Source organism: Larkinella fluvii (assembly GCF_051857545.1).
Lineage (GTDB): Bacteria > Bacteroidota > Bacteroidia > Cytophagales > Spirosomataceae > Larkinella.
On the sequence record NZ_JBPZHB010000002.1, the window covers coordinates 57,672 to 115,342 of the forward strand.

39 protein-coding genes (1 of these 39 only partly in view) are annotated in these 57,671 nt (G+C 53.6%); 16 read left to right on the forward strand and 23 right to left on the reverse strand.

All coding sequences use genetic code 11. From position 1 onward, the window contains the following. Positions 1-25 precede the first annotated feature (25 nt). The 6 genes from ACS5NO_RS04395 to dinB all read right to left on the reverse strand — a co-directional run bounded on the left by ACS5NO_RS04395 (position 26) and on the right by dinB (position 12,168). Positions 26-2,650: a hypothetical protein gene (locus ACS5NO_RS04395; protein WP_439414020.1), complete on the reverse strand. Its 2,625-nt coding sequence runs from the start codon at positions 2,648-2,650 to the stop codon at positions 26-28. Positions 2,651-2,662: 12 nt separating this feature from the next. Next, positions 2,663-3,799: a hypothetical protein gene (locus ACS5NO_RS04400; protein WP_439414021.1), complete on the reverse strand. Its 1,137-nt coding sequence runs from the start codon at positions 3,797-3,799 to the stop codon at positions 2,663-2,665. After that, a complete protein-coding gene (locus ACS5NO_RS04405; protein ID WP_439414022.1) occupies positions 3,799-4,773 on the reverse strand; it encodes an AAA family ATPase in 975 nt (324 codons plus the stop codon). The genes ACS5NO_RS04400 and ACS5NO_RS04405 overlap by 1 nt, the downstream gene beginning before the upstream one ends. A gap of 4 nt (positions 4,774-4,777) precedes the next feature. Further along, positions 4,778-6,580, reverse strand: a complete 1,803-nt coding sequence (locus ACS5NO_RS04410; protein WP_439414023.1) for a CHAT domain-containing protein — start codon at positions 6,578-6,580, stop codon at positions 4,778-4,780. Between the two features lie 86 nt (positions 6,581-6,666). Continuing rightward, a complete protein-coding gene (locus tag ACS5NO_RS04415; protein WP_439414024.1) occupies positions 6,667-10,875 on the reverse strand; it encodes a caspase family protein in 4,209 nt (1,402 codons plus the stop codon). 213 nt (positions 10,876-11,088) lie between these two features. Beyond that, positions 11,089-12,168: a DNA polymerase IV gene (gene dinB, locus ACS5NO_RS04420; RefSeq protein WP_439414025.1), complete on the reverse strand. Its 1,080-nt coding sequence runs from the start codon at positions 12,166-12,168 to the stop codon at positions 11,089-11,091. Positions 12,169-12,481: 313 nt separating this feature from the next. Here dinB and ACS5NO_RS04425 point away from each other — a divergent pair, with 313 nt between their 5' ends. After that, positions 12,482-14,206: a tetratricopeptide repeat protein gene (locus ACS5NO_RS04425; protein WP_439414026.1), complete on the forward strand. Its 1,725-nt coding sequence runs from the start codon at positions 12,482-12,484 to the stop codon at positions 14,204-14,206. 17 nt (positions 14,207-14,223) lie between these two features. On the opposite strand, the gene ACS5NO_RS04430 is transcribed toward ACS5NO_RS04425, so the two are convergent. The 6 genes from ACS5NO_RS04430 to ACS5NO_RS04455 form a co-directional block, all read right to left on the reverse strand. Continuing rightward, the gene (locus ACS5NO_RS04430) at positions 14,224-15,420 is read right to left on the reverse strand and encodes a serine hydrolase domain-containing protein (protein ID WP_439414027.1); all 1,197 of its coding nucleotides are present in this window, start codon (positions 15,418-15,420) and stop codon (positions 14,224-14,226) included. 158 nt (positions 15,421-15,578) lie between these two features. Then, the gene (locus tag ACS5NO_RS04435) at positions 15,579-16,196 is read right to left on the reverse strand and encodes a hypothetical protein (RefSeq protein ID WP_150876151.1); all 618 of its coding nucleotides are present in this window, start codon (positions 16,194-16,196) and stop codon (positions 15,579-15,581) included. Positions 16,197-16,343: 147 nt separating this feature from the next. Beyond that, positions 16,344-17,108, reverse strand: a complete 765-nt coding sequence (locus ACS5NO_RS04440; protein WP_439414028.1) for a LytTR family transcriptional regulator DNA-binding domain-containing protein — start codon at positions 17,106-17,108, stop codon at positions 16,344-16,346. A gap of 168 nt (positions 17,109-17,276) precedes the next feature. Continuing rightward, positions 17,277-18,779, reverse strand: coding sequence for a SusD/RagB family nutrient-binding outer membrane lipoprotein (locus tag ACS5NO_RS04445; protein WP_439414029.1), 1,503 nt, complete (start codon positions 18,777-18,779; stop codon positions 17,277-17,279). Between the two features lie 25 nt (positions 18,780-18,804). Beyond that, positions 18,805-22,389, reverse strand: coding sequence for a SusC/RagA family TonB-linked outer membrane protein (locus ACS5NO_RS04450; RefSeq protein WP_439414030.1), 3,585 nt, complete (start codon positions 22,387-22,389; stop codon positions 18,805-18,807). 41 nt (positions 22,390-22,430) lie between these two features. After that, positions 22,431-23,528: a FecR family protein gene (locus tag ACS5NO_RS04455; RefSeq protein ID WP_439414031.1), complete on the reverse strand. Its 1,098-nt coding sequence runs from the start codon at positions 23,526-23,528 to the stop codon at positions 22,431-22,433. Between the two features lie 260 nt (positions 23,529-23,788). Between ACS5NO_RS04455 and ACS5NO_RS04460 the strand changes: the two genes are divergently transcribed. Beyond that, positions 23,789-24,349, forward strand: a complete 561-nt coding sequence (locus tag ACS5NO_RS04460) for an RNA polymerase sigma factor (RefSeq protein WP_439414032.1) — start codon at positions 23,789-23,791, stop codon at positions 24,347-24,349. A gap of 35 nt (positions 24,350-24,384) precedes the next feature. Here ACS5NO_RS04460 and ACS5NO_RS04465 read toward each other — a convergent pair whose 3' ends face one another. Both ACS5NO_RS04465 and ACS5NO_RS04470 read right to left on the reverse strand, forming a co-directional pair. After that, positions 24,385-24,765, reverse strand: a complete 381-nt coding sequence (locus ACS5NO_RS04465; RefSeq protein ID WP_133299737.1) for a hypothetical protein — start codon at positions 24,763-24,765, stop codon at positions 24,385-24,387. Then, complete coding sequence (locus ACS5NO_RS04470) at positions 24,744-25,157, reverse strand: HEPN domain-containing protein (RefSeq protein WP_439414033.1); 414 nt, start codon at positions 25,155-25,157, stop codon at positions 24,744-24,746. Before ACS5NO_RS04470 ends, ACS5NO_RS04465 begins: the two co-directional genes overlap by 22 nt. A 222-nt stretch (positions 25,158-25,379) precedes the next feature. On the opposite strand from ACS5NO_RS04470, the gene ffh reads away from it, so the two are divergent. Further along, a complete protein-coding gene (gene ffh, locus ACS5NO_RS04475; protein WP_114404068.1) occupies positions 25,380-26,699 on the forward strand; it encodes a signal recognition particle protein in 1,320 nt (439 codons plus the stop codon). 62 nt (positions 26,700-26,761) lie between these two features. On the opposite strand, the gene ACS5NO_RS04480 is transcribed toward ffh, so the two are convergent. Together ACS5NO_RS04480 and ACS5NO_RS04485 are read right to left on the reverse strand one after the other, a co-directional pair. Beyond that, complete coding sequence (locus ACS5NO_RS04480) at positions 26,762-28,444, reverse strand: S41 family peptidase (RefSeq protein ID WP_439414034.1); 1,683 nt, start codon at positions 28,442-28,444, stop codon at positions 26,762-26,764. A 181-nt stretch (positions 28,445-28,625) separates the two neighbouring features. Then, a complete protein-coding gene (locus ACS5NO_RS04485; RefSeq protein ID WP_439414035.1) occupies positions 28,626-30,683 on the reverse strand; it encodes an acetoacetate--CoA ligase in 2,058 nt (685 codons plus the stop codon). Between the two features lie 188 nt (positions 30,684-30,871). On the opposite strand from ACS5NO_RS04485, the gene ACS5NO_RS04490 reads away from it, so the two are divergent. Beyond that, the gene (locus ACS5NO_RS04490; protein ID WP_439414036.1) at positions 30,872-32,758 is read left to right on the forward strand and encodes a pseudouridine synthase; all 1,887 of its coding nucleotides are present in this window, start codon (positions 30,872-30,874) and stop codon (positions 32,756-32,758) included. Positions 32,759-32,948: 190 nt separating this feature from the next. On the opposite strand, the gene ACS5NO_RS04495 is transcribed toward ACS5NO_RS04490, so the two are convergent. After that, positions 32,949-33,659, reverse strand: a complete 711-nt coding sequence (locus tag ACS5NO_RS04495) for a response regulator (protein ID WP_439414037.1) — start codon at positions 33,657-33,659, stop codon at positions 32,949-32,951. Between the two features lie 374 nt (positions 33,660-34,033). Here ACS5NO_RS04495 and ACS5NO_RS04500 point away from each other — a divergent pair, with 374 nt between their 5' ends. The 7 genes from ACS5NO_RS04500 to ACS5NO_RS04530 all read left to right on the forward strand — a co-directional run bounded on the left by ACS5NO_RS04500 (position 34,034) and on the right by ACS5NO_RS04530 (position 43,323). Continuing rightward, positions 34,034-37,513 carry a response regulator gene (locus tag ACS5NO_RS04500; RefSeq protein ID WP_439414038.1) on the forward strand — a complete coding sequence of 1,160 codons (3,480 nt, stop codon included), beginning with the start codon at positions 34,034-34,036 and terminating at the stop codon, positions 37,511-37,513. Further along, positions 37,510-38,337: a CheR family methyltransferase gene (locus ACS5NO_RS04505; protein WP_439414039.1), complete on the forward strand. Its 828-nt coding sequence runs from the start codon at positions 37,510-37,512 to the stop codon at positions 38,335-38,337. The genes ACS5NO_RS04500 and ACS5NO_RS04505 overlap by 4 nt, the downstream gene beginning before the upstream one ends. A 144-nt stretch (positions 38,338-38,481) precedes the next feature. Further along, positions 38,482-39,051, forward strand: a complete 570-nt coding sequence (locus ACS5NO_RS04510) for a chemotaxis protein CheB (RefSeq protein WP_439414040.1) — start codon at positions 38,482-38,484, stop codon at positions 39,049-39,051. Positions 39,052-39,062: 11 nt separating this feature from the next. Beyond that, positions 39,063-40,175: a sensor histidine kinase gene (locus ACS5NO_RS04515; protein ID WP_439414041.1), complete on the forward strand. Its 1,113-nt coding sequence runs from the start codon at positions 39,063-39,065 to the stop codon at positions 40,173-40,175. Between the two features lie 134 nt (positions 40,176-40,309). Further along, positions 40,310-40,741: a response regulator gene (locus ACS5NO_RS04520; protein WP_114404055.1), complete on the forward strand. Its 432-nt coding sequence runs from the start codon at positions 40,310-40,312 to the stop codon at positions 40,739-40,741. A 120-nt stretch (positions 40,742-40,861) separates the two neighbouring features. Beyond that, complete coding sequence (locus ACS5NO_RS04525; protein ID WP_138989703.1) at positions 40,862-41,065, forward strand: heavy-metal-associated domain-containing protein; 204 nt, start codon at positions 40,862-40,864, stop codon at positions 41,063-41,065. Then, positions 41,062-43,323 carry a heavy metal translocating P-type ATPase gene (locus ACS5NO_RS04530; RefSeq protein ID WP_439414042.1) on the forward strand — a complete coding sequence of 754 codons (2,262 nt, stop codon included), beginning with the start codon at positions 41,062-41,064 and terminating at the stop codon, positions 43,321-43,323. The genes ACS5NO_RS04525 and ACS5NO_RS04530 overlap by 4 nt, the downstream gene beginning before the upstream one ends. A 220-nt stretch (positions 43,324-43,543) precedes the next feature. On the opposite strand, the gene ACS5NO_RS04535 is transcribed toward ACS5NO_RS04530, so the two are convergent. From ACS5NO_RS04535 to ACS5NO_RS04545, 3 genes are all read right to left on the reverse strand, one after another. Beyond that, the gene (locus ACS5NO_RS04535) at positions 43,544-44,359 is read right to left on the reverse strand and encodes a nuclear transport factor 2 family protein (RefSeq protein WP_439414043.1); all 816 of its coding nucleotides are present in this window, start codon (positions 44,357-44,359) and stop codon (positions 43,544-43,546) included. A 464-nt stretch (positions 44,360-44,823) separates the two neighbouring features. Continuing rightward, positions 44,824-45,936 carry a Gfo/Idh/MocA family protein gene (locus ACS5NO_RS04540; RefSeq protein ID WP_439414044.1) on the reverse strand — a complete coding sequence of 371 codons (1,113 nt, stop codon included), beginning with the start codon at positions 45,934-45,936 and terminating at the stop codon, positions 44,824-44,826. Between the two features lie 138 nt (positions 45,937-46,074). Beyond that, positions 46,075-47,559, reverse strand: coding sequence for a S41 family peptidase (locus ACS5NO_RS04545; RefSeq protein WP_439414045.1), 1,485 nt, complete (start codon positions 47,557-47,559; stop codon positions 46,075-46,077). A gap of 252 nt (positions 47,560-47,811) precedes the next feature. Between ACS5NO_RS04545 and ACS5NO_RS04550 the strand changes: the two genes are divergently transcribed. Further along, the gene (locus tag ACS5NO_RS04550) at positions 47,812-50,268 is read left to right on the forward strand and encodes a TonB-dependent receptor (RefSeq protein ID WP_439414046.1); all 2,457 of its coding nucleotides are present in this window, start codon (positions 47,812-47,814) and stop codon (positions 50,266-50,268) included. A gap of 16 nt (positions 50,269-50,284) precedes the next feature. Then, a complete protein-coding gene (locus tag ACS5NO_RS04555; RefSeq protein WP_439414047.1) occupies positions 50,285-51,205 on the forward strand; it encodes a DUF4249 domain-containing protein in 921 nt (306 codons plus the stop codon). Positions 51,206-51,208: 3 nt separating this feature from the next. On the opposite strand, the gene ACS5NO_RS04560 is transcribed toward ACS5NO_RS04555, so the two are convergent. Continuing rightward, positions 51,209-53,281, reverse strand: a complete 2,073-nt coding sequence (locus ACS5NO_RS04560; protein ID WP_439414048.1) for a ComEA family DNA-binding protein — start codon at positions 53,279-53,281, stop codon at positions 51,209-51,211. A 137-nt stretch (positions 53,282-53,418) separates the two neighbouring features. Then, positions 53,419-54,315: a polyphosphate kinase 2 family protein gene (locus ACS5NO_RS04565; RefSeq protein WP_439414049.1), complete on the reverse strand. Its 897-nt coding sequence runs from the start codon at positions 54,313-54,315 to the stop codon at positions 53,419-53,421. A gap of 298 nt (positions 54,316-54,613) precedes the next feature. Here ACS5NO_RS04565 and msrA point away from each other — a divergent pair, with 298 nt between their 5' ends. After that, positions 54,614-55,207, forward strand: coding sequence for a peptide-methionine (S)-S-oxide reductase MsrA (gene msrA / locus ACS5NO_RS04570; protein ID WP_439414569.1), 594 nt, complete (start codon positions 54,614-54,616; stop codon positions 55,205-55,207). 39 nt (positions 55,208-55,246) lie between these two features. Here msrA and ACS5NO_RS04575 read toward each other — a convergent pair whose 3' ends face one another. Further along, positions 55,247-55,672 carry a response regulator gene (locus ACS5NO_RS04575; RefSeq protein WP_439414050.1) on the reverse strand — a complete coding sequence of 142 codons (426 nt, stop codon included), beginning with the start codon at positions 55,670-55,672 and terminating at the stop codon, positions 55,247-55,249. A 237-nt stretch (positions 55,673-55,909) separates the two neighbouring features. On the opposite strand from ACS5NO_RS04575, the gene ACS5NO_RS04580 reads away from it, so the two are divergent. Both ACS5NO_RS04580 and ACS5NO_RS04585 read left to right on the forward strand, forming a co-directional pair. Further along, positions 55,910-56,605, forward strand: a complete 696-nt coding sequence (locus ACS5NO_RS04580; protein ID WP_439414051.1) for a response regulator transcription factor — start codon at positions 55,910-55,912, stop codon at positions 56,603-56,605. Further along, positions 56,602-57,671, forward strand: partial view of a HAMP domain-containing sensor histidine kinase gene (locus tag ACS5NO_RS04585; RefSeq protein ID WP_439414052.1) — the 5' portion only. It continues 292 nt past the right edge of the window; only the first 1,070 of its 1,362 coding nucleotides appear in the window; it begins with the start codon at positions 56,602-56,604; its stop codon lies off the right edge, out of view. Before ACS5NO_RS04580 ends, ACS5NO_RS04585 begins: the two co-directional genes overlap by 4 nt.

The following is a 57,671-nucleotide window of genomic DNA, read 5'->3' on the forward strand; positions in this document are numbered from 1 at the left end:
TGATTGAATACCACACGCTGTTTCGCTAGCGTAGTATATCCGGATTTTTAGGTTCGGATAGCGCCGGTAGAGTCAGCGATTTTAGTTCAAATGGCTCATTACTGACCAGCAAATTAAAGTATTCCGGACGCGACGGCCAGTTGTACGTTTTTTCAGTTTTGGATAGCTTGAACGAGATGGAATTGCTGTCTTTCAGGCTCAGGTACAACGAATTACCCGGTTTTACTAAATAGACTTGCGGATTCAAAAATTCGGTGCTGGATTCGAAGGCTGATGACAGAAACAGAACTGCACAGTAGAGGGCGGTTTTATTCGTTTTCGGATTTGTAATTTTTACCTGAATTGAGCTTTCCCAGTTGCCGTTGAGCTGCTTTTCATAGCCAATTGGAAACGTATTTCCCGCGGGCATAATCTCCGCGGACTGGCCATTTGCCCCAATCTGGAAGCATTCAACCGCCAACTGGTTGTTCATCGTTTCCAAGGTGTTTCCTTCGGTTCTGCCCAGGTTTTTCAGGAATTCCCAATGCGAAATATGTCGTAAATCGTTCGCCAAATGATCGAGGGCATTTGCCGAAAGGATACTGATTGGCTCCGCGAGCGGGCGGAAGGGATCGTTGGGGTAGGTCAGGTAATAGCGCCCGCTCCGAATCTGGACGACGTACTGTGCGTGTGATTCCTGTTCGACGGCAACCAGGTAATTTTGCGGTTCTCCAAACAAATAGGCGAATACGTTCTGAAAATCCTCCGGAATTCCGTCCGCATTCAAAATGTAAATGGGAAGCAGTTGCCGGGTCAGCCCTTTGACATAAGCAGTCTGTTTCTTCCGGTAATTCCAGTCCTGCGTAATTTCATCATTTAAATAGACCTGCGTATAATCCGCGCCAATGCGATCAATCGGCACCGGGTATTTTTTGCCCCTGTTTCCAATTACAAAAATAAGACTGTAGTCCTGGCTTATTCCGTGGATGGCACCCAGATTCAATCGCCAGCCATTTGCATACGTCAGCTTGCCAAAAGCCGATTTGGTGGCGGTTTTCGGTTTATGCAGGAACGGTTTGGCAAGCAACGCTGGATCGGTACTAAAAAGCTCGGGCAGCACCTTGTGCGGCTCGGTGAGTTTTTGAAGCTCTTCCTGCATTCTGACATAACTGATGTCGCCGGCAAAGTTCTCCAGAACGTCCAGCAAAGCATTACAAAGCACGTTCTCGTTCAAAATATCTCTGGTACGCTCGCTGGAATTAGAACTACTCAGATGCACGTGCGGACCAATCGGTAAAAGGCTGGTTTCACCTCGTACCACCAGTTCATCGGGGTTGATGCGACTGCTGAAAATGAAATCATCCCATTGACGGGCCGCAAAGATCGTTGAGGTTGAAATCACTTCGGAAAGCGGGTCGGTTGACTGGGCCGAATCCGGCGGAAACGGATTGGCATAAATCGTTATAATATGCGGTTTTCTTCTCGAAAGCTCATGGATCAGGTAGCGGATTTCTTTGTCAGATAAGAGGAAATCGTCGCGTTTCGAATCCGTAAAATACGTCGCCAGACCCGCCAAAATGCCATGAGGAGTCTCTTTCCACACCTTTCGGTCCGCGTGTTCGTAAACTGTATAACCGGAAAAATAGAATAAAACTGTATCATTTTCACCGGCATCACCCAGATGTCCCCAGAATTGGCGGACAATCTCGGCTTTGGTGGCGTCTTCGTTGGTCAGGGTTTTGATATGAAGGTCGAACGCGTCGTCCCAGTTCAAATACGTCTCCAGTTTGCGCAGATCGCCCACCCGGTCGCGGGAGACCGAGAAGTCGTTGTCGTACTCAAAACCCAGACCAGGGCGGTATTCATCAATCGCCACCAGCAACGCAAGCAACTTCGGTTTGACAACTTCTTTTGGCGGTTCTGGCACGGGGATAAATTTTTCCACGGTTTTTGGCAGCAGGAGCCGGATGGACGACTCCCCGGGTTCGGCCTCGATGCTCAGCCCGGTTTCGATGGCCTGCCGGAACTGCTCGCCGATGGTGTGGTCGTCCAGCCGCAGAATCTGCGCTTTCAGCCCTTTTGAAACGTGCAATAGGCTGTTGAAATTGGGGTCGTGGCTCACCAGCAACTCGATCAGATTCCGCATCCGGAGCTGTTCCGGCTGGTTTTTGTCTTTTACAAACGCGTCCAGTTTTTCGGAAACCGCCCGGACCGTTTCTTCCGGATTCAGGGTCGCGTCAGCCACCCAGCTCTGGGCTTCCCAGAACGTCGCCGAATACCGGTTGTCGTCCTGTTGGGTGGCATAAGCAATGTATTTTTTCAGGAAATGCGCCAGTTCGGTGAGCCGCTGCGGTCCAAACCGGGTGTCCCGGCGGAGTTGGTCGAGCAGATACGCCCGCACATCGGGGTCCAGCTCGAAGGTTTCCGGCGACGTTTCGCGCCAGGCCGGCCACAAAAGTACATCCGAAACCGCAATCCGGTCGATTTGCCGCCCGGCTCCGTCACGGCCCGGATAGGTCCTGAAGTTTTCCCAAAGGTGGTAGAGCAGATCGGGCATCATCGCCACGGCAAAAGCCGCGTGGCACGCCAGCACCCACTGGTCTTCGCCGTAGCCCAGCGACTGAAAACGCTGGGAAAATCGGTCGGCTGATTGGATCGCGTCCTGTGTCATGGTCAGAATCGGTTACTGCTTCAGCCGTTTGAATGCGTTCGTAAACTCCTGTTCGTCCACCGCAAACATCGGCACCCGGCGGGCAATCTGGGCCGCCGACGTGCCCCACCAGCGGCTCCGGGGCATGGGATTCAGCCAGACCACGTCGAGCCGTTCCAGCCGGTTCAAAAGTTCGGCGGTGTATTCAACGCGTTCGGGTGAGAAAAAACCACGGGCCGCACCGGCGTCACTGATGATCAGCAATTGCGTGTTTGGGGTTTCGTCCACCCACGCGTCCAGATCGATTGGGTCGGCCATGAGTTTGTCGGGATACAAAAAATATAGGGGATAATTTCGGAAATAATAGACCGGCAACTTGGGAAACTGCAGCCGGAGGGATTCGGTCAATTCGTCGCAAAGCCGGTGAAAAGCCACCATAGAACCCTGTTGATCGATCCAGACCGTGAGCGGAATGCGGTTTTTGAAGCGGTGTTGTTGTTCGAATCGATCGAAAAAGCCCCGTTTGCCCACCCTTTTGGCGGTGGCGGCTAGGTCGATCGAAAACTCGCGGCTGGCAATAATATCTTCCCGCAACGTCCGGATTTGCTGCTGCACTTTCCGGCTATCGACCGGCGAATACCGCCCCGGTAAAAACGACGGCTCCGGCAGGGGGCCAGCCGCTGAAACCGTGTCAGATTCGCTCAGGCTGGCATTGAACCGGAGATTTACTTCGGTAAATTCCGTCGAGAAAGTCGTTCTGGAAGTTCCGCCGGTTTTCAAAACATCCGAAGACGACGCCCGGTTTTCGTTTTCGCCCGAACCCGACCCGGCGGTTTTTTCGGGTTGCGCGCTCGATTCGCCATTCTCCGGCGAAAAAAACGCATTGGCGGCACCGGATGAATTACTTTCCGGGGCTGAAACCGGCGCCGTCGTCGGTCCGAAATACTGCTTGAATACCTGGTCAAACTGGTCCGCATCCTGATTGGGTTTGAACAGAACGCCTTTGCAAAGCGCGTACAATTCGTCGGAACTGCCCAGCCCGATTCCCCGGCCGAGGGCATCGAGCAGCGTAAAGTAGGCGTCTACGGTAATGCGGTCGTGGTGCTCCGCCCGGTCGACGGATTGCCACTCCCAGAAAAAATCCTGCAAAGGCGTTTCAACCCTTTCCATCAGGTAGCCTCTTGAAATTTCGTCAATGAATTCAGGTGTTTCAGCAAAACCTGCGGAAACGGAACATCCCGCAACGCGCCACCCAGTTCGTTTCGCTCCGCAATCAATTCGTCAAGAACCGGATCGCCGGTGGGTTGCATGCCATCGTAGAAGTCGAGCACCCGGTACCAGTCCAGAAACTCGGCGGTCGAAACGTTTTTGCCGGTGCTGAATTTATTGGCAGCCATGTACGTGCGGATGGCTAGATACACCGCAACGGCTTTGTCGATCAGTGGCACCTCGACGGGGGCGTTGCTATAAAACCGGTATTTTACAATCTGGGCGAGCCGTTCCCGGTCGAAAGCAGCAATGTGATGAAACAGACACCGGCGCAGGAAAGCGTCGGACAAATCGCGCTCGCCGTTGCTGGTGATGATCACGATGGGGCGGACGGACGCGCGAATCTGCTGGCCCGTCTCCGTAACGGTAAACTCTCCCTTGTCGAGCTCGTTCAGCAGGTCGTTGGAAAAGTCAATGTCGGCTTTGTCGATTTCGTCGATCAGCAGCACAAAAGGGCGGTCGGCCTGTTGGGAATTGGCAAAAGCCTGCCCCATTGGACCCAGACGAATATAATTGGTTTTCAATAACTGCTCCCGATCCGCATCGGTCCGGGCAATCTGAGCATCGGCCAGCCGCCGGATGTGGTCGTATTCATACAGCCCTTCCTGCGCTTTCGAGGTGGACTTGATGTTCCATTCCCGGTAATAATTTGCAAAGTCGGTGCCATACAATTCGTAGGCTAATGCTTTGGCCAGCAGGGATTTGCCGCAGCCGGGTTCGCCCATGAGCAACAGCGGGCGTTGCAACATCAAAGCCAGGTTGACGGCTTTTCGCAGGCCCGCGTCCGGCAGATAGGGATGGAGCGTATCGGTCTTTCCGTCGCTGCGGGTAATTTCGACGGATCTATCGAGGGCGGTTCCCCTGTAGGTGATCATGCGGCTAGAGTTTTAAGGTGTATTGGCCAAAAAAATCCTTGAATAAATCGTCATTGTGGTATTCCGAATCGGCAGACCGGGAAATCTGGCCGCAGATTTCCCGCAACGTCGGCAGAACATAATCTTCCTGGAACGTGGTGAAATCGAGCGGATAGCCGACCGGATTGTAGGTACTCCAGTCAATAATGTCCTGCTGTTTTACTTTGCGAACCCCCGGCAGGATGTGCACATCGGCCCGACCGATGACCGATTGCCGGTAAATCGGATCGTGATCACTTTCCCATTCCGTACCGGTCGGCAATAAGGCACAGCCTTTGTCGAGCAGGAAAAGGAGAATTTTCCGGTCGGGTCTTTGCTTGTGTTCACTGGCCAGCAGTTTTTTAAACTCCGCCGTAAATTCGGGCCAGAAACTGCCGATCACTTTCTGATTGGCCTGTTCGTAAATCGCGTTTTTAAAAACGATCAGAATGTGTTGTGTCCGGTTTTTTTTGTAGATAAACCGGATGATCTGTTCTTTGGGCATTTTCCGCGACAGACGGAGGGAATCGGCCAGTTCTTCCCAGATGTTTCCGATGTCGGAAAGGGATGTAAAACTGCTGCCGGAAGCCTCGATGGGCAAAATTTCGACCGATTCTTTCACCTCAGGCTGAATTTGAAAACTTTCGATCAACCGTTCCTGAAAAATTTCAAGACCGCAATCCGGGCTTCCCTGCAACACAAACGCATCTAAAAACAGTGCATTGAGGGCGTTGATATTCCTGGCGATGTAACTGAACTGGGTCAGGTAATTGATGCGTTTCAGCGTACCCACTAAATTCTTCTTGTTCAGCGGTGTAACCAGTGCCCTGATCTGATTATTGATATCCCGGTAGAGGTTCAAAATAGCCGTGGTTTCATCCAGATCGGTTCCCCCTTTCAGGTCGTTGAGATCATTTTTTAATTTCCCGATATCGTTTTCATAATCGTCGATAATTCTCCGCTTCATGATCTCGCTGAGTCCCACCGTATTTGCCATCTCCAGTTTGAGACTTTCTTTTTCCCGGATACTTTCGGCAGTTTCCTGCAATTTTTTCACCCGTTCCAGAATTTTGGTCAATTCCTTGGGCACCGGTGTTCCCGTTGGATCGTGCCGGATCAGCGACCAGTTCCGGGCTTTCTGAATCGTTTCCTGAGTCGATTCGTCGTAAAACAGTCCCCAGGGGCAATTTTGGGCTTCCTGAACCGGACTGGTGGCGAATGCGCTGCCCCGGTGAACCTGCGAGGTGTCAAAGCCCATGTCCCGCAGCTTTCCAAGGGCCATGTCGAAAGCGGTAAGCAGCTTGCAACCTTTGCTGGTCAGCGCCGAATAGAAGGCCGTTGCAAACAGCGTGGCGGTTTTGTCGCCCACCGGCCTTGCCGTGGCAATCACGGCTTTGACGCCATTTTTGAGTAATTCGTTCACAAAACCGTTGGTTGAACAGCCGTTCAAAAAAACCAGATCGGGCTTTTTGCCGCTGAATAACAACCAGAATCGCTCCTCCGACAGCGCACCGTCGTTGATATCTAGGTAGCTGCCCAAGTGGTCGACATCGGCATGACCGCTGTAATGGAAAATCGTCAGGCCCGAATCACCGCCATCGTGAATGCGACTCAGGGTGTCGAACAATTCATCGGTTCCCGTATCGACCGGCGGACAAATGTATTCCAGATAGCCATCCACCAGATGGGGTAAAAAACTCTTCCAAATGGCCAGCATTTCATTTCTGAGTGCAGGCAAAGGGTTCGTTCTGGAATTGGAATAAGCTACAAAGACAATGGGTCGCGGCATGGAGAATGGCAAAAGAACGTAAGAAAATTCCCGATCAGGGCCGCGCTTGAAGCCGTGGCCCTGATCGGAACGATCGTTTATTCAATTTACACTTTTTCCTTTTTCAGTAAAACCGGTATCGCGGCCTGTCGGTTGTCTTCCAGGCCCATCCCGGCGACGGCCAGATCATAGGCATCCACAATCGACAGCCCCGAACCCAGGGCCTGGTAAAACGTCGCCGAAAAAGCAATGGCGGCTTCGTCGCCAATCGAACGTTGCATCCCGATCACGTACGGAATGTGTTGGCCGATGGCGCGGGCCTGGGTTTCGGAGTAACAGGCGTTCAACAGCACGCACTGCACGGAGTCGTCGAAAACCGCAAAAAGTCGTCCCAAAGCCTCGGCGCTGACGGTTTTCAACTGCCCGCTTTCCGTTTCCAGACACAGTCCTTCGCTGGTGCCGTGGCCGGAAAAATGTACGATGGTCGGTTTTTCCTGCAAAATGGAGCGTGTCAAGGTGCGAGGGGTGACGGCCAGGCTGGTGGAAAACAGAATCCCGTCGCTCCCCCGCAGCTCCTCCTGAATCTCGCGGGCTTCAGCACCCAGCCGCAACGGTTCGTGGGTCATGGGGTTGGCCGAAAGGAACAGAATCCGTTTCCAGTCTTTCGTGTCGGGCGTGGGAACGGCCGAATCGTCACTACTGATTAGTACTTCTTTTTCGAGTACGTCCAGATCGCGGGAGCGGCTCCCCAGATGTACGGTGACCTGAAGCAGCAACGGATGGCGACCGGCTTTGAGCGGTCGGACAAAAAACTTCCACTGGGTGTCGTCGCCGGTCCAGATTTCCTGCCGCTCGGTGCTGATCGTGGTAATTTTGAAATACTCCCCGCCCGAGCTATCGACTAGCCGAACACTCATTTCGTTGCCGATGATAATGTCCTGATGGATACTGCCTTCACTGATCTTCAACAGGGAAGCTTCCACTTCCTTCCCCGCAATCCGCACGGTGCAGGTCGTTTGCGCATTCACCTTCATGGAACCGGGAATGTCGTAGTCGAGCTGACCTTCGCGAAGCGGGGAGACCGTTGGCTTGGCTTCAGCCGGGCTGTTGATCGGCGGAGCGGGCGGAGGCATGAAGGCAGGTGGGGGGATATGCGACGACCTGGAAGGGTCCGTTTCATACTCGACATTTTCCAGGTTGATGGTGATACGGTTTGCCCCCCGGACTTTCTCCGGTGCCGCCGAACCAATTCCGGTCTCATGTCCTGACTGGGGCTTTTGGGGTGCCACTACCTGTCCCCGACCACTGAGAGAGAAAAAAAAGTCCTCGCCCCGGCTCTGGTTCAGGGGCTGCGCAAGGTCCGGGTGTTTAGCGAGAACGGCGTTGATGCGCTCCATGAACTTCATCGCCACCTGTTGATAACCGTCGCTGTTCGGGTGAATTTCGTCGTACCACTGGTCGGGCCGGACGGTTTTGCGGAGGTCGAGGTAGGAAACATTTTCGAAGGCTTCGGCCACCGTTTTGATCCGGCTGTTGAACTCGTCCAGAATAAATTGAATCGTGGCAAATCGGTCCTCCTGCCGATTGATGCCTATTTCGATCATATAGCGTCCCAACCAGCCTTTGTTGGTCACTTGCAGCGGAATCACGTAGTCGTAGCCATGCACCAGAATCTGGAGGTTCGGTTTATAGATTTTCAGGTGACCAAACATTGTTTTGTACAGGTCGCGCAACGCATCCAGCTCGGCGAACACCTTGTCATTCAGAAACCGACGCGGATTCTGGCCCGGCGGCTCGCTCATATCCGGATTTTCTTTCAGAAACGTGCGGAACTGATCGCCGAGAATGTCGTTGCCGCCCCCGCTGATGAGAAAAAACGCCGGATTCTGTTCATCGATGGCGTCGAGGTATTCACCGGTTTTCTGGTAATTTCGGAGCGTATCGCCCGCGGCTGCCACGCAATAGATGGCGAACGCCCGGGAAAGGTGGTCGATGGTGTCGGTCACGAGCGGATGCTGAAACCACGAATCGCCCTCAGAAACCAGCCGGACGCGGTTGGGGAAACGTTTGGTTACCTGCGCATACTGCCGGTTGCGCAACCGGTTGGCCAGCGTGTTGGCCGCAGCCAGACCCAAGTCGCTGATCAGCCCGCGTTCGTCCAGGTGCGCGGAATCCAGAACTTTAATGTCCGGTTTGAGCTGGTAATCGGTTTCCCAGTTCGTCCCCGGATGGGCATCGAAATAGATTCCCAACGCAAAGGGTGTTGTAACCGGATCGTGGAGCATCGCGTTGAGTTCGGTATCCAGAATCACATTGGGCTCCGGATTGACCAGCTTCAGGGTATACGATTGCGTTGTCCAGCCCGTCAGTTGAATCGAACGGTCATCGGTTGCAAAACTGCCCCGGTTGCCGCCCCGGTTTTCATCGCCGGGCAGGGGCGGGTCGGGCAGGGTGGCCAGCGTCAGTGCCTGCGGATCGAACTCATCCGTGCTAACAATCAGTTTGATGTGTTCCAAACGGGTTGGCCAGTTGTAAAACCGCATCGTGTCCTGCAACGTGGCGGGCAGGTAATCCTGTCTGTTCAAACCCAGACAAACCGAATTGCCCGGTTCCAGCAAATACGCCTTGGGGTTCAGAAAACCGGTGAACGATTCAAACGTAGACGAGAGATACAGCGCCGAGCAATAGAGCGAACGCTGGTTGCTGGCTGGATTGGTGATCTTGACCTGAAGGTTGCTTTGCCAACGGCCATTGGCATGTTTTTCATAGTGAATCGGAAGGCGGTCATTTTCTGGTACGACCGCCGTTTTTTGCCCGTCTGCCCCGATCCGGGCAAATTCCACCGTCAGCGGTTTTCCCGGTAGCTGGTTGGTGCCCGAATTGGTCAGGCTGTTCATAAATTCCCAGCGGGACAGGTGTTTTAACTGTTCCACCAGTTCCGGGATGGCCGTTTCGGATGCGGTTTCAATCACGTTCGTCAGCGGGCGGTAAGGGTCGTCGGGGTAGGTGATGTAATAGTGACCATCCTGATCGTGAACCACATACTTCGCCAACTCTTCCCGTTCTTCGGTCACAATGAGTCCTCCGCTTTCGTTGGAGAGCTTGTCGAGTAGTGTTTGCTGGTCTTCCAACAAACCGCCCCCGTTTTTGAGGGTGATGGGCAGCGGAAGCATCATCAGGCCGTCGATGGTGGCCTGAAAAACCGCATTCTGGTTCAGATTGACCGCCTGATCAAACCGTAATTGCGTCGAGTCGACCCGAATGAGGCCCGGTTGGGCGGAGTATTTCTGGCCGGGGTCGTCGGGATTGAAAACCGTGATGGTTTTGGTTTCCATCGTAATGCCGTGAATCGCGCCCAGGTTCAACTGCCAGCCGGTTTTTCGGTTGTAGGTCACCTCGCCAATGGCCGATTGCCCCCGTTGGCCCGGTCGGTTGAGAAAGGTGGTATGCAGCAGCGAATCGTCCCCGTTGGCGACGTAAATGCGTGGTTTTTGCTCGTACACATTCCGCAGATATTGCCGGACCCGACTCCGCAGCGTGTAGTAGCTCAGGTCGCCCGCCGACGCTCGCAAAACCGTCAGCAGTGTTTTGGTAAAAACGCCTTCGCCACTGACCTCTACCGCCGATTCGTCGGATTCGCAGGCGGACAACTGGACGTGCGTTCCTTCGGGCAAGGCAACCGCATCGCCCTGCTGCCGGATTGTATCCGCAGCGATCGTCTGTCCAAAAATAAACTGCTCCCAGGGGCGTTTGGCAAACGCAAACGGAATGCGTTTTTCGCGGGGGGCTTCGTCTTTGAATACGGTTTGCACCAGCGCCCCGTTGCGGGTATTATCGCCCGAATGGCAGCAGTCGAAAATGGTAACGACGTGCGGTTTTTTGGCCGATAGTTCCTGGATGAGATACCGCAACTCCTTGTCTGCCAGTAGGAAATCGGAAGCGGTTTGTTCGTCATAATGGCAGGCCAGGCACTCCAGCCGACCATCGGTTTCGTGTTTCCAGACCGTGGTGTCGGCCCATTCCTGCGTGCCGTGGCCGGAGAAATAGAACAGGGCTACATCGCCCTCTTTCGCCTGGCCCAAATGCTCACGAAAAGCACGAACCACGCTGGCCTTGTCGGCTTTCCTGTCCTGCAATAGCAGAACGTGCGGTTCGAAAGCGGGATCGTTTTTGAGGTAGCGCTGCACCTTGAGGGCATCCATGACGCAGCCGCCGAGAGCCGGAAACCGGATTTGCCCCTGCAAAATCAAGTCAGCCCGGTAGTCGTTGATGCCCACGATCAGGGCGTAGAGTTTCGGTTTAGGAGTCGTGTTCATGGTTGAGGTAGGGAGAAGGGCCGGGAAGACCGGTCGGATTTTCGGAAAAATCGGAGATGAGGTACGTTTTTACAACCGGTTCAAAACCGACTATAATTTAGGCGAAACAATCTGTACAGAAAGCGATCTATTTATCGAACGGCGAAAATAAACGGACGAATTCCAGTATTCGGAAGAATGGCGCTTTTTACCCGGTTTCAGACCCGTCAACGGCTAAAAGGGAAGCACCAATTGCTGGCTGGATGGTTGGTCGGAAGCGTCGAGGTTGGAGAGTGAAATGCCCAGGAGCCGGACGCCTTTGGAAAGGGGGAAAAGTGCTGTGAGTAATTCGACGCCGATGCGATCCAGAAAAGTTTTCTGGGAAACCGGCCCCAGCGTGGTGCGGCTGCGGGTAATCTGCTCAAAATCGGCAAATTTTACTTTCAGCGTAACCGTGCGCCCCACCACCTGAATGCGTTCGCACAACCGCCAGACCGAATCGAGCAGGGGTTGTAAACCCGCCAGGAGGTCGGCTTCGGTGGTTAAATCCCGGTCGAAGGTCGTTTCCGACCCAATCGATTTCCGAAGCCGGTCGGGCGTCACGGGCCGGTTATCGATGGCGCGGGCGATGGTGTAATAGTAACTGCCCGCTTTTCCAAAATGCTGTTTCAGGAAGGCTTCGGACTGTTGCCGCAAATCCCAGCCGGTAAAAATACCAAGCTGGTTGAGCTTAGCGGCCGTTACGCGGCCAATGCCGTGGAATTGCCCGACGGTCAGGGTTTCGACAAACGCCAGACCCTGCGACGGTTTGATCACATACTGACCGTTGGGTTTGCGATAATCGGAGGCCAGTTTGGCCAGAAACTTGTTGTACGAAATCCCGGCAGAAGCCGTCAGTTGCGTTTTTTGCAGGATTTTAGCCCGGATTTCCTCCGCGATCTGCGTGGCTGAAGGCATGTTTTTTAAGTTATCCGTCACATCCAGATAGGCTTCGTCCAGCGATAAGGGTTCGATCAGGGGTGTATATTCCGCAAAAATGGCGCGGATTTCGCTGGAAACGGCCTTGTAGACATCGAAACGGGGTTTGACAAAAATCAGGTCGGGGCACTTGCGGAGGGCAACCGACGACGCCATCGCGGAACGAACGCCAAATTGCCGGGCTTCATAACTGGCCGCTGCCACGACGCCCCGCTGGCGCGATCCGCCGACGGCCACGGGTTTCTGGCGCAACGCAGGATTGTCGCGCTGCTCCACCGATGCGTAAAACGCATCCATGTCGATGTGGATGATTTTTCGGTTTGCGGGCTGCTCCACGGAACAAACTAACGGTTTTTTCTAACCATACCCTAAACCGTAATGTTCCCACAGTCTGTTGAATTGATGAAGTGGTCTGCGTCACCCTCCTCCGGAAGCACTGAGGCAGCGATCACCCGTTCGGTTTTCCGGGGCTGTCCACAGCCCGCATTTCTTCGTACATTAGCGTTGGTAATGCCAGGACACGATGCTACATACGGCATCGCCAAAAAAATCAAAGGGCCGTTGTTCCCTTCGTCGAATAGCATAACGGCGGTCGAAACCATTTCGAAGTGATGAGTACGCTTTCATTCTCACACACACACTTGCCAACATGAAACCTTACATTTTGCTCCTGATCAGTCTGGTGAGCAGCCTGATCGAAGCCTGCCAGCCGCAACAAAAGGCTGCGACTGGTGAAGCCAGTTCCACCACCATTTCGCACCTGATCTGCCGCACCGAGCCCACCGATAAAAACTGGTATGTCTCCGGGCTGAAAGCGCCGAAACTTGATAGCCTGGGAGATCTGCATTTTCCGATCACAACCCGGAATGCGGAAGCGCAACGGTATTTTGATCAGGGCTTTATGCTGTCATACGGGTTTAATCACGCGGAAGCCGCCCGGTCTTTTTACGAAGCGATGCGCCTGGATTCGACCTGCGCGATGGCGCACTGGGGGTTTGCGTATGTGTTGGGCCCCAACTACAACGCCGGGATGGAAAAGGACAATTATGAGCGGGCGTACAACGCCATTCAGCAAGCCCTTCGCCTGTCGGGACCCTGTACGGCCCGGGAAAAAATGCTTATTATGGCGCTGGCCAAACGCTACCCGGCCCAGCCGGTCGATGATCGAAAACCGTACGACATCGCCTATGCCAACGCCATGAAGCAAGTTCACAACCAGTTTGCGGATGATATCGATCTGGCCGCACTCTACGCCGAATCGCTGATGGATCTGCACCCCTGGGATCTGTGGGAAAAATCGGGGAAACCCAAACCGTGGACACCGGAAATTACGAATCTGCTGGAGGATTTGATCCGACGAAACCCCCGACACATTGGAGCCAATCATTTTTACATTCACGCCGTGGAGGCTTCCAAAACGCCGGAGCGCGGACTGAAAAGTGCGGATATTCTGGCCAGTCTGGCGCCTAATGCCGGGCATCTGGTGCATATGCCGTCGCACATTTACATCCGCACGGGCCACTACCACAAGGGCTCCCTGACGAATCAGCGGGCCGTGGAGGTAGACAGCGCGTACCTGACGGCCTGCCATGCGCAGGGCTCGTATCCGCTGATGCTCCTGCCGCACAATTACCATTTCTGGGCTGCCACCGCTACGCTGGAAGGCAACAGCCAGTGGGCCATGACAGCCGCCCGGAAAGTGACCGAATTGACCAAAAAGAAGCTGATGAGTGAGCCGGGCTGGACCACGCTTCAACATTATTACACCATTGTGTACAACGTCGCCATCAAGTTTTCCCGATGGGACGAAATCCTGCAAACGAGTGAAAAAGATACGGTTACGCTCAAATATCCGACGGCCATCCGCCACTATGCCCGGGGTATGGCTTTCGCCGGAAAACAACAATTCGAGCAGGCCAGAACCGAATTGGTACAACTCGAAAAACTGGCCGCCAACCCGGAAGTTCGGGCCATGACCATCTGGGACATCAACTCGATGGGGGCCATTCTCGACATTGCCCGCCGGGTGCTGAAGGCCGAACTGCTGACCCGGGAAGGGAAATTGCCCGCCAGCCTGGCCCTGTTGCGCGAAGCGGTAGCCATCGAAGACCAGTTGAATTACAACGAACCGCCGGACTGGTTTTTCTCGGTGCGCCACACCCTCGGTGCGGTTTTGCTGAAAGCCGGGCAGTTTGCTCAGGCCGAGCAGGTGTTTCAGGAGGATTTGCAGGAATTTCCGAACAATGGCTGGGCGCTGTCGGGGTTGTATAAAGCGCAACAGGGGCAGGGCGCTAGGGCCAAAGCCGCACAAACCAAAGCCCGGCTGGACGAAGCCTGGAAACACGCCGACAAAAGCCTGACCGCCGGGATTTGATTCCGACCTGAACGGGGTCACCGAAACACCGTTTCCAGCAGGCCATTGATGGCTTCCGGCGACGAAACCAGTGGGTCGATTTGTCCATAGTTGCCGTTGACGCCGTAGACCACCGTCGTTTTTTGTTGCGGAAAATAGAGCATGTTGGCGTAATAACCAATGGCATCTCCGCTGTGCGTATACGCGATTCCGTAGGGCGTTTCAATCCTGAAAAATCCCAAACCGGCGGCTGTTTTGTAGGTTTCCGGTTCCTGTTTGAGCGGTTCTTTCCACTGCATGGCTTCGGCCAGGGTGGCCGGTTTGAGCAGCTTTCCGTCGAATAACGCGTGCAGAAAAACCGCCATGTCGTGCGGATTGGAAATCAGTCCGCCATCGGCCGTGTAATAATCCCAGCCACTGTAATACGTGCTTTCGACTACATTCAGGTCATTGTACAGATCGACATAACCCCGGATAATCGTTTTCGGAACCGGGTTTCGGGCGGCAAACTGTGTGCTGGTCAGGTGCAACGGCTGGAAGATTTTTTCTTCAAAAACCTGATAAAAAGGCTTCTGTGTGATCTGCTCGATGAGCATTCCCAGCAAAATGTAATTGGTGTTGGAATACCGCATGTCGGTTCCCGGTGCGAAATAGGCTTTCTTCCCGTTCGCATAGGCCAGCAATTCGTCGGACGACCATTCTTTCTTCAAGTCATTCAACGAAGCCGTCTGGAATTGCAGATTCTGGATGTAATTATATAGTCCGCTCGAGTGATTCAGGAGCTGGCGAACGGTCACTTTCGTGCCATTGTCGAGCTTGTTGAGCACCGAATTCGGCAGGTATTGGCTGACGACATCATCCAGTGACAGAAGTCCTTCGTCGTAAAGCATCAAAACCGTCACGGCGGTGAACGTTTTCACGGTGCTGCCCATGCGGGTAATGTTGCATTTCTGCAAGGGAATCTGGTTGTAGAGGTCGGCCATCCCGGCGGCTCCCAGCCATTCGCCGTTGACCGGGTCCTGAACGGACAACAGAATGCCCGGTACGCCCTGACGGACTTTCTGGTCGAGCAGGGCCTGAAAACGGTTTCGTTTGGGGTGCGTGTCGCTCTGGTCGTTGAAATCGACGGAACAAGCGAAGGTCGCCGGGGCAATGACTTCCGAGTGGGTGCAACTCAACAGGAAGGCCAGCAGGAAAAGCGGGAAGGATCTGAGTAAAGGGGTGGTTGTGTTCATGGGGGTGTGATGGTTATGTATTTCGTTATTCGCCATTCGGAATTCATGATTCGCTATGCATTGCGTCGATGGAAATAGCGAATACTAAATAGCGAATACTAAATAGCGAATACTAAATAGCGAATCATGAATATCGAATCATGAATAACGAAGTGGGGTTAACGAAAAGGGAAGAATTGATACCCAACCGCCAGATTGGTGTGCGTCATGAGGGGGATGAAATCCGGAGAAAACGGGTACTCGATCCAGGGTTGATACTGCCCAAAAATCCGGGGAGACCGGGGGCTGTCAGGACGAAGCCGGAACCCGATTTCCAGCGGAACGGAAAGCAGGACGTGGGGCGTCCCCCGGTCTTTTTTCAGGACATAACGCCCCTCTTCCAGCCGGAATTCGTCCTGCGTTCGGAACGTATGCAGATAGCCGATGCCGAGCCCGATGGAAGCATACAGTGAAAGCGGCAATTGCCGTTCATAGCGAAAATCCGTACCCAGAAAAAGGCCCTGCGCTACTTCTTTGTGATGGTAATACCCGGCGGTTAGACCCTGAACCAGGCGGGATGTTGACCGTCGTTTCAACGCCCATTCGGTCCCGATCGACACGCCGGGATGGAGCGGTTGGGTAACCAGGCCGTCGGCAAACGGAATGGACGTGCTTTCGGAAAAAAGGGTCAGGCGAAGGGGGAGCGAATCGCTCGTTTTCTGGGCTAAAACCGGGCTGGCGGCTCCCAGAAAGCCAGCCCATAGAAGCGCCTTCAGGAAGGTCGGAAACTGTTTCATGTGCGAATGAGGGTGTTGTTTACAGTCGGGCCGTTCAGAACGGGATGTCTGAATTGCGCTGCAAAAATACCGGTCTGATGGCGCACAGCGGGGGTTTCGGTGGGAGAATGCAACCCAAACCGGCAAAATAGCCGCTGAAACGGACGGCTATTTCCCCAGCCAGGTCAGAAAAACCGTGGCCCGGTCTTTGGAGACATACACCGCTTCCGGAATGGGCGGGCAGAGCGTCACGAGCAGTTTCCGGGTGGGCGTCTGTTCGACGGACTCGATGCTGCGGATCTGGGCGATAACCTGGCGATTCAGCTTGAAAAACCGGGTGGCATCGACCTTCTCCATGACCTCGTCCAGCGTTTCCCACACCACAAATTTTTCCTGTCGGATGCTGACCAGATAAACCACTTTGTCGAGGATGATAAAGTAGGCAATGTCATCCATCAACACCGGTTTTTGGGTGTGTCCTGTGCTGACCAGAAACGACGGTGCCATCTGCGGTTTTTCCAAAACCGGAAGCGGGATCGGCTGGGCGGGAGCGGGCAGCGAGACCAGTGAATGCAGCATGTTCAGCAGCAACAAAAACGTGGCGGAGAGGGGTAATTCGGCCAGAAAAAGGGAGCTAAAATTCGGGCGCAGTTGCAGGAAAAACCGGACGTAAACGACCTCCAGAACCACCAGAACGAGCAGGGGGATTGCAATGCCCCAAAGCACCTGCCACCGGACCCGGTTCGGTCGGTTGGTGGTCCAGGGGTATTTTTGATTCAGTTTTTCCGTCACCCGGTTCAGGTACCAGCCCATGGCAAAGGTGTAGGTCAGAGCGAACAGCACATCGGTGTAGAAACTCGGGAGTCGGATTCGCTCGCGGAACGGCGTATCGTTCGTCACCAGCACCACGGTCAACGCGATGAGGAGATACACCAGCCAGACCCATCGTTTCCTGTGAAAAACCGCGTTCAAATTCCGGAGTTGTTAACCTGAACGCAAAGATAAAAAGGGTTTTTGAGAGTAAAGAGGAGAGACAAGAGAGTAAAGACTGCGCGAAACGTCTCTACTCTCTTGTCTCTCCTCTTTACTCTCAAAGAAAAATTACCGCTTATCCCACCAGACTTTGCTCAGGTAGGTGTCGCCGTTGGCCATTCTCGACGAAGCCTCGTTGTAGTTGGTGGCATTCCGGAGTCGCTCGGTGCTCGAGTACACGCCCCGGCGCGGAATCTGGCCGTTGGTCGTGCCGGGATTCGGACCGGGTTTCAGTTTGGGGTAGCCCGTGCGTCGCCATTCGGCATAGGCTTCGTAATGCCGCATGAACAGGCTGATCCACTTCTGGTTCATGATCTGCTCCAACTGCTGCTCCTCAGTGCCCGTCAGTTTGCCTTCCCGGCTCAGGTATTCCGTAATGGCGGTTTCGGCGATGGAATACGGCTGAATCTGCATTGTGGCCCGGATGCCGGCCTGATAAAAACCTTCAGCCTGTGCTGGCGTCAGTCCGCCCCAGCCCAGCAAAGCCGCTTCCGCCTTGAAAAACAGGTTGTCGGAATACGCCAGAAAAACATACGGGAAAGTGGCTTTCCGGTCGTTGTAAATCGCAATGGTGCCGTACGAATAATCGTCGCGGTTGATGATGACACTCCCGCCCAGGGCAACACCCAGGCCCCGGTAAATGGGTTTTCCGGCTTTCTTGGAGTTCTCCGTCGGTTCGGCGATGCGGGGCAGACGCGGATCATTTTTGGCGAGCAGAACGTCGATGAACGGAGCGGCCAGTTGGTTCAGTTCTTTACTGCTGTTGTAACCGCCGATGGTCGGGTGGTAGCCAAACGGATTGCCGTCCTGCGTCACCGTTGGCATGGCCCCATTGTCGGCGTTGCTTTCGATCAAGGGGGCTTTCAGGGCTTCTTCGACGGTTTTACGCGCCAGAGCGGCATCGGCAAAACGAAGCCGCATGCCCATCCGGAGTTTCAGCGAGTTGGCAAACTTCCGCCATTTGGTGACATCGCCCTTGTACACAAAATCCGCGTTGCCATACGACACATCCGTGGCCGTCAGTTGGGCGACGGCCGCATCCAGCTCCGTGATGAGGGATTTGTAGATGTCTTCCTGCTTGTCATATTTCGGCAGCAGAATCAGGTTGTCGTCGGGCAAACCGGCCTGGGTATACGGAATATCGCCCCAGAAATCGGTCATGCGTTGCCAGAAATAGATCTCCGTAATTTTGGCAATGGCCAGTTTCGTCCGTCCGGTGGGCGTAGCTTCCTGGCCTTTCAAGAGTTGATTCCGAATCTGCGACAGGTTCTTGATCAGTTCGTAATGGGCGGTCCAGTTGTTGGTTTCGTAAATGTCGCGGTCTTCGAGATACTGCGAAGGGGCTGATAACGAGCCGCTGGCCCATTGCTGCACCCACGAACCGACCTGCCACCAGTTGGTGCCATCGGCCAGAAAACCGCTGAGTTGCGCCTGCGAATACAGGTACTCGGCCGGAACGCTGCGGGGCTGGGTGGGAGAGATGTTGATTTCCTCGAAGTTGTTGGTACAGGCCGATGCCGTCAGGAGCAAACCCAGTACCGAAAAGCGTATTTTTTTAGAGAATCGTTTCATGATTGTGATGCCGTTTGGGTTCCGATCAGAAGTTCAGGTTGAGGTCTACACCAATGGTTCGCAGCAGCGGGAGCGAATGTTGTTCCATGCCCATCGTGCCGGAGTTGACGTTGATCGATGAATTTTCCGGTGAAAAACCGTCGGTATGCCGCTCGATGTAGCCCAGGTTCCGGCCATACAAAGCCAGTGACGCGCCCCGAACCACCTTGTTGTTCTTGAGAATGGCCGACGGAAGCTGGTAGGAAAGCCGTAATTCGCGGATCGCAATGTAGCTGGCGTCGTACAGAAATTCTTCGGCCACCGCGAAACCCTTGTCCGAAGCCACCCGGTTCCAGTAGGCCTGTGCCGTCACCGGAATGTCGTTGGCCTGACCCGTGCTGATCCACTGGTTGCCTTCCCGGCGCGCTTTCACCCCGGCGGCAATCAAACCGCCTTCGCGTCCTTCCAGCGTCCGTTTAGACGTACCGTAAGCAGCTTCCTGCACGCGTCCCTGCGAGAAAATCTGGCCACCCTGCCGGATGTCGATCAAGCCGCTCAGCGATAAGCCTTTGTAGGAGAAGGTGTTGGTAAAACCACCGATCCATTTGGGCGTAGCGTTGCCGATGGCGACGGTTCCGATGCTTTGCACGATGGGCAGGCCCTTGTCGTCGATCAGCCGGTTGCCGTTGGCGTCTTTGAGCCAGGCATAATCGGCGGCTTTCAACTGGCCGTAGGGTTGTCCCGGTGCAGCCACAACCCGGATGTTGCGGTCGGAACCGACCACGATTTCGTTCACGCCGTCGATCAGTTCAAGCACTTTGTTGCGGTTGGCGGAGAAGTTGAAACCCGCATCCCACGTAAACCCGTTCGCCAGTTTGATGGGCGTCCCTGCAATCAGGAATTCGATTCCCTTGTTCTCGATCCGTCCGGCATTGGTCAGTTTGCTGCTGTAACCCGTTGATTGCGAGATGACGATGGGCAAAATCTGGTTGCTCGTTACGGAATGATAATACGTAAAATCCAGGTTCAGGCGGTTTTTGAAAAACCGTAGTTCGGCTCCGGCTTCGTACGACGTTTTCAGTTCGTTTTTCAGGTTCGGGTCCACAATCGTGCTGGTGTAGGTTGCCAGCGGCTGGTTCAGGAACGTGTTGGCGTTCAAACCGTAGTAGCCCGTGGTCGAATACGGATCGCCCGAACGGCCGGCCTGCGCGTAGGAAGCCCGGAGTTTGAAGTAATCCAGCGCCGGAATATTCAGCGGAATGGCGTCGGTAACCGCCCAGCTTAATCCCACGGATGGGTAGAAAAATGAGCTGTTGGTGATGGGAAGCGTCGACGACCAGTCGTTTCGGGCCGAGACGTCGAGGAACAGGTAATTGCGGAAACCGACGCTGGCCTGTCCATACACCGAGTTGATGATGGATTCGGAAACCCCCAGCCGGGGCGTGTTCAACACCGTCCGACCCACGGCATACAAGCCCGGAATGCTCAATTGCGTGCCGGTATTGCCCGTAATCCGGTATTTGTTGCTCAGGTGGTTGGCTCCGAAGTTGGCATTAATCGAAAAGTCGCCAACCTCTTTGTTGATCATCAGCAAGGCATCCACGTTTTCGGTTTTGCTAAACTCCACATTCTCAAATACATCTCCGGTTTGCGAGATCCGCGTTCCGACGGCTTTCCAGCCATACTGGCGTTCGTAATACAAATCCGTTCCGTAGCGAACCTGCAGGTTGACGCCTTTCATCAACTCGTAATTGAGCTTGGCGTAGGCAATGATGCGGTCCCGGGTATCTTCGTTGTGCGTGTTGTTGATGGTCCAGAACGGGTTGGACGTCACGGAGTTGCTTTCGAAGATTTTCTCACCGCCGACAAAATAACCGTTGCCGCCGAGGTCCTGCGAATAGCGAATGTCCTTGGCCGAGTAGGCATACCGCTTCAGACCGTCCATGTTCAGGCTGCGGGGAACGTACAAAAACCGGTAAACCGGGTTCAGACCGTCGTCACCCACATACGGGCGGTTGTTGACAAACTGGTTGACGTAATTGACTTTTGTGTCCAGATTCAGTCCTTTGGCAATGTCCGCCGAAAGTTTCACTGTTACCGAGTTGCGGTTCAGCTTGTTGGTGGGCGTAAAACCGTCGTTGGTCAGGTTGGTCAGCGAAAAATAATAGTTCACTTTCTCCCCCCCGCCATCGACGCTCACGGTATTCATTGCCTGTTTTTCCGGACGGAAAAAAGCCGAGTAGGGGTCGGTAATGGGCGAATAACTCACCGTATCACCCCACATGTCTTCGACGGTTTGCCCCTGCATTTTAGGCCCCCAGCTTCCGCGTGTCGTCGGATTCCGGCCCGCACTGAGCTTGGGTACACCGCCCGTTAATGCTGCATTGAATGGTACAACGACGCCGTTGGCCTGCCGGTAAAACGTAAACTGGCCGTTGTAACCCTGTCCGTATTCGTTCTGGTAATCCGGTTTGACGAGCGCGTTGCCGACGGAATAACTGCCACTGTACTGAATGGATGGCCGCCGGTTGCGCCGACCCGATTTGGTCGTGATAATCACCACGCCGTTGGCACCCAACTGACCGTACAAAGCCGCACCGTTGGGACCTTTCAGGATGGTCATGGATTCGATGTCGTTAGGGTTGATGTTGGAAATGCCATCACCGCCGTCCAGACCGCCCTGCAACTGAAACGAGCTGATGGCCCGGCGGTTGGAGTTGTCGATCGGAACGCCGTCGATCACGTATAGCGGCTGCGAATTGCCCGACAGCGACGAGTTGCCCCGAATCACGATCCGCGACGAACCGGCCATCCCGCCCGCCGACGAAGTGACCTGAACCCCCGACACTTTTCCGGACAAAGCCGTCCCTAAGTTCGTCACATTGGCCTGCGCCAGATCGCTGCCTTTGATTTCACCGGCGGCATAGGTCAGCGCTTTTTTCTCACGTTTGATCCCCAGGGCGGTCACGACCACTTCGTTTAGCGTCTGGTCGCCAGGCATGAGTCGAACCGCAATGACACTCTGGGTGCCTACGGTAATTTCCTGTTTGGCATAGCCCACGAAGCTGAAAACCAGCACCGCATTGCCATCGGCCACGTTGAGCTTGAAAGCCCCCTGCGCGTCGGTGGTCGTTCCCTGCGTGGTGCCTTTGACGGTGATGCTGACGCCGGGTAGGCCCTCACCTTTGTCGTCGGAAACCGTTCCCGAAACTGCCTGATCAACGGCCGCGAGGGCGGTGGCGGGTTCGATGGGTTGCAGGTCGCTGGTCTTGCCTTTGGTCAGAATGATGCGGTTTTCGGTTACTTCATACGTGATGCCGAGGGGGGCAAACAGGCGTTCCAGCACACCGGACAGCAGTTCATTGGTCGCGGTCACGGAAAGGTCGCGGTCGACCCGGATGTTTTGCGGGATGTAAACAAATTTGACCTGGGCCTGCTTTTCAATCGTGGCCAAAACCTGTTTCAGCGATTTGTTTTTCAGTTGTAAACTGACGCGCTGGCTAAGCAATTCTTTCGTGGCCTGATCCGGGTTGAACGAAAAACCGGCGTGGCTGACCGTGATCAGCAGGAGCAGGTACGTCATCCGACGGAGGTAAGACCCAAACGGTCGGGTTGGTAGTCGTTTTTTCATGGTTTATAAACTAAAGGTGTCGCATTGGTACTGATTAAGGTCTATTCGCCACATCCCGTTGCCAGGATGAGGACTTTTCCATCGGTTACTTCGTAGGAACCCTGGAGCGATTTGCTGATCAAACGAAGCTGTTCATACAGCGACAAACCGGTCAGGGACGCCGTCAGGCTACATTTTTGCAGGAGGGATTCGTTGTATACAATGTCGATTTCGTACGTTTCCTCGATGCGCCGGAAGACTTCGGTAAGTGGAACGTCGTCAAATTCGAAGGAAACCGAAGCGGCATTTTTGGTGATAAAAACCGGATTTTCAACCAGTTCCTTGCGAAAAATCTCCTGTTTCGCGTTGAAAACTACCTGCTGATTGGGCGTTAGCACCACGCCGGTAACTTCCGGTTTTTCCACGTTTCGCTGTTGCTCCAGTTCTTTCCGGGAATACACCGTCACGCGTCCGGTTCGCACGGCCACCGTCACCTGCGGCAGATCGTCGTAGGCTTTCACCGTGAAACTGGTTCCGACCACGCGCGTCACCACGTCGCGGGCGTAGACCAGAAACGGCACTTTCGGATTGGGTACCACGTCGAAAAACGCTTCCCCCGTCAGCACGACGGCCCGGACCTGTTGTCCAAAACCGGCGACGTGCTGAATCCGGCTGTTGGGCTGAAGCCGAACCGTGCTGCCATCCGGCAACGTCACCCGAACCGGTTTGCTGGTGCGATTGGCCTGCTCCACGACGCCGTCGTTGGGCCGGGCGTCCGGCAGCAGACTCGTCAGCAGTTGGGACTTTTGGGGAATCCGCCACACCAGCCAGCCTGCACCCAGCAACAGAAGGAGGGTTGCGGCCGCCAGCCACCAGGATCTCCGAAAAACCGGAAGTTTACGGGTTTCCGACTGCTTGCTGACCCGCCGTAAAATCTGCCCGGTTTCGTGCGTGAGGGTGGCCTCGGTCACTTCCGTTTCCGCCCGGTTCAGGGCTTCCAGAATGTCTTTGGCGAGCAGGGCTTCCGCCCGGTTCGGCTGCGGCTGCGCCATCCAGCCGGACCAGAAAGCCGAAGCCGCTGCGTCGCGGTTGTAAACCCAGGCGATGAAGGAATCGTCGGTTAGAAAGTCTTCGGCTTTGTAGGAATGATACGCCTGCATGTAACGGGGTGAGTTCTCCGGTCTTGTTTAGGTAGATAGAACGGTTTTGGGAGTTCATACCCAAGGACGTTAACTTTTTTTGCTGAATTGCCCCCAACCCCCTAAAGGCCGCCCGGCCTTTAGGGGGTTGGGGCTGTGAAAGTCACTCATTTTCGCAGCTCGCTGCAAATTTTTACGGATAAACTACTACTTTTTGAGAAGAACGGCATTTGGGTTATCTTCGTGAACTGATTCAGTTGTATGCTTAATTCTCCGTCCGTATGAAAGAAACGATACCGGACCCGGATCTGTGGAATCAGGTTCGAATGGGGGACGAAGTGGCTTTTGAAGAGCTGATCCGGCGTTTCTACCGCCCGTTGCACCACTACGGTTTTAAGTTCACCCGCGACGCTGATCTGTTGAAAGATTGCATACAGGACTTGTTTGTGGAACTCTGGGCCTACCGCCGAAACATTGCGCAGACGGAGTATGTGCGGGTGTATCTGTTCAAATCGTTGCGCCGGAAACTGTATAAAGATGCCCTCCGAAGGGGCCAGACAGAGCCTTTTGAAGACGGGATGGCCGACGGTTTTCTTCAGTCCGAGAGCTTCGAAGACGAACTGATCCGAACGGAATTATCGGCCTATCAGCGCAGCCGCCTGGATACGCTCCTGAAAACCCTGACCGACCGCCAGCAGGAAGCCGTTCACCTGAAGTTTTTTGCGGCTTTGTCCAACGACAAAATTGCGGAAGTGATGGGGCTCAGCTACCAGTCCGTCGGCAATCTGCTGCACCGCGCAGTGAATAAGTTGCGGGAAGGCTGGCACGGGTTGCTGTTGTGAAAACCGTATGGGTTTGGGCCATAGGGTAGGGTCTATCAATTTACCCGATAAAGCACCGAATCAGGAAACCGCTGACCGTGTATGTAGTTGCCAAAAAAAGGAATGTTACTGATTCCGGGTTCAGTATGGATCATGTGTTTCAATTGACGGCACAATGTATTATGCGTATCAATCACCGATACATCGCCTAATGAAAGGTCGATTTCATTTTCTTTGATGACCTTGTATATTTTAGTGTAGGCCATTCTTGATCCGTCCCGATCAATACCTTTCATGGCAAACAATAAACGCCAATTTTCGGTATCCGGAAGATTAATCCAGAGAGCAACCGGAATGGAAGCACCCGAAGCATCCAGCTTTTCGAGAAGTTTCTTTCCTTCTTCCAGTTGTTTATTTACCAATAGTGCTGTATCCATATTAATATTCCACTAACCGGGTCGGTTACTGAATCAAGTAAGTTTTTAGCCTCGGCTTTTGTAATCATTCGATACCGGCTACTTTCGTTCCAGTCTTTCACGATGGTCCAATTGGTAGCGAAGGTGCTGTTGTGCTTTTCCAAATTTAGTCGTTGTACCTCTAAATCTGCTAGTTTTACCAATTCTTTTAAATCATGGGTATAGCATTTTTGGGCAAAGTTCTTATCCGGAAAATCATGTCTTTTTGTCTTTTGAGCGATACAGGCTTTCAGCGCACATTCTATGGCATATCCAGCCAAATAATAGGCACCACAATAGTTTTTTGTTGATAACAAGACAGCCGCTTCTTTGATTCGTACTTCAGAAATTTGCTTGAGTAGCCTTCCATTCATCATTGCCGCATTTTAATATCTCTTTAGACGATAGATTTGCGATTAAGTCAACGGAAATGAACCAAATAGCGATTTTCAACCTGCCTTAAAATTCATTAACTTTGCAATTCTCCGCTTAACTCTGTTTTTCTCCGCTCATCTCCGCGAAACAACTTTAAAAGCTATTTCGCGGAGATGAGCGGAGAAAAACAGAGTTAAGCGGAGGTAAATAAGCATCGAATCATGTTTGAAAATCTTCAGGATAAGCTTAATCAGGCTTTCAAGACCTTAAAAGGACAGGGTCGGATTACCGAAATCAACGTTGCCGCGACCGTTAAGGAAGTGCGCCGGGCCTTGACCGACGCCGACGTAAACTACAAAGTTGCCAAAGAGGTTACCGACCGCGTCAAGGAGAAAGCCCTCGACCGCAAGGTGCTGATCGCCGTTGAGCCGGGGCAACTGTTCGTCAAGATCGTTCAGGAAGAACTGACCGAACTGATGGGGGGCGAAGCCGAAGGCATCAACCTCAAAGGCGATCCGGCCATCATCCTGATTGCGGGTTTGCAGGGTTCCGGTAAAACAACGTTCTCGGGCAAACTGGCAGCTTTCCTGAAAAAACAGGGCCGCAACGTGCTGCTAACGGCCTGCGACATTTACCGCCCGGCCGCCATCGACCAGTTGAAAGTGCTGGGCGAGCAGGTGGGTGTGGAGGTCTATGCCGAACCGGAAAACAAAAATGCCGTCGAGATTGCCCAGAATGCCCTGGCGCACGCCCGTAAAACCGGCAAGAAAGTCGTCATTGTCGATACCGCCGGTCGTCTGGCCGTGGATGAGGTGATGATGAAAGAGGTGGAAAACCTCAAAAAAGCCCTGAATCCGTCGGAAACGCTATTCGTGGTGGATTCGATGACGGGGCAGGATGCGGTCAATACGGCCAAGACCTTCAACGACCGGCTGAACTTCGACGGCGTGGTGCTGACCAAACTCGACGGTGACGCCCGCGGTGGGGCCGCGCTCTCGATTCGGGGCGTGGTTCAGAAACCGATTAAGTTCATGAGTACGGGCGAGAAAATGGAAGCCCTGGACATCTTCTACCCCGACCGGATGGCCAGCCGGATTCTGGGCATGGGTGACGTGATTTCACTCGTTGAGCGGGCGCAACAGGCTTTTGATGAAGACGAAGCCAAGCGCATTAGCTCAAAAATGCGTCAGAACAAGTTCGATTTCAACGACTTCCGGGGGCAGTTGCAGCAAATCAAAAAGATGGGGAACATCAAAGACCTCATCGGCATGATTCCCGGCATGGGCAAAATGATGAAGGATGTCGATATCGATAACGATTCGTTCAAGCCCATCGAAGCCATCATTGGCTCCATGACGCCCATCGAACGCGAACGCCCCGATATTATCGACGGAAACCGCAAAAAACGGATTGCGAACGGCAGCGGTACGTCGATTCAGGAAGTGAACAACCTGCTGAAACAGTTTGACGAAATGCGGAAGATGATGAAGAAAATGAATCAGATGCAGTCGTCGGGCAAGCTCAGTAAAATGATGAAGTAAGCCAAAAGGAGTTGGCCTGTTGGACATAAAAAACCGGGCGGGAATTACCCCGCCCGGTTTTATTATTTGTGGGAAGCATACCCGCCTTTTTCCAATAACCGCGCCTGATCGAAGAGCGTCAGGGCTTTCTTGTACGTCTCGTCGCCTTCCGACAGCATTTCGAAGAATTCGTTGTTGAGACCATCGCGGTGGCCCTGCCGCCACGCATACTGCGCGATGTAGGCTTTCAATTGCGTCTGGATATATTTCTTCGACCGCTTGTATTCGGCTTCGTTAAACTTGATGCCCTGCGCCGTGGCGTCGTCCGTCAGGCGTTTCAGCATGGCGTCCGTGATCACGAAATTCTTCTTGTAGCTGTTAAAACCGTCTTTTTCCAGTTGTTTGCGGTGATCATTGGCGTATTCCATCGCCTGTTCCCGCACAATGTTTTTGTTGAACAACTGAATCAGGTACTTGGTCATGAACAGCGTATCGCGGGGTACGAACACATCGGGCGTGATGCCACCGGCTCCGAAAACCGTCCGGCCACCCGACGTTTTAAATTTGTATTTTGCGTTGTTCTTGATGCTGTCGGCAATGTAATATTCCCCGCTCTTCGAACGGGCTTCCAGTTCTTTTTCGTAATCTTCACCGTGACCGGCCACATACGGTTTCTGGATACTCCGGCCGCTTGGCGTGTAATACCGGGAGATCGTCAACCGCAATTCGGAGCCATCGGACAGCATCACCGGCATTTGCACCAGCCCTTTGCCAAACGACCGCCGTCCGACAATCAGCGCCCGGTCCTGATCCTGCAACGCACCGGCCACAATCTCCGACGCCGACGCACTGCCTTCGTCCATTAGCACGATCACCGGGCCTTCTTCAAACTGGCCGGCAATACGGGCTTTGGTCTGTCGGTCGTACCGATCATCCTTGCCATCGGTATACACCAGCAGTTTATCACCGGAGATGAATTCGTCGGCCAGGCTCGTCGCCCGGTCCATATAGCCGCCGGGGTTGTTGCGCAGGTCGAGCACCATCTGGCTCATGCCTTTTTGCTTCAGGGTTCCCAGGGCTTTCTTGAACTCGTCGTAGGTCGTTTCCGAGAACCGGTTTACCTTGATATATCCGGTTTTGTTATCGATCATGTAAGCCGCATCGACGGAATAGGTCGGAATCCGGTCGCGTTGCACCGTGAACGTCAGCGGTTTTTTCTCGCCTTTGCGCAGAACGAATAATTTGACGGATGAACCCTTTTTACCACGCAGTTTTTTGAAAACGAGGGCATTGTCCAGTTTGCTGCCGGTCATATCGGTCTCGTCGACCTTGATGATTTTATCACCACTCAAAATCCCGGCGGTTTCGGACGGGCCACCGGCCATCGGCGTTACGACATAAACCGTGTCTTTATAAATATTGAATTCCACGCCGATCCCGTCAAAACCACCTTCCAGTTGGGTGCGGGCGGCCACGGCATCGGTCGGGTTCATGTAGGTGGTGTGTGGATCCAGTTTCTCCAGCATTTTGGAGATGGAATAATCCACCAGATCGTCCGTGTTGACCGAGTCAACGTAGTTATTCTCAATCAGTTGAAGAACTTCCTTGAACTTTGAATACCCGCGTCCGATGTTGTTGAGGCTTTTTCCGCCACTAAAAAACGTAGCGCCGATCAATACGCCGGCTGCCAGCGTGATGCCCAGGAGCATCGGCAACCGGACGGTCGCCTTGTCGTTCTGAATTTTTTCGCGTTCAGGTTCTCTCATAGTCGTACCCACGGACAGTCGTCCGCAAAACATTCTATAGGTTGTTGATACTAGTTTACTCGAATAATACGCACAAAACCGGACCGCCCGGAAGTCCGTGAGCACTTACTGCATAACGATAAAATACGGGCAAAATGTTTGCCGAAATTGAATGAAAGATATAGAATTTATTCCGACTCTCCTATTTCACCAATAAATCAGATTTCATGCTGTCTGCCAGCAGAATAAAAGTATCCAGTGCCGACGGATTCCGGAGCGTATCGCGACTCGTCACCCGTTCGGGCGAGATGCCCATCAGAATCTTTTTAACGGGCGCTTCCACTTTCTTTCCGCTGATCGTATACGGTATTTCCGGTACCTGAAAAATGGCGTCGGGAACGTGCCGGGGGCTGTATTGCGTCCGGAGTGCCAGCCGGATTCGCTGCGCCATTTCCGCGTTGAGTTCGGTCACCGGATCGGTGGTCTGGCCTTTGAGCACCACAAAGAGCGGCATAAAATACCGTCCGCCGGGGAGTTCGAGGCAAACCACGAGGCTGTCGGCTACGTCGGGAACGCTCTCGACGGCGCTATACACCTCGCTCGTGCCGATCCGAACACCGTCGCGGTTGAGCGTGGCGTCGGAGCGACCGTAGATGATGACGGTTTTTCGGTCGGTAATTTTGATCCAGTCGCCGTGCCGCCAGATGCCGTCGTACTGGTCAAAGTAACTGGATTTGTAGCGCTGGTTACCCGCAGAATCGTTGTGGTTGTCATTCCAGAAATAGATCGGCATCGACGGCATGGGTTCCAGAATCACCATTTCGCCCAGTTCGTTGCGGATCGGTTTCGCGTTTTCGTCGAACGATTCGAGTTTACACCCCAGCATCCGGCACTGAATTTCGCCTTCGTAAACCGGTAGCAGCGGACAACCGCCGACAAAACCGCTGCAAATGTCCGTACCGCCACTGAGCGACACCAGCCAGACGTCTTTTTTGACCGATTCATACACCCAGCGGAAGCCTTCGGGTGGCAACGGCGAGCCCGTGGAGCCAATGGTTTTCAGGTGAACTAACTTTGAACTTCCGACGTAGGACAGCCCCGCCCGCATACAGGCCAGCAGATAAGCTGCCCCCGCGCCGAAATGATTGACCCGCGCGCGCTCGGCCAGATTCCAGAGTACGTCCATGTTAGGATACCCCGCCGAACCGTCGTAGATCACCAGCGTGGCCCCGACCAGCAGCGATGCCACCGAATAATTCCACATCATCCAGCCCGTTGTGGAATACCAGAAATACCGGTCGCCGGGCTGAACGTCCTGGTGCAGGGCCAGTGCTTTCAGGTGTTCGAGCAAACAGCCCCCGACGCTGTGGGTGATGGCCTTCGGTTTGCCGGTTGTTCCCGACGAAAACAGAATCCAGATTGGGTGTTCGAACGGCACCGGTTCAAAAACCAGGGGGATCGCCGTGTTGGTTTGTAAGACGGAATTCCACAGAATCGACTTGCTGCGGGGGCCGGTCGTCGGTTCGAAATCAGGATCGAGATTAGCTACCCAAATCACTTTTTTCAACGTGGGCAATGCCGTTTGCAAGTCGCTCAGCGCGTCGGTTTTGTCGATAGGTTTTCCGTTATAGTGATATCCGTCGATGGCAAAGAGCACTTTCGGCTCGATTTGCCGGAAGCGGTCGATGATGCTGGGCGTACCAAAATCCGGTGAACAACTCGACCAGATGGCGCCTACGCTGTTGGTCGCCAGAAAGGCCACGACGGCTTCCGGGATGTTGGGCAACACCGATACGACGCGGTCGCCGGGCCGGACGTTGTTTTCGCGTAAGTAGTGGGCAATGGCCGTCACCTGTTGTTCCAGTTCCGACCAACTCAGCGACGTCAGTGACTGTTGTTCCGACTGGAAAAGGATGGCCGGGCGTTCGGTGGTTTTGTTGCGGAAAATATGTTCGGCGTAGTTCAGGGTCGCTCCGGTAAACCAGCGGGTTCCAATCATGCCCGAAGCCGGTTTTTCGATCACGTCCTGGTAATCGCGGTGGCTTTGGACATTGAAAAACTGCCAGATGCTGCGCCAGAAATCTTCGAGGTCGGTGGTCGACCAGTCCCACAAGTCGTGGTAATCGCGGAAATACAAACCTTTCTTGACAAACAGCCAGTCCAGGTATCGTTTCATCTGCGATTGGTCGATCAGCCGCCGGTCGGGTTTCCAGATGGGTTCTTTGGAGTCGGGTGGTATAGAAGTCGTTGCAGAAGCCATTGGTAAGGGGAATCAGAATTGTTGTGAGGTTAGGAATTGTTTCCGGACGAAATGGTGTTCCGTTTCAGAACAAAGACAGAAGTTACATTAAAATACGCTAACTTTGCAGCCCATTTCAGGATGCGTTTTCGAACTAGCTGATAATCAAGAGTGTCTATAATAACTACAGTAGTGATACTGCAACTTTCATGAGCAAAAAAAGAGAAGAACCCCAGGGCCGCCGGGAAGGCAGATCGGGAGGCTACGGTCAGACGGAGACGACGAATAAATTCTACAGCAACGTCGTCAAACGCAAGGACTCCGGAGACCGTAAGGATGAGCGCAAAGAGCGCAGTTTTGACAAACCGGGTTTCGACAAACCGCGGGGAGAACGTCCTGCGTCCGGTGAACGCCGGTTTGATGATAAACGATCGGAACGGCCCCGGACGGGTGGCTCAAATTACGCGGGTTCGCGCCCGGATCGTCCGCGTTTTGAACGCAGTGATGATCGCCGGTCGTCCGGCCCGTCATCGGATCGCCCGGATCGGAACCGGGATGAACGTCCGCGCAGCGATAGCCCGCGTGGTGGCCGGTTTGAAGGCGGTGGACCCCGCCGTGATTTTGACCGTCCGCGCGGACCACGGGATGAAAATAAAGATTTCCGCCGGGATGACCGCCCGGATAACCGCAGCAGCCGGTTTGGCGGTTCGGGTTCACGGGATGACAAACCCCGCTATGGCCGCAACGGTGGTCAGTCGGAAACCCGCAACAGCCGCTTCGGTAGTGAAAAATCGCACGGCGACCGGTCGCGGAATGATGAAGCTAGACCCCAGTCTGACCGGCCCGAGCGCCGGGAAAGCCGGTTTGGGTCGGAACGCAGCTACGGTGAGCATACCGAGCGGAGCCGCGAAGGAGAACCGCGCGAACGCCGGGAGTTTGATCGGCCCCGCCGGGACGACCGCCCGTCTGGCGGTGAGCGCCGTGATTTTGACCGTCCGCGCCGGGATGATCGCGGATCGCGCGATGAGCGTCCCGCCGACCGCGAGCGCCGTGATTTTGACCGTCCGCGGGAATCGCGTGACGAAAGCAAAGGATTCAGCCGGGATCGTCGTCCGGGCGATCGGGAACGCCGGGACGATCAGCCCTCACGTTATGACCGCCCCCGGCAGGACGACAGTGATGCGGCCAAACAGCAAAAAATTGAAGACAGCCGGGGTCGTCAGGTAGGCCGTTCGCGGGCGCCGGAGTACGACATCGACAAGATGAAGGAGCAGGCGCTGGGAAGCCGCGGTTCGCGCGACAAACGACCGAAGCGGGTGGGTCACGAGAAAGTTCGTGAGCAGGCCGGCAGCGGTGACCGTGATAAAAAACCGCGGGATGCCGACTCGGGATTGATTCGCCTGAACCGGTATGTTGCCAATGCCGGGATTTGTTCGCGCCGGGATGCGGATGAGTTGATTGCCAAAGGAGACGTCAGCGTGAACGGCAAAGTGGTGACCGAAATGGGCTACAAAGTGCAGCCCACGGATGTGATCAAATACGGTACCCGGGTGCTGAATCCGGAGAAAATGACCTACGTGTTGTTGAATAAACCGAAAGATTACATCACGACGACGGAAGATCCGGAAGACCGCAACACGGTGATGGATCTGGTGGCGGGCGCCACGCCGTACCGGATTTATCCGGTGGGCCGTCTGGATCGCAACACCACCGGTCTGCTGCTGCTGACGAACGACGGCGAACTGGTCGAGAAACTGACCCATCCATCGAACGAAATCAAGAAAGTATACCAAGTTGAACTCGACAAACCGCTGACCAACGAACATTTTGAAGCGATTCGGGACGGTTTTGAACTGGAAGACGGCTACATCAAACCCGATGATCTGGGAATTGTGACGCCGGATGCCCAGGTGATCGGCATCGAAATCCACAGCGGCCGCAACCGCATTGTCCGCCGGATTTTCGAGCATTTCGACTACGTTGTAACGAAACTGGATCGGACGGTGTATGCCGGTTTGAACAAAAAAGAACTGCCGCGCGGTACGTGGCGGTATCTGAACGAGAAGGAAGTGATTCGGCTGAAATTTCTGTTGTAGAACCTGTTTAGGTTTTACTCCCCTTCAAAATACAATAAAAAGAAAGGGAATGATAAATGAAAAATGATGAATACCGAATGTAAAAGTGCTGGATTGGGAGCTACTTTTACATTCGGTATTCATCATTTTTCATTTATCATCCTTTTTCTATACAATCCTAAACATTTTGTTCACGGGCCAATTCGACCGGTCACCGCTTGATCAATACTTCGAGCGTTTCCAGCCCCACGGCAATTTGGCGGAACAGATCCGTCAGGCTTTCCCGAACTTCCTGGTCGGTCAACGCCGGATTTTTCTCAATTTTTTTTAGCCCGGCAGCAATGTCGAGCATGGCGACGGAGTTGAGCGATGAGCGGAAACGGTGAGCCAGGTGGTCAAACTCATCGCGGTTATTCTGGTCCAGAGCCTCGAACAGGGCCTGCTTATTGATCGGGAGTTCTACTTTAAAAAAAGCAATCAGGTCGTTGATTAAATCGTGATCACCACCGGTGATTTCCTGTAGATACGTTTGGTCGACCACCGGTGTCTGTTCGTCTTTTCGGGGTAAAAACCGCTCCAGAATGGCCTCCAGTTGTTTTTTTTGAATTGGTTTTGCCAGAAAATCATCCATGCCGGCTTCCTGACACCGGGGCCGTACCTCGAACTCCGGATTGGATGTAACGGCCACCACCGGAATCGATAAGCCTAATTCTTCCCGAATTTGTTGCGTCGCCGTCAGGCCGTCCATCACCGGCATCTGGATGTCCATCAGAATCAGATCGACGGTTTCTTTTTTTAGGAAATTAACGGCTTCCAGCCCATTATTGACCACCACACTGGGGATTCCGTATTTGCGGAGGAGGGTGGATAAAAATGTCTGGTTAATGAAATTGTCTTCAACGATCAGAACCCGAACAGTCAAGTCAGTTTTTCTGGTTTGTTGCACACCTGGAGGGTTCATATTCGAAATCGGGATGCCGGCAAAATACACAACACTATTTTCAGGAACAATAGTCTGATATTTTTTTATGATTCTTTGTCTGATAAACTGAATTCCTTACTAGCTTTAGGGGATACTATTAAATCTACAGCTTTGTAAATGTAGTAACAATAGCGGTACGATTTTTGCCTTTTTGTAATTTATTAAATGGCTTCATCATCGGGTTTTGTCGTATGCCAACTGGATCGTGTCACGGATAAGCCGGGATTGCCAAGTCCCGTATTTGCCGCATATTTTGCGAAACTGCTGCGCGCCTATTCTGCCTCTGTTGCCCGCCGTTTTGACGCTTCAACTGTATGAAATTATCGTCGACCAATCGGTTGTATTTAGGGATTGTCCTGGCTCTGTTTCTCTTTGTTGCGCTTGGTATCATCGCGTTTCGAACCATCCGAAATCAGTTTGAAGAAGCCCAGTGGGTTCGGCATAGCTATCGGGTTCTGAAAAGTATAGCCATTACGGAACAGTTGCTGGTTGACATGGAAACCGGCCGGCGGGGCTTCCGGGGTACGAACGAAAAGCGGTTTCTAAAACCGTATTATGAGGCCGTCGGGAAAATCGAAGGATCGGCTGACGCCATTCGGAAGCTGGTGATCGACAGTCCCGAACAAACGGGGCGGGTGGTGGAAGCCGAAAGGCATATTCGGGAATTGTTGTACTACTGGAAAGGATTGGGCGATGATGCGGCCCGCTACACCAGGGCCGATATTGTCCGCGTTACCGACGGCGAAAAAGCCCGGATGGACCAGGTTCGGAAAACGCTGGACGAGATGATTCAGGCGGAGGAATTACTCCTGACCAACCGTGAAAAAGAAAGCGACAGGGCCGTTATTACGGCCATCTATGTGTTCAGTGTCGGGGCGGTTATTCTGTTGATTCTGGGCGTCGTCGTTTCCTATCTGTTTTGGTATGAGATGAATAAGCGCCAGAAAGCGGAAGCCCGGCTGGTGCAGAACCTGGAAGAAGTCGAACAGCTCAACCAGGTTAGCATGGAAAAAAACTGGCTGCTGACCGGGATGACGGTGGTAAACGATTCGGTTCAGGAAGTGGGCGAATCGGAGTCGCTGGCGCAGGAAGTCCTGCGAAATTTGACGCGGTACCTCGACGTTCAGGCGGGCGGTTTCTACTGCTACGACGACGAAAAACAACACTTGGAGCTGAACGCTTCAGTTGCGCTGCCAACCCACACAACCCGGTATTATGCGATTGGGGAAGGTCTGGTGGGGCAGTCGGTCACGGGGTCGGAGGTGGTGGTGACCAGCCACGTTCCGGCCGACTATTGGGCCATTCAGTCGGGCAGCGGCAAAGCCGTTCCGGGGCAGGTGGTCTGTGTGCCGCTCTGGTACAAAAAAGAACTGAAAGGCGTCATTGAACTGGCGACGTTCCAGCCGTTGACCCCCACCCAACTCGATTTGCTGAAATCCGTTGCCAACAACATTGCCATTGCACTGAACGCAGCCGACGCCCGCCGAAGGGTGAACCGGTTGCTGGAACAGGTGCAGGAACAGAAAGAAATTCTGGAAAACCAGCAGGAGGAACTCCGGCAATCGAACGAAGAACTGACGCGGCAGGCGGAAATTTTGCAGGCATCGGAAGAGGAACTGAAAGTTCAGGAAGAAGAATTGCGGCAGATCAACGCCGAGCTGGAAGAGAAAAATGAGGCTGTGGAAGTGGGTCGGCAGACGCTCGCCCTGAAGGCACGTGAACTGGAAGAAACCGGTCGCTACAAGTCGGAGTTTCTGGCCAATATGTCGCACGAACTGCGGACTCCGCTGAACAGCGTCCTGATTCTCGCCAAAATGCTGTCTGAGAACAAGGCCAATAACCTCACCGGCAAACAGGTCGAGTATGCCCATGTCATTCATAAATCGGGTTCGGATCTGCTCAATCTGATCAACGATATTCTGGATTTGTCCAAGATTGAAGCCGGAAAAATTGACATGGTGGCCGAAAACGCGACGGTCAGCGGCATGGTTTACGATCAGGAGCAACTGTTTAGCGTGGTGGCGGAGCAGAAAGGCGTCACCCTCATCACCGAAGTGGACGAGTCGGTGCCACCGGTCTTGTTTATTGCCAAACAGCGACTGGAGCAGGTTATCAAAAACCTGTTGTCCAACGCCTTCAAGTTTACACCCCAGCGCGGGGTGGTCACGCTCTCGTTCAACACCAGAAATCCGATGGACGGTTTTGCCAACGACCCCCTCCTGAAAGCCGACCGATGGTTGGTCATTGCCGTCAAAGACACCGGCATCGGCATTTCGCCGGACAAGCAGCAGGTTATTTTTGAAGCGTTTCAGCAGGCCGACGGTTCGACCAGCCGCAAGTATGGCGGTACGGGTCTCGGACTTTCCATCAGTAAGGAACTGGTGAAGCGGCTCGGTGGCGAAATGCGGCTGCAAAGCGAAGAAGGGCAGGGGAGCACTTTCACGGTTTATTTGCCGCTGACCGAGGCACAAACCGGCGATAAACCCGTCACCGTTGCCCCCGAACCGAAGAAGGAAAGTGCTCCTGCGACGCCCTTGAACGGAGCGTTGCCGCGTTTGCAAAACGGTATTGTTGAACAGAACACGTTGAAAGACGACCGGAATACGCTGGAGAAAGGTGATAAAGTGATGCTGATTGTGGAAGACGATCCCATTTTTGCCGGGGTTGTGCAGGATTTTGCCCGCAACAAAAAATACAAGACGATTGTGGCCCTACGGGGTGATGAAGGCATTTACTACGCCCGAAAATACAAACCGTCGGCCATTATTCTGGACATGCAACTGCCGGTGGTGGATGGCTGGAGCGTGATCAACTGGCTGAAAAACGACGAGAGCCTGAAATCGATTCCGGTGCACGTGATGTCGGCGGCCGACGAGCCGAAACTAGGAATCGGGAGTGCGCTGGCGTACATCCGGAAACCGGTCGAAAAAGACGATCTGGAAAAGGCATTCGAGCGGATCAGCGACCACTTGCAGGGGCAGATCAAGAAGGTGCTGGTGTTGTCGGGCAATTACCTCAACGACGATTCGCTGCGGCAATTTATCGGACAACGGAAATTCGATCTGGAATGCGAATACGTCGCCACTAATGCGGAAGCACTGAAAAAACTGCGGAAAGAACCGTATGACTGCCTGATTGTCGACATGGGGGGCAATCTGGAAAAAGGGGTCCGGCAATTGAAGGACCTGCGCGAAGCCATGCCGATGGAATCGCTACCGGTGATCATTTACATGGACAAGGATTTGAAACCGGCAGATGAATGGCAGCTCAAAAAACTGTCCGACGTTGTGATTCGGGAGTCGTCGCAGGCCATCGACCGGCTGATGGACGAACTGGAACTGTTTTTGTATAAAGTGCAGGAAGTCGAGAAGAAGGAGTTGCCTAAACCGCTGACTCTCATCAACGACCAGAGCCTGCAGGGGAAAAAAGTCTTGCTGGTGGACGACGACATGCGGAACGTTTTTGCGCTCAGTACTTTACTGGAAGAGCAGCAAATGAATGTTCTGACTGCCGTCGACGGCCGGGAAGCGCTGGAGGTGTTGCAGCAGCACCCGGATACCGACATTGTGCTGATGGACATCATGATGCCCGAGATGGACGGGTATGAAGCCACCCGCCGGATTCGCTCGGATTTGAAACTACTGCATTTGCCGGTGATTGCGCTGACGGCCAAGGCCATGCCCGGTGACCGCGAAAAAACCATCGAAGCGGGGGCGTCGGATTACATTACCAAACCGATCGACAGTGGCCGGTTATTTTCGTTGATGCGCGTCTGGTTATCCGTTAAAGCATGACCGCGCCGATTCACATTTCAGCGGAAGATCTGGAGGAGGTCGTTCACCTGGTTCGGCGGCAGTATGGCTACGATTTTGGCGATTACGCCCGGGCGTCGCTCCAGCGTCGCGTCATCCGGTGTATGCAGAAAGCGGGCTGTCTGACGGCCTACGAACTGAAGTACCAATTGACGAACGATGACCGGTTTTTTGCCTGGTTTATCGAGTCGCTGACGGTGAATGTCACGGAGATGTTTCGCGATCCGGCTTTTTATAAAGCGTTGAGGAATACCGTGTTGCCCAAGCTGGCGTCGTATCCGATCCTGAAAATCTGGCACGCGGGCTGCTCGACCGGCGAGGAGGTGTTTTCGATGGCGATCCTGTTGCACGAAGCGGGTTTGCTCAACCGGACGCGCCTGTATGCCACCGACCTGAATCCGGCCAATCTCGAGCGGGCGCGGCAGGGCATCGTGCCGTTGCAGAATATGAAAGAGTATACGTCCAACTACATTCAGTCGGGCGGAATGAACGATTTTTCGTCGTATTACACGGCCCGGTACGAGAACGCGATTATTCACAAGGAATACCGGAAGAACATCGTATTTGCGACCCATAATCTGGCAACCGATCAGGTTTTCAATGAGTTTCAACTGGTTTGTTGCCGGAATGTACTGATCTATTTCAACCGGGAGTTGCAAAACCGGGTTATGACGCTGTTCAGCAACAGCCTGGCTCCGCTGGGGTATCTGGCGCTGGGCATGAAAGAATCGCTGCTGTTTTCGGAAGCCCGGGACCAGTTCGATGTCGTGAGTCCGGCAGTTCGGATTTACCGGAGTAAGTTATAAATGGTCGGTATACGGTTTACAGTTTTCGGTCGCTGGCGCGTGCGGCTTCGAATGCGTCAGTCCCGGCGGGGAACCGCACCGAAAACCGTATACCGAAAACTGTATACCGAAAACTGTATACCGAAAACCCTAAACTGAAAAACCATGACCGGATGTAAAGTGGTGGCGATTGGCGGTTCGGCGGGTAGTATACCGGTCGTGGCGGCTTTGTTGCAGGCCCTGCCGGCGAACTTTCCGTTTGCGGTTTTCGTGGTTTTGCACCGGCTGAAAAACGTTACCAGCAGCATGGACGCGATCCTGACCAGCAAAGGTCGGGGGCTTGTGATTGGTGAGCCCGACGACAAGGAGGCTATTCTGGCGCACCGCGTCTATCTGGCTCCGCAGAATTACCATTTGCTGATTGAAGCCGACCGGACGATCAGTCTGGATTATTCCGAGCCGGTTCATTACAGCCGTCCGTCAATTGACGTCACATTTGAAAGCATTGCGATGGCCTACGCCGGAAGTGCGGTGGCGATCCTGCTGAGCGGAGCCAACCAGGACGGCGCCGATGGGTTGCTGGCCATCGTCCGGCAGGGCGGGACGGCCATCGTTCAGGATCCGGCCACCGCCGAGTATCCCGTGATGCCGCAGGCCGCCATTAACCGAAATAAAAATGTTGTCATTTTGACACCTGAACACATTGCCTCTTTTTTACACACACTCAACGATTAACTGAAAAACGAATGGTAACAGCGAACCACTCTCCGGATATGACGATCATGCTGGTCGACGACCGCGAGGAGAACTTGCTTGTGCTCGAAGAAATGCTGGCGAACGACCAGCGAACTTTCATCAAGGCCACGTCGGGCAACGAAGCGTTGCGGTATGCCCTGAAAAACGACCGGATTGGTCTGGTCATGCTGGACGTTCAAATGCCCGAAATGGACGGTTTTGAAGTGGCCCGAATTCTGAAATCAAACCCGAAAACCAAAGACATCTCGATCATTTTCGTCACCGCCATCAACAAGGAGGAGCAGTATATTCTGAAAGGGTTTGACGAAGGTGCCGTCGATTACCTGCAAAAACCGCTGGACGTCAACGTGACGAAAGCAAAAGTGAACGTGTTCGAGCAACTGTATCACTACCAGCAGGAACTGAAACAGACCGCACTCCAGCTTGAGAAAATAAATAAGCAACTGGAGAAATTTGTCTACATCGTCGCGCACGATCTGAAGTCGCCCCTGGTGGGCATGATTGCGGCTTTGTCGTTGCTCGAAATGAAAAACGAGGAAGAGGTGGTTCCACGCGAAGAAATTCAGGAATACGTGGGTCACTCGAAATCGGCGGCTTTTCATTTGTCCGACATGATCAATTCCCTGCTGGAGTATTCGCGGAAAAATGTGGCTCAGCAAACCGTCGAGGAGGTGGATGTGCACGAACTGGTCGATCAGATTGCCCTGCTGATTTTTCCGCCCCGGCACATTTCCATCGAGATTAAAGGACAATTACCGGTATTAAATACCAAAAAAATAAAGCTGCATCAGATCTTTCAAAACCTGATCAGCAATGCGATCAAATACAATGACAAACCTGTTGGTCTCATTGAAATCGGGTGCCACGACCGGGGCCGCTCCATCGAATTTTACGTCAAAGACAATGGCCCGGGAATTGCACCGGATGAACACGAAGCGATCTTTAAGTTATTTCGCACTACCTCCAACGTGGCCCAGGCCGAAAGCAGCACCGGCGTCGGGTTGTTTATCCTGAAAATGCTGGTCGAAGAGCAGGGGGGCAAGGTTTGGGTGGAGTCGGAATTGGGCAAAGGAAGTACATTTTATTTTGATTGGATGAAGTAGGCAGAAGACAAAAGACTAAAGACAAGAGATAAAGGCACAGAGCGGGGCCGGAGTTGGCGCAAACTTCTCAATGACTGATTGTTAAGTCTTTTGTCTCTGGTCTAATTTCTATTATCTAGAAGGGCAAAAACGCTATGGAAACGAGTATCACTTTTTACGTTGTGGAAGACGATCAAACCGATTTTAGTTACATCGATCGGGCGATTCATGAAATACAGCCGGATCTGAAAATCCGCCGGTTTTTACACGGTGCGGCCCTGCTGACACATCTTCAGAGCATTCTTCCGGAAGAATATCCATCGCTGATTATGCTGGATTTTTTCATGCCGGTTCTGGACGGACTGAAAACCCTCCGGCAACTGAAAGCCAACGAAAACTACCAGCAGATTCCCGTCGTGATGTGGTCGGGATCCTCGCGGCCCGAAGACATCAGCCAGGCCTACCGGCTCGGCGCGCGGGCGTTTCACACCAAGCCGGTTTTGTTTGAAGACTGGCAGGAACAGTTACAAACCACTTTGCGGTATTGGTTGCGGACGGTGGAACTGCCCCGTTTGGCCGAATATTAAGAGACCATTCCGTTATCCCTGGCTATGTAACACAATTCTATACGAACCAACCGGAATTCTGTACCATTGGCTCTTGTTCTATTGCTGATCTTTGCAGTGTCAAATCACAAAAACAAGCGCATGGAAACGATTCAATTCAAAACCAATATCAAGTGTGCCGCCTGCGTGGCCACCGTAACGCCTTTTTTGAACAAAGCCGTCGGCGAAACACACTGGCAGGTGGATACCCTGAACCCCGACAAACTGCTGACGGTAGAAGGCGCCACGGTGGATCAGGTGAAGGAAGCCTTGAAAGAAGCCGGTTATAAAGCCGAACCGGTATGAACGGGCATCCCACGGCAGTAGCAAAAACCGCCCGAACCGGTGCAGCCTCGAAACCGGTTCGGAAAACCTACCCCGTTCTGGAAATGAGCTGTGCGGCCTGTGCCGTCAGCGTGGAGTCGATGCTGAAAACGACGCCGGGGGTGGTCGATGCGGGCGTCAATTATGCCAACCAGCAGGCCTGGGTGGAGTTTGATCCACAAGCCGTTACGCAAGAGGACTTACAAACCGCCATCCGTTCCATTGGCTACGACCTGGTGATCGACGCGGAAGATCCGCAGGCGGTGCAGGCCGAAGCGCAGGAGCGTCAGTATGAATCCCTGAAAAAACGGACGATCTGGGCGGCTGTTCTGTCGGTTCCGGTGGTGGTGATCGGGATGTTTTTCATGACCATTCCCTACGCCAACGAGATCATGCTGGTGTTGTCCGCACCAGTTGTGTTTGGTCTGGGTCGCTCGTTTTTCGTCAATGCCTGGAAACAGGCCCGGCACGGAAAAACCAACATGGATACGCTGGTTGCCTTGTCGACCGGCATTGCTTTTCTGTTCAGTACATTCAATACCTTCAACCCGGATTTCTGGCACCGGCGCAACATTCACCCGCACGTCTATTTTGAAACCGCTGCGGTGATCGTCGTCTTTATTTTACTGGGAAAACTGCTTGAAGAACGGGCCAAATCGAACACCTCTTCGGCCATTAAAAAACTGATGGGATTGCAACCCAAAACCGTCCGGATCGTGGAAAACGACGTGGAAACGGAAATTCCGGTAGCGTCGGTTCGGGTGGGTCAGGTGATTGTGGTGCGGCCCGGTGAGAAAATTCCCGTGGACGGCGTCGTGGTTGCCGGTACGTCGTTCGTCGATGAAAGCATGATTTCGGGCGAGCCGGTTCCGGTGGAAAAGAAGGCGGAACAGACAGTTTTTGCCGGAACAATCAACCAGAAAGGCAGCTTCCGGTTTCGGGCCGAAAAGGTCGGTGCCGACACGGTTCTGGCGCAGATCATTCGTATGGTGCAGGACGCGCAGGGCAGCAAAGCACCGGTGCAGAAACTGGTCGACCGGATTGCCGGTATTTTCGTGCCGGTCGTCATCAGCATCGCCGTGTTGACCTTCATCGTCTGGATGCTGTTGGGAGGTGAAAACGCATTTGCGCAGGCCTTGCTGACGTCCGTAACCGTTTTGGTCATCGCCTGTCCCTGCGCGCTCGGACTCGCGACGCCCACGGCTATCATGGTTGGTGTGGGCAAAGGTGCCGACAACCAGATTCTGATCAAAGACGCCGAAAGTCTGGAGTTGGGACACAAAGTGAACGCCGTTGTGCTGGACAAAACCGGCACCATTACCGCCGGAAAACCCACCGTTACCAACCTGGAATGGCAACATTCCGACATCGCTCAGGCATCCTCCGTTCTATACGCGCTGGAAAACCAATCGGAACACCCGCTGGCCGAAGCCGTCGTTGACCATCTGACCGGTCTATCCGTGAAAAGTCTGCCGCTGGAATCGTTCGAGAGCCTGACCGGGCGCGGGGTTTCGGCGCGGTATGAGGGCGTTACCTATCGGGTGGGCAACCTTCGTTTGCTGGACGAACACGGTATTTCGGTCGATTCGGCGGTTGAAAAACGCGTGAAGCAGTGGCAGGACGACGCCCGGACGGTGGTGTATTTCACCAACGAAAAAACCGTGCTGGCGATCATCGCCATTGCCGACCAGATCAAGGAAACATCCAAAGCCGCGATTGAGACTTTGAAAAACCGGGGTATTGACGTGTATATGCTGACGGGCGACAATCCGCAAACCGCCCGTGCCGTGGCCCAAGCCGTCGGGCTGACTGATTTTCGCGCCGAGGTGATGCCGTCCGATAAAGCCGCTTTCATTCAGGAATTGCAAAGCCGGGGAAAGGTGGTGGCGATGGTGGGCGACGGCATCAACGACTCCCAGGCGCTGGCGCAGGCCGATGTCAGCATCGCAATGGGCAAAGGTTCCGATATTGCGATGGACGTGGCCCGGATGACGCTCATCACGTCCGATTTGGGCAGCATTCCGAAGGCACTGGAACTGTCGCGGAAAACCGTGCGGGTAATCCGTCAGAATTTGTTCTGGGCGTTTATTTACAACCTCATCGGCATTCCGATTGCCGCCGGGATTCTGTTCCCGATCAACGGTTTTCTGCTCAATCCGATGATTGCCGGAGCTGCAATGGCGCTCAGCTCGGTGTCGGTTGTCAGCAACAGTCTGCGCTTGCGAGGGGCGCGGTTGTGAAGAGGGCTACAAAATGAGCCATCCCTACGGGATTTTAGCCCTGACACGTTCAATTACCCCCGGTTTTAACCCGCCCAAAGAGTTGAAGATTGAACACCCAAAATCCCGTAGGGATGACTTATTTTGTAGCCCTCGGTTTTAACCGGGGGTAATTGAACCCATGCAGGTCTAAGAATCCCGTAGGGATGATTCATTTTGTAGCTTAAAAACGGGGATGAGGTTAGGGCATTAGTTGCTGAACGCCCCATTGCTCCACAATCTTTCCCTGGCTCAACCGGAAAATGTCATAGAACGTACCCGGTTTTTGATCAAGCTGACCTTCGGATTGCACCACCACAAAATTGCCCTCGCCAATAATCCGAAGGACTTTTTGAAGGGCGAAATCGTCTTTTTTTTCCTGCAAATACTGCCATAACCCATCCCGCCCGTTGGCGATTTCCGGCTTGTGCTGAATCAGATCCGACGTAACATAGTCCGAAAGCGCGTCGAATTTCCGCTCGATCAGAACGCGTCGACAGAAGGCTTCGACTACTTTTTTATTCGCTTCGGTTAGTCTAATGTCCTCCAAGTCGACAGCGCCGTCCACCATCGGATGCCTGTTCAGGGTGGTTTCTGGCTGTTGCTGAATGGCGTCCCAATGTTCAATGACCTGCCCGTTCCGAAGTCGGAATAGATCAACGACGACCATTGGCTTCCCGCCGAATTCAAAGCGCAGATTTGTCACCACGTAATCATTTTCCGCAATAAGTCGCATGAACGGTTTGGCCGGATTGGTTGGTTTGGGCATTTGCTGCATGGCTTTCAGGGCCTCCAGCAGCCCCGCCTTGCCCGGTTTTACCATCGGGCTGTGTTGGATGTAGTCGTCGGCAATGATTTGTTCGGCATAATCGAGGTCACCGTTGGCAACTGTGCGCCGGTAGAAATTCCGGATAATGGATTTATTGTGTTCTGTATTTTGCATGATCAGCGTCTGTCTGGAAATGACTCTGGAACACGAAACGATTTGGAAAACCGCTGCGTATAGCAGAGCTACCATGAAACCGTTTGATTTCATGAGGAATAAAAGAAGGAATTGAATGAAACTAAAAAACCGTCAGGCAACCAGGAGAAGCCTGATTTACCCCAAAGAAAGGGCATACGAAAACGCCCTACCGGTTTATGGTAGGATTTTTCGGGGAAGGTTGGCTATATGTGATGATACGATGCAGCAGTGCCGCAAAAGTAATGGCGAACCGAATAAATTACAATGGGTTACCGATTAGATTCATCTCAACGAGCCTGAAAGGCTCACATCACTAGCCCCGGCTATAGGCCGGGGGGCGGTGATGGTTGAATGGGATTGGTGATGGTTGAATGGGATTGGTGATGGTTGAATGGGATTGGTGATGGTTGAATGGGATTGGTGATGGTTGAATGGGATTGGTGATAGTTGAATGGGATTGGTGATGGTTGAATAGGGTTGGTGTGGTTTGATATGGTTAAATAGGGTGTAGAATACGATCAGGAACGCGCCAACCAATCGGCATCCACCGCCGTCAGCAGTGAGACCAATCCGTTTTGTTCAGTGATCTTCCGGTGGGTTTCGGGGTAGCGAATGGCCGACGTCTGGTCGATGAACATCTGCCGGAGCAGCTCGCCATAGAGGTGCATTTTCTGGTGGTCGAAACCGTAGCGGATCTGCACCTGCTGGGCGATTTCAAAATCCTTGTTGCGTCCCCGGGCCGCCCGGTCTTTGCCGCCATAGTTGGCCGTAATGTCCAAAATTGAACCCGGAAACAAATCCATCAGCGCCCGCGTTCCGGCTTCATCCACAAGCCCCCGGATAACGGCCCGCGTAGGCACCCATTCCTGCAAGGTAACATCGCCCCGCTCGAACAAAAGCCGCATTTCCTGCCGGTCCATCCGGCCCACCTGCGTAAAACCGTGGTAGAAATTCACCAGCGCATCACCGTAGCGAACGGTCGCGTTCACCTGGTCTTCGAGGTCGCTGCCCTCACGTTTGCACACCTGAGCTGATTCCACTTTGCCTTCGCCCAGCCACCCCGCAAACATATCGAAGAAGTGAACGCCGTGTTCGATAAAAATACCGCCACTGAGTTCCCGGTCCCAAAACCAGTGCTGGGGCGAAAGCCCTTCGTCACCCGCGTAGTTTTCAAAATAACCATGTAGAAATTCACCGAGTATCTTCTTATCAATCAGCTTTTTAACCCGCTCGAACATGGGGTTGTACCGTTGCATCAGGTTGGTGACCATCAGCAAGCCTTTGCTCTCGGCGTAGCTGACCATTTCGCGGCCCTGCTCGGCATTCATCGCCAGCGGTTTTTCGCAGATCACGTGTTTCCCAGCCCGCAGGGCTTGCATCGACTGTTCGTAGTGCAGAAAAGGGGGCGTGGCAATGTAAACGATATCCAGATCCGGTTGGTCCAGTAATTCATCGATGGTGTCGAAATGCGTGGCTCCGAAGCGGTTGGCGGCCTTGGTGGCTTCCTCGCGCTGGGAACCGGCAATGCCGATCAGCTTGACATTGGGAGTCTGGAGAAAATGCTGGGCGGCAAAAAGCCCAAATCCGCCGAAACCGATAATGCCTAAACCCAATTCTTTTTGTTCACTCATAATACCGTTCAGATTGTGGAGATGAAACGTGAGAAACGGTTTTCGCTTCCGGGTCCTAAAACCTTACACACGCTATAGCATAACCAGAAACCGGCGTAACTGTTGAGATTGACCGGTATATGACTAGCCAACAGGCGATTAATTTTCAGGCAGAGACTTTGACGCGCGGCCCCGGTCAGCCACTTTGCCCTCTTTGATCAGTTGAAGGGTATACTGCATGCCAAAATCCCGGCCGTGCAGCAGGTCATCGTAGGTTCTTTCGACCGGAAAATCCGGCTCAATCGTAAAACCGTTGGCACGCCGGGGATCAACAGCATGCGCCATTCGTTTCAGGGGAATCCGGACGCGCAGACCCGAATGGGGCAGGGTAATCATCTTGAATTGACCGGCAAAATCACCCCAGTAGGCTCCTCCGGTGGCCTCGCCAACGAACGTGCCGAGCTGATTTGTGAGCGTTTGGGCCAGAACCGTAGCCGTGGCGGAATACGACGCACCGTTGACCAGAAAATAGAGTTGACCCCGGTAGGCATACCGTGTTTTTGGCGGGTGGGGGCGGCCCGCAAACCGTTCTTTATACCCTCCGGAAGGGTCTTTTTTGTAAAATACCGGGAACAGAACCCAAGTGATGGGATTGTACCAGGTAACGAACGCACTCCGAAATCCGCGCTTCATCGTTTCCCGCTCCATCAACCGGAACGGCTGCGGAATCCAGTATTGCAGCAACCGCGCCGAATTTTTGACGGTTCCGCCACCGTTACTGCGTACATCCACCACCAGATTCGTTATTTCTTTACGCTCAATTTCCCGAAAAGCCCGTTTGAGTTTTCGCGGGAACTTCCCCGTTAGAAAATCGGCCAGATTTCCGTTGAAAGTCGATACGCGCAAGACCGCCGTATGCGCCAGGCTATCGATCACCCTGACTGAAAGGTTGGGCGTCTGGTTGAGTTCTTTTTTATAGCGTTTGGTCAAATTTGCGTCAATCACTTTCCGGTTTTCGCAGCGAACAAACCGGGTCTGAATCAGGGTGTCGTTGGGCAAACGGAAGGCGACCTGCACCGAGTCGCTGGGGCCAAACCAGTTGTAATAATAACTGGAAAAAGCGATGAGGCTCCGCGACCGGCGGCCCGACTGGTTGTCGCCATCAGACCCGCTTCGGTCGACATCCTGAAGCAACTCGTGGAGCGCAGCCACCGGCTGCTGGTTGATGGAGAGGAGTTCGGTTCCCCTAACGAGCGTCGAGTCGGATGAAAGGTTGTGTGAAATGTAGTAGATCGGTCCGACGTTTCGAATGTGAAATGGAATCAAACGGCGGTTTTTGTTGTAGTACTTTTTGCGGTGCAACAGGGCCGTGTGGCCGTCTTGTAGGCTGGTAATTAAGGGCGTAGCTGTTTGGAAGAACGCTTGGTAAGTCAGGGGTTGCGTCAGTTGCCGGTGCAGGGAATCAAAAAGCTGGTCATACGTTTTTTCCGGGATATACTGACCAATTCCGGGATGTAGCCGGTCCATTTTTTTTTTCTTCAGGTACTCAAAATCGGCGCGGGCCTGTTCGGGGCGCAACGTCTGGGCGTGCAGGCAGAACCCGGAAAGTAGAAAAAACGAAACTAGTCCAAGTACCCTTTTCATGGCTTGTATTCTCAATTCATTCGTTCGGCTAAGATACAGGTATTTCGAAACCGAACGTCGTCGGCCGGGGAGCCCGCAAATAAAGGCAGAGTCAATTTTATACTACACCCCAAGCCTTTCAGGCCTGAATTATGGCGGTTCATCATTTTTTTGTCCTACGGGATGGGGGGAAAGCCGACCTTTGCTGTCATTCCATCAATGCGGTCGTAACGCACGGTATACGTTATACAACCATCCTATGAAACACGCCTTATGAAAAAAATCTTACAAATTGGCCTGCTGATGCTGCTGGTCGGCCCGGCCGTTCGGGCGCAGGGAACACCCGACCCGGCCCCCACAACCCGGCGAACAAGCGCGCAGGCCACCGTGAGCGGCTACATTAAAGACGCGGCCAACGGCGAAGGCCTGATTGGCGTTTCGGTATTCGTGAAAGAAACCGGTTCCGGCATCACCACCAACTCCTACGGCTTTTACTCGCTGACCTTACCACTGGGAACCTACAACCTGGTGTATACCTACGTGGGTTTTACCAAACAGAACCGTACCATCGACCTGACCAGCCAGAACGTCCGGCTGGATATTGAACTGAAAGAAGAAGGGCGTGACCTTCAGGAAGTGATTGTTTCGACCAAACGCGAAGACGACAATGTAAAAGACATTGCGATGAGCGTCAATACGGTGGAAATGAAGACGATTCAGAAAATTCCGGCGTTGCTGGGCGAGGTCGACGTTATCCGCAGCATCCAACTGCTGCCGGGCGTCTCAACGGTTGGCGAGGGCGCAACGGGTTTTAACGTCCGGGGCGGCAACGTCGATCAGAATCTGGTGTTGCTCGACGAAGCGCCGGTTTACAACTCCTCCCACCTGTTCGGGTTTTTCTCGGTTTTTAATCCCGATGCGGTCAAGGACGTGAAACTGGTCAAGGGCGGTATTCCGGCGGTATATGGCGGCCGGATTTCGTCGATCCTCGACGTCCGGATGAAGGAAGGGAATTCTAAGAAAACCACAGTGTCGGGTGGTATTGGATTGATTTTTAGCCGGTTGACGCTGGAGCAGCCGCTGTTTAAAGATAAAGACGGGCAGGCCCGGGGTTCGTTCATCATTGCGGGTCGCCGGTCGTATGCCGACATTCTGGCCAAACCGTTCCTGTCCGGCGATCTGAAGGGTTCCCGGTTTTTCTTTTATGACCTCACTGCTAAGGCCAATTACCGCATCAACGACAAAAATACGATCTACCTGTCCGGTTATCTGGGGCGCGATGTGTTTGGGGCCGATTTTGGGTTCAACTGGGGCAATACGACCACCAGTTTGCGCTGGAATCACGTGTTCAGCGACAAGCTTTTCCTGAATACCACGGCTTTTTACAGCAATTACGACTACCTGCTCGACAGTGACTTGAAGCGGAAAGATCCCAAAGATTATTTCAACTGGAAATCGTCCATCGTCAATTACAGCATAAAACCGGACTTTACATTGTTCCTCAAAAACAACACCCTGACGTTTGGTGGTCAGGCCATTGTCTACGACTTTCAGCCGGGTCTGGCCAATGCCGCCAGCGGGGGCGACGTGCGGACGTTTGGGCTGGAGAATAAATATGCCTTGGAAAGTGCGCTCTACATCGGCAACGAGCAGCTGGTTTCCAAGCGGTTGCAGTTGCAATACGGGTTGCGGTATTCGCTCTACAATTACCTCGGCCCCGGCGAAGCCTACGAATTTCAGACCGATGTGCCACCCAACCAGCGCCGGTTTCCGGTTTCCACCACAACTTACGGCCGCAACGAAACCATCAAAACCTACGGCAACTGGGAACCCCGGTTTTCGGCCAAGTATGAGTTGAATGAAGTGAGTTCGTTGAAAATGAGTTACAACCGGCTGGCGCAATACATCCACCTGGTTTCGAACACCTCGGCTTCTACACCCCTGGATGTCTGGACGCCATCGACCAACAACATCAAACCGCAGATTGCCGACCAGATTGCGGGGGGCTATTTCCGGAATCTGGGCAAAACCGGTACGGAGTATGAAGTGTCGGTGGAACTCTATTACAAATGGCTGCAAAACCAGGTTGACTACATCGACGGTGCCGACCTGCTGCTCAACAAGTACCTCGAAGGCGACTTGCTGAACGGCAAAGGCCGTGCCTACGGCGCGGAGTTTTTCTTGAAAAAGAACAAAGGCGACCTGACAGGCTGGGTGAGCTATACGCTGGCGAAAACCGAACGGTTTGTGGACGGCATCAACAACAACCGCTGGTTTCCAACGCGTTTCGACAAGCGGCACACGCTGAATGCCGTGGCTTTGTATGACCTGAACAAACGCTGGAGTTTCTCGGCAACCTTCGCTTTTGCAACGGGGACCCCCGCCACGTTCCCCACCAACGGCTACCTTTTTCAGGGGTATCTGGTACCGCACAACGCCGAGAATTCCCGGAATAATTACCGGATTCCGCCCTACCACCGCTTAGACCTGGCGGCTACGTTACAAAACCGCAAGAAAAAACCGACGCAGAAGTGGGAGAGCAACTGGGTATTTTCGGTCTACAACGCCTATGGTCGGAAGAACCCGTTCTCGGTCTTTTTCCGGCAGGCTGAAGACAAACGGACGGTGACGCTGAACGGCGAACAGGTGCAGATTCCGGTCGCCGAAGCCGTGCGGTATTCCGTTTTTGCCACGCTGATTCCGTCGGCAACCTACAATTTCAAGTTTTAGAAGAATAGAAACCGCCATGAAAAATACACCCATATTCGGTTTTTCGGTCATTCATGTAATCCTGCTGGGGTTGCTGCTGCTGGGGCTGTCGTCCTGCGAAGATCCGATCGATATTGACCTGCAAACCGGTCCGTCGCAACTGGCCATTGATGGCTGGCTGACCGATCAGCCGGGTCCACAAACCATCAAACTCACGAAAACCACCGGGTATTTCGACGCAGCGCAGCCCCCGGCCGCTTTGGGGGCCACGGTGATTGTGGCCGACGAAGACAGCGTGATTCACGAATTTATCGATGTAAAAGGGAACGGTACCTACGTCTGGACCCCAAAACCCGGCGAAGTATTCGGGAAAATCGGCAAAAGGTATTTGTTGGGCATCCGGTTTGAAGGGCAGGAATATTACGCCATTTCCCAGATGAATGCCGTTCCGGCCATCGATTCGCTGGTTTTTCGGGAAGAAAAACCCAACCCGCTGGAGGATCGGAAAGGTTTCGCGGGCGAGTTTTACGCAACGGACCTCCCGAACCAGACGGATTATTACTGGATTCGGACGTATCGGAATGGCAAGCGGCTCGACGAAACCAGTGACATTGTCGTGTCGTACAATGGTTCGTTCAACGGTTCCGCCGACACCGACGGTTTGTTGTTTATCCAGCCCATCCGGACATCGATCAACCCCGACAGTTTGTACAACCGGAATGATTCGGTGAAAGTGGAAGTGTTGTCGATCACGCCGGACGCGTTCTACTTCTTTCAGCAGCTCAGCACCCAGATCAACAACGGCGGGCTGTTTGCCTCACCGCCCGCCAATGTACCCACCAATGTGGTGAACCGCAACGCCAGCGGCCCTAAAGCCGTCGGTTTCTTCGGCGTTTCGGCGGTGAGCAGCAAGACCGTGAAAGTAGAGGAGGTGAACATTCGGCCGAGCGAGGATTAGGGGTTAAAACCGCCACCGCACCTGCACCTTCACCTCGCTTTTATGCGGTTTGTCAATCTCGTCCAGATCGGAGCCGACGGTTTCCTGTTGTCGGAAATCGCTTCGGCTCCAGCGGAGCCAGACGTCCAGGTGTTTGTTGAGTGTATATTGCAGCAACAGGTAATTCCGAATGCCTTTGTTGGCGTAGGCCGGAATCGAAAACGCAGAGAGTACATCCCGTTCGTAGACATACTGGCGGCTGTCATAATCGGTCGTGCTGAACCACGCCAGTCGCCCGCTGAGGGATAACCGTCCGAAGTCCGCCGTGGCATCCTGCACGATAGTCAGGCCCTTCGAAGCCGAATAACCCGCGTATCGAAAACCGCCCCACTGAATGCGGGTTCGCAACGACCAGATTCGGGAAGGGGAATAGTCGGCATTGAGCGCGTAGTTTTTCCGGCTGGTTTTGACCGTCTGTTTGGTTTTGCTGAGCCTTTCCGGCAGGTTTTTCTCTTTGTGTTCTTCGTGGTAAATCCCGTAGACCGTAAGCTTTTTGGTGGGCGTGTAGGTGGTTTGCAGCAGGTAATCGTACCCCTGCGACGGTTTATCGACCAGGTATTTCCACCACGGAAACCGGTAGTAGTCCATGAAGGCTCCCAGTGTCAGCTTGCGGTAGATGACATACCGAAAACCGGTGTAAAGGCCGCGTTCGTTGCTGTTGCGCGTGTTTTCGCCAAAGGCATTGGCGTAAAAACTGTGAAAATTCCGGGCATAATACCGCCCCAGCATGGCGACATCAAAACGCTTGGTCAGGCTGGCGACAGCACCACCAACGGCCCCAATACCCCCACTCGACGAACGGGCGGCTTCCCCGAAGAAATTGACGTTTTGCCATAAATAACTGCCGTGTACTCCGAAAACCGTGTTTTGCTTTCCCGAAAACTCGTACCGGTTATACGGCAGATCGCGTTTTTGCAGGGTTTTGTCGAAAACCGTGTGCAGAACCGTCGCGCCCAGTTGCCACCGTTGCTCCCGGTGGTGTAGCAGGTGAATGCCCAGATTCTGTTCCAGCAGACTGGCCCGGTCGGCGAGTTCGGCGGTGGTGCGGTGCAGGCCGCTGGTCTGGAGCGAACTGATCTTGTCTTCGTGATTTTCAGGGTCTTCCACCACGTTGCCATCCCGCCGGTTGCGGGCGGTCAGCAAAGTAATGTCCCAGTTTTTGTGCAGGGAATAGGTGGCCGTCAGCCCGCGCAGAAAACCGGATTCGCTCAGGGAACTGTAAGGCCGTCCACCCAGCGAGGGCCGCCGGACGCCCGCGACGGTTTCGGTGCCTTTGCCCAGCGAGAAGCCCGACGCCAGGATGAGCCCCTGCCCGATTTGGAGTTGGTAATCGCCGGTCAGCAGGTTCCGCCAGCGGCCCCGGTTCTGGAATTGGGCGTGAAACGAAACGTAGTCGATGCCATACTGATGGCTTGTCGGTTTCCAGCGAAACGGTTCGCCGGGGTCCTGTTCGAGCGTCAGCCCGAAGCTGAACTCGCGCGGGCGGCTGTAGCGATACCGCCAGTACCACTGCTGCCGACTGCCGTCGTAGCGCCGGGGCAGGTTGCCGTTTTTGTCCGGTTCTGCCGACGTAAATCCCTTTTGTTTTTCCAGGACGCGTTCCACCCGCATGATCAGGTAATGGTCGGTGGGGTTGCGAACCGAAAGCGAGCGGTTTTGGGCATTGACGGTTACAAAAGGCAATAGTCGGCGGATGGTGGGCAGGTCGAAATCCGGGACGGCCTGGAGTTCATAAATCGAAAGCAGGCTGCCAAAGCGGGTGCGGTAATCCGCCAGGCTGTTGAGCTGTCGTTCGGTCAGCAGGGAAGTAGCCGCCAGTTCGTCGCGGGTGGCGGTGTTGAGATCGAGCGGGTTGGCGTAAAGCTGGTAGAGATTTTCGTAAACCGTTTGGTAATCAATGCTTTCGGTCTGAACCGGGAAGAGGTTCTGAATGAACGCCGTGAGGTTGGTTTCGCGCCGACGGTATTCCTGCGCGACGGCAAACGACCGGATGAGCAGAAAACCGCAGATCAGCCAAAGGGTAGAACGGTATTTCAAATCGTCGTGGCAACGGGGAAGGCCGCACCTCCGCCGGACGGCCCGTTCCGGCTGAAAGAACTTCTCTCAGTTGCTTAGACGAAAAAAAGAACCGGAAGACACTCCGGTTCAGACGGTTTGGCGAAAAGAAGGCCGGATTACTCGCCCTTGATAACGGCGACCAGATCCTGCAAACTTTTCTTCTGACGCTTGTTCACTTTCGGGTAGTCGGTTTTCAGATTTTTCACTTCTTCGACCAGAATTTTTGCGACGATCAGCCGCATGTTTTTCTTGTCATCGGCCGGAATGATGTACCAGGGCGCTTTTTTGCTGGCCGTTGCGTTGATCGCATCCTCGTAAGCCTGCATGTACTGGTTCCAGAAACCGCGCTCCACCACGTCCTGATCATCGAATTTCCAGTTCTTCGACGGATCTTCGATGCGGCTGATGAGTCGCTCGCCCTGTTCTTTTTTCGACACGTTCAGGAAAAATTTCAGCACCGGAAAACCGTTGCGGTTCAGATAGGTCTCGAAGTTGCTGATGTCTTTATACCGCTGTTTCCAGAGTTTGTCTAAATCGACAGTACGTTCTTCGGGCAGCCGCTGGGATTGGGTCAGAATTTCGGGGTGGACTTTCACCACCAGCACTTCTTCGTAATAGGAGCGGTTGAAAATGCCGATGGTGCCGCGTTCGGGCAGGTTGATGAGGTTGCGCCAGAGAAAATCGTGATCCAGTTCCTGATCCGTCGGTCGTTTGAACGAGTGGACGCGCATCCCCAGCGGGTTGACACCAGAAAAAACGTGCTGAATGGTGCTGTCTTTGCCGGCGGCATCCATCGCCTGAAAAACCGTCAGCAGACCGTAGCGGTTGTGGGCGTACATTTTTTCCTGCAATTCGTTCAACTCGGTCGTCAGGTTGCGCAGTAAGACCTCGTAGTGGTCCGAATCGTCATACAAATCGTCTAGTTTGGTGGGGAAATCGGCGATGGCGAATTTTTGAGATCCGTGGCCGTCGAAACGAAACGGCTCTGTTTTCAGGTCAAATGATTCCGTCATGGGTTTTATCGTCATGGTTTACGAGTTACGCCGGGCAATTTCTTTTTCCGGCGAACCGTCTTAAAATAGATTCTGTTCTTTAAAAACCGTTGGATTGATTCCCGCGTAGATACAGGCTGGAACTCGATTTTGTTATACCGGTGTAAGGTCGGAATAAAACCCTCAACTTCGTACAATGTTTAAACCCATGCATCTAAAACGCGTTAGTACCTGGTTGCTGGCCCTGTTGCCGCTGGCGTCGCTGTCGGCCTGTGGTCAGTCAACGAAACAACAGTCATCCGAGAAAAAATCTAAAATTATGAATACCAACAACCCTGTATCAACTGCCGCCGGCATGGAAAAAGCCACCTTCGGCACGGGCTGCTTCTGGTGTACGGAAGCCATGTTTGAATCGCTGGATGGCGTTTCGGATGCCGTTTCCGGCTACGAAGGCGGTTCCAAAGCCAACCCTACGTACAAGGAGGTCTGCACCGGCAACACCGGCCACGCCGAGTGTGTCGAAGTGACGTATGATCCGAAAAAAGTAACCTACGCCGAACTGTTGCAGGCCTTTTTCCGGAGCCACGACCCGACTTCGCTCAACCGGCAGGGGGCCGACGTCGGAACGCAATACCGATCGGTCATTTTTTACCACAACGACGAGCAGAAGCAACTGGCCGAAACCGTCAAGAAAGAGTTGAACGCGTCGGGTGCGTATGACAAGCCGATTGTGACGGAAATCAGCCCGGCCGAGAAATTTTACGAAGCCGAAGCGTATCACCAGAGCTATTTCGCCAACAACCCGGAGCAGGGCTACTGCTCGTTTGTGATTGCGCCGAAGCTCGACAAGTTCCGCAAGGTGTTTAAAGACAAGCTGAAGAGCAATGACAAAGTGACGTCCAATCACGAGTAATGCCTGCCATCAAAAAAGCCCCGATCGGGGCTTTTTTGATTACTTGACATAATTTGGAGACACACATTCCTGCCAGTATTCTACGATCTTTCGAACGGTTTCCTTCAGTTTATCAAACTTGGAAGGTTTGATAAAAAATCCCTGAACCGACTTGGAATACGCGTCAATAACGTGTTGCTGTTCGGCACTTGTCGTGAAAAACAGATACGGAATGCATTTTAATCTCAGGTCTTCGTTCTCGTGAATTTGCTCTCTCAATTCCAGGCCGTTCAGCTTCGGCATATTGATATCCGAGATAACGATAAATGGTTCGATGGAGGTGGAGACTAAGTAGTGAAGCGCTTCCTCCGCATCTTCAAAAAAGATAACTTCATTCTTGTAGTCAAGTTGCTTAAATACTTGCGTCAGCATCTCCTGATCATCTTCATCGTCTTCTATGACTACGATTGCCCCTGTCTTATTCATCGTGCTACAAAAATGAGTTGATCCGTAAACCGCTGACTGAATTGATGAGAAACGCAGCAGAATACCAGTAACAAACGGTCTACCCGGTTCTCAGACGCTCAAAGATAGGGTTATATAATTTACAATCTCTCATGAATACTTCGTATCCGATCAAACCGGGTGTAGATTGCTAATCATTCGATTCGTACTTTACACCCGGTTTTACTTTATCCCTTTCGGGAACGCGCACACTGACTTATGACGACTGGTTCCAACGCACATCTGCTATTGGTTGAAGACGAACCCAAAGTGGCTACGTTTATTAAAAAAGGGCTTCAGACGCAATCGTATACGGTGGAGGTGGCCTTAACGGGCGAGGAAGGGAAAGCACTTTTCAATACCACAACCTTCGATCTCATCATTCTGGACGTCAATCTGCCCGATATCAGCGGCCTTGAGGTGGCGGAGTACATCCGGCAGCAAAACCGCCGGGTGCCAATTCTGATGTTGACGGCGCTGGATACGACCGCCGATAAATTGCTGGGATTTGAAGCCGGTGCCGACGACTACCTGGCCAAACCGTTCGATTTTCTGGAACTGGTGGCCCGCGTGAAAGCCCTCCTGCGCCGGGCCGGAACGACCGAAGAAGTGGATCGGGTTTTGCGCGTGGCCGATCTGGAACTCGACCTGCACGAACGTGTGGCCCGTCGGCAGGGGCAGACCATTGAGCTGACGGCCCGTGAATTTGCCCTGCTGGAATACCTGATGCGCAACGCCGGCCGGGTGGTTTCGCGGGTAGACATTGCCGAGCAGGTGTGGGATATCGGGTTCGATACCGGCACAAATGTCATCGATGTGTACGTAAGCTACCTGCGCGCCAAGATCGACAAGGATTATCCCACCAAGCTCATCCACACACTGATTGGAATGGGCTACGTGCTGAAAGAAAAATGAGCCTTCAAAACCGCCTGACCCTGTTATCGACCGCCATCGTTTCCATTTTGCTGGCCTTCTTCTGTCTGTTTCTGTATCTGGTGGCGGAGCAGTACCGGAAAAAAGAATTCCTGACCCGGCTGCAGTCGGAAGCCCTGACGGCAGGTCATCTGCTGGTGGGACAGGAGCACCTGGGGCCGACCCTCTACAACCTGATCGACAAGAATCAACTGACGGTTTTGCCCGACGAGGAAATCATTATCTACAACGCGCAAAACCGCCTGATTTACGAAAGCGGAACGGACTTTCTGACGGTGACACCCGCGATTTTGGACCGGGTTCGGGAGCTACAGACGACGCAGTGGCGGGAGGGAAATCGCGAAATCGTGGGGATTTTGTTTACCGAAAAAGCCGCTCCATTTGTCATTTTTGCCTCGGCGGTTGACATCTATGGCGTGCGGTCCATGCAGGATTTGGCGCGGTTGCTGAGCGGTGGCTGGTTTGTGATGATCGGCGTCATGCTGATTGCGGCCCGCTACTTCATGGGCCGTATTCTGGAACCCATCAGCCGGATCAATCAGCGGATTGATGAGATAACGGCCTCGAATCTGTCGCTCCGTTTACCCGAAGGCGAAAGTGCCGACGAACTGACCCAACTGGCGCAACGGTTCAACCGGATGCTCAACCGGCTGGAGGACGCGTTTCGGCTGCAACGGTCGTTTGTGTCGCACGCGTCGCACGAGTTGCGAACCCCGCTGACCGCCATTACGGGGCAGTTGGAAGTGTCGCTGCTGGCCGATGATGAGCCCGACGAACTGCGGGCGACGCTGCGCTCGGTGCTGGACGATGTCCGGGGACTCAACCGCATGGCCAATGGATTGCTGGCGTTGGCCAATGCCAGCATGGATTCATCCGCCGTGCCGATGGGACCCGTGCCACTGGATCGTTTGCTGGAACAGGTTCAACTCGACGTTCAGCGGCTTCAACCGACCTATACCGTTCACCTTCGCATCGATTCGCCGAATGTGTCCTCCGCCGACTGGCAACTGACGGGCAGCGAACCGTTGCTGCGGACGGCTTTTTTCAA

Bases quoted from the DNA above. Each gene is read 5' to 3' on its own strand.
- ACS5NO_RS04470 (WP_439414033.1), bottom strand. From the start codon at position 25,157: ATGAATGGAAGGCTACTCAAGCAAATTTCTGAAGTACGAATCAAAGAA.
- ACS5NO_RS04565 (WP_439414049.1), bottom strand. From the start codon at position 54,315: ATGACGGAATCATTTGACCTGAAAACAGAGCCGTTTCGTTTCGACGGC.
- ACS5NO_RS04435 (WP_150876151.1), bottom strand. From the start codon at position 16,196: ATGAAACAGTTTCCGACCTTCCTGAAGGCGCTTCTATGGGCTGGCTTT.
- ACS5NO_RS04510 (WP_439414040.1), top strand. From the start codon at position 38,482: ATGACCGGATGTAAAGTGGTGGCGATTGGCGGTTCGGCGGGTAGTATA.
- ACS5NO_RS04410 (WP_439414023.1), bottom strand. From the start codon at position 6,580: ATGCCGCGACCCATTGTCTTTGTAGCTTATTCCAATTCCAGAACGAAC.
- ACS5NO_RS04490 (WP_439414036.1), top strand. From the start codon at position 30,872: ATGAGCAAAAAAAGAGAAGAACCCCAGGGCCGCCGGGAAGGCAGATCG.
- ACS5NO_RS04430 (WP_439414027.1), bottom strand. From the start codon at position 15,420: ATGAACACAACCACCCCTTTACTCAGATCCTTCCCGCTTTTCCTGCTG.
- ACS5NO_RS04555 (WP_439414047.1), top strand. From the start codon at position 50,285: ATGAAAAATACACCCATATTCGGTTTTTCGGTCATTCATGTAATCCTG.
- ACS5NO_RS04445 (WP_439414029.1), bottom strand. From the start codon at position 18,779: ATGAAACGATTCTCTAAAAAAATACGCTTTTCGGTACTGGGTTTGCTC.
- ACS5NO_RS04530 (WP_439414042.1), top strand. From the start codon at position 41,062: ATGAACGGGCATCCCACGGCAGTAGCAAAAACCGCCCGAACCGGTGCA.
- ACS5NO_RS04465 (WP_133299737.1), bottom strand. From the start codon at position 24,765: ATGGATACAGCACTATTGGTAAATAAACAACTGGAAGAAGGAAAGAAA.
- ACS5NO_RS04450 (WP_439414030.1), bottom strand. From the start codon at position 22,389: ATGAAAAAACGACTACCAACCCGACCGTTTGGGTCTTACCTCCGTCGG.
- ACS5NO_RS04535 (WP_439414043.1), bottom strand. From the start codon at position 44,359: ATGGTAGCTCTGCTATACGCAGCGGTTTTCCAAATCGTTTCGTGTTCC.
- ACS5NO_RS04415 (WP_439414024.1), bottom strand. From the start codon at position 10,875: ATGAACACGACTCCTAAACCGAAACTCTACGCCCTGATCGTGGGCATC.
- ACS5NO_RS04515 (WP_439414041.1), top strand. From the start codon at position 39,063: ATGGTAACAGCGAACCACTCTCCGGATATGACGATCATGCTGGTCGAC.
- ACS5NO_RS04480 (WP_439414034.1), bottom strand. From the start codon at position 28,444: ATGAGAGAACCTGAACGCGAAAAAATTCAGAACGACAAGGCGACCGTC.
- ACS5NO_RS04395 (WP_439414020.1), bottom strand. From the start codon at position 2,650: ATGACACAGGACGCGATCCAATCAGCCGACCGATTTTCCCAGCGTTTT.
- msrA (WP_439414569.1), top strand. From the start codon at position 54,614: ATGAATACCAACAACCCTGTATCAACTGCCGCCGGCATGGAAAAAGCC.
- ACS5NO_RS04505 (WP_439414039.1), top strand. From the start codon at position 37,510: ATGACCGCGCCGATTCACATTTCAGCGGAAGATCTGGAGGAGGTCGTT.
- ACS5NO_RS04525 (WP_138989703.1), top strand. From the start codon at position 40,862: ATGGAAACGATTCAATTCAAAACCAATATCAAGTGTGCCGCCTGCGTG.
- ACS5NO_RS04575 (WP_439414050.1), bottom strand. From the start codon at position 55,672: ATGAATAAGACAGGGGCAATCGTAGTCATAGAAGACGATGAAGATGAT.
- ACS5NO_RS04425 (WP_439414026.1), top strand. From the start codon at position 12,482: ATGAAACCTTACATTTTGCTCCTGATCAGTCTGGTGAGCAGCCTGATC.
- ffh (WP_114404068.1), top strand. From the start codon at position 25,380: ATGTTTGAAAATCTTCAGGATAAGCTTAATCAGGCTTTCAAGACCTTA.
- ACS5NO_RS04485 (WP_439414035.1), bottom strand. From the start codon at position 30,683: ATGGCTTCTGCAACGACTTCTATACCACCCGACTCCAAAGAACCCATC.
- ACS5NO_RS04540 (WP_439414044.1), bottom strand. From the start codon at position 45,936: ATGAGTGAACAAAAAGAATTGGGTTTAGGCATTATCGGTTTCGGCGGA.
- ACS5NO_RS04580 (WP_439414051.1), top strand. From the start codon at position 55,910: ATGACGACTGGTTCCAACGCACATCTGCTATTGGTTGAAGACGAACCC.
- ACS5NO_RS04405 (WP_439414022.1), bottom strand. From the start codon at position 4,773: ATGATCACCTACAGGGGAACCGCCCTCGATAGATCCGTCGAAATTACC.
- ACS5NO_RS04500 (WP_439414038.1), top strand. From the start codon at position 34,034: ATGAAATTATCGTCGACCAATCGGTTGTATTTAGGGATTGTCCTGGCT.
- ACS5NO_RS04520 (WP_114404055.1), top strand. From the start codon at position 40,310: ATGGAAACGAGTATCACTTTTTACGTTGTGGAAGACGATCAAACCGAT.
- ACS5NO_RS04545 (WP_439414045.1), bottom strand. From the start codon at position 47,559: ATGAAAAGGGTACTTGGACTAGTTTCGTTTTTTCTACTTTCCGGGTTC.
- ACS5NO_RS04400 (WP_439414021.1), bottom strand. From the start codon at position 3,799: ATGGAAAGGGTTGAAACGCCTTTGCAGGATTTTTTCTGGGAGTGGCAA.
- ACS5NO_RS04455 (WP_439414031.1), bottom strand. From the start codon at position 23,528: ATGCAGGCGTATCATTCCTACAAAGCCGAAGACTTTCTAACCGACGAT.
- ACS5NO_RS04550 (WP_439414046.1), top strand. From the start codon at position 47,812: ATGAAAAAAATCTTACAAATTGGCCTGCTGATGCTGCTGGTCGGCCCG.
- ACS5NO_RS04460 (WP_439414032.1), top strand. From the start codon at position 23,789: ATGAAAGAAACGATACCGGACCCGGATCTGTGGAATCAGGTTCGAATG.